Source organism: Marinococcus tarijensis (assembly GCF_054971385.1).
Window position 1 is genome coordinate 1 of sequence record NZ_JBQOJA010000023.1, and the last position, 46,698, is coordinate 46,698.

Here is a 46,698-nt window from a genome sequence, read left to right on the forward strand (position 1 = left end):
AAGCGATTTGCCGAAGTTAATCCACTGGTCGATCGGTATCAGCGGCACAGCCGGGAATGGAATCAGGCCCTCGGCCTCCGGCTGGTCACCGGCAAGAATTTCACCGATACCGCCCGCCAGTTTTCCACGTCAGTCACGACGGCGCTGCGCCGGTTTGACGAGTTGGCTTCCCGGACGCTCCCGCACGTGGAGCAGCTGCCACGGGTGATTGCCGTCGACGAGTACAAAGGCGACACGAGCGCCGGCAAGTATCAGCTGTTGGTGGCGGACGGGGCTACCGGACGTCCGGTCGACATTCTGCCGGACCGGAAGAAAGAGACACTGAAGCAGTACCTGCAGCAGAAAGGCGGCCAGGTGGAGGTGGTCGTGATGGATATGAGTGCACCCTTTCACCAGGCGGCCCGGCGGGCCCTGAACCGTCCGATCATCGTGGCGGACCGGTTTCACGTGCACCGGCACGTGTACTGGGCTCTCGAACGGGTTCGGCGCCGTGTCCAGCACACCCTGTCGTCGTATCACCGCAAGCGGTGCAAACGGCTGAAGCACGTGTTTACCAAAAAAGCCGAAGCTCTGACCGCCCAACAGCGAAAGATCCGGGACCATTACCTGGCCAAGTCGGAAGAGCTCCGGACGGCCTATGAGCTCAAAGAAGCCTTTCGGGCCTGGTTTGAGCGGAGCAAGCGCCGGATGACAACCGGCCAGGCCGGCGCGATCCGGGAGGATCTGTATGCCTTCTACCGGCAGGTGGAAGCGAGCGGTTGCCCGGACATGGCGCAGGCTGCCGCCACCGTCCGGCGCTGGCAGACCGAAATCCTGAACAGTTTTACGTTCGATTATCATAATGGCACCGTGGAAGGTCTGAACAACCAGACCAAGGTGATCAAGCGGAACGCCTTCGGGTTCCAACGGTATGACCGTCTGCGGGCCAAAGTGTTACTGCATCATCAATATAAATGGTCGCTCGCCGGATAATGGAGGGGGTCACCCCAACATTAGACATAGAACCTTTTTTTTCGTCTCGTCCCATGCTGAGGGCACGTAGTACTGAAACGCACTAAAATCCCGTTCATTAACCACATGCGCCAAAACAAGCGTGGTTTCAAACCTGCCGGCAAGCAGCATAGCCGTCCGGGCGGCCCTTTTCGCTTCCTCGGATGAATCCACAGCAGCAAGAATTGTTTTATACATATCGCATCTCCTTTGTATGTTTATTTTCTGTTATGTTTTCAGCCTTTAGGACAACGGCAGCTCCGCTTCCGAAAAATAATACGTCGCCATGCCGCCCCGGAACGTCCGGTGCAGTGTCTCAAACGGAGGCACCCGTTCAATTCCGACAATTTTAAATGTCCGGCTTCCCACCGTGACAGCGTCCGCAAGCTCCAGTTCGATATTTAAAAGGTCCACCCCCGGAACATGTTTTCGAACGTTTTCCCTCGTGCCGATGTAGAGCACCTCCTCTCGCCGGTCCGGCTCGTCAAAAATATACACAAACCGTATATACTCCTCTTCTCTCGCTTCTTCCGTGCTTTTTCCGGCATATCCGTAGTAGTGCTTCTGCATATTCAAGCAGTCCCCCTTTATTACTTGTGCGTTTCGTAAACGTTATCATTTTTTCCGTCAGTGCCTACATGACCCGGAAGGTCCAGGTGCCGGAACGCCTCTGTTTTACGTTCGCGTCCCCGGCCGGAAGTGCTGCCTTTGTCGTTAAGTAATAGTATTTCCGGAATACATGGAGCGTCCATTCCTCCAGGGTAAATGCCGTCTCCCCGTCCTCCGGGGGCCTGCTGATAAACGACAGCCCGTAAAAGTACCGCTTCATTTGCACTGAGGCCTGCAGCGACGGCGTGTCTAGTGCTATAAAAACGGCATGGTTCAGCGTTCCGGGAAGCGCATGCTCTGTCATTAACGAGTATTCCTGCCATTCATACGTATGAAAATAGTAAACATAAAACGGAAGCAGGCAGGCGATTTCCTGGTTTCGCTCCGCTAAATCGTTTAATTCCGGCAGTGTTTGCGGGACAGCCCCGCCGCATTCCTTCAGCATTTCCTTCCAGACAATCTGCTTTAATCCATTCATCATACCGAAACTCCTTTGTGCTGTATTTTCAAAGCCCTTCCGGCTGTAATAGTATTCACTTTTAACTGCTTATGGTGCCATTATAAATAGAAAAGTCCCAAGTGGATGTGAGGTTCCTCACACGCAGGAGGAAAAAAATGAGCTAAACTATAGATACACTACCAAAGCCAGAAAGGACTGATTGCAATGGCACTGCACTATGAACGAATCCTCGTCGCTCTCGACGGTTCGGAGGAATCAGAATATGCGCTTCAAAAAGGCATCGAAACCGCCCTCACCTATGGAAGCGCGCTCGCATTCTGCTATATTATTGATTACCACAATATCCGCGAGCTCCGCCGGGCATCGCCGGATTTGTTAAGCGCGTCGGAGAGTATTGGCACCGACATTCTGGACCGCGCCAAAAAAAGCGCCGAGGATCAGGGCGTGAAAAACGTACTGACATTTATGAAGGAAGGGCCTCCCAAAGCGTTAATTCCCGGCGAAATAGCTCTTGAGTTCGGGGCCGACCTCATTCTTTCCGGGGGTTCCGGGGCCGGAACATTTGAAAAAAGAATTTTTGGAAGCGTTGCCGCAAGCATCGTGCGCCACGCCTCGTGCGATGTCTGGATTGTCAAAAACGAAGAGCCGCCAAAGCCGTACAGCTCTGTGTTAATCGCTGTCGACGGCTCCGAGGTCTCAACCAGCGCTTTGTATGCCGGCCTTGACATTGCCAAACGGGAAAAGAGCCGGGTACAGGTCGTATACGTGCTGAATACGCCGTTTATTTCGTCGGCCGAATACCATACCGAGGATATTGTCCAGATGTACAGGGAACGCGGAAAGGAGCTGCTCGAGGAATACCGGAATTTGAGCGCCGCAGAAGACATTTCGGCGATTGATTTTTCCGTCGAATACGGAGCTCCGAAGGTAGTGATTCCAACCGAGGCCGCCAAAAAATTCGAAGCGGATCTGATTGTGGCCGGCTCCTCCGGGATGGGACGCGCCGAGCGCCTGTTTCTCGGAAGCGTCTCGGAAAGTCTCGTACGACGGGCCGCCTGCGACGTGCTGATTGTGCGAAACGACTACCTGCCGAAATAACATTGATGTCGGACCCTGCGCTCTGGAAGCGCAGGGTTTTTTGTTTACTTTTGGCCTCATAAAAAATACCGTTAAAACGTGTACCTTTTATTGCATCTCTATTCTGATGCATACAGTCAACGAAAAGCACTGCCGGATTGGTTATTTTCTTTTCATATACTTTCTTGTACACTATTAATAACTCTATTAACCGCGACTTTTTACACGTATTACGTCCATCTATTTCCTATCAACGTGCTAACCAATTATGCAGCGGGGTGATTCTATTGAAAAAATCAGTTAGGCTTTTGTCCTCCACCCTGGCGCTGACGCTCTTTCTAACTGCATGCAGCGAAGAGCCCGGCCAGGAGAGCGGCGGTGACGAAGCGGAAGAACAAACGAACGAACAAGCATCAGAAGAGGAAACTGCCGCGGACACCGGGGAGCAGTCAGAAGAAAATAAAGAGCGCACTGAGGATGAAGAAGAATCCGGCAGTGAAAACGACGAAACGACAGAAGAAGAACAGCCGGAGGACGCTTCAAATGAGGAGGATGCCAGCGACACCGAAGAAGCATCCAACGGGAATTCCTTTGACGACAGCGAAAACACCGGCGAGGAAGCATCAGCAGACACCCAGTCCGACACTGATGCAGAAAACACGAACGCGATAGTAACCAACGTTGTCGACGGTGATACCATCGATGTAGACTACGAAGGAGGCGAGGAGCGTATTCGTCTCATTCTTGTCGACACGCCGGAGACCAAACACCCACAGATGGGCGTGCAGCCATTCGGCCCGGAGGCTACAGAATTTACAACAAGCGAGCTGGACGGTGAAGACGTGCGACTCGAGCTCGGCGTCGAAGAACGGGACTATTACGGACGGCTGCTTGCCTACGTGTTCGTTGATGGAGAGAATTTCAACCAGCAGCTGATTGAGGAAGGCCTCGCCCGGGTATCCGTCTATCCGCCAAACACGGAATATCTCGACGAATTTGAAGCCGCGGAGGAGGAAGCCCGGTCGGCCGGCATCGGTATCTGGTCGCTCGAGGATTATGTGACCGACGACGGCTACGAGGAGCAGGGCGACGAATCACAGGAGTCCTCCGAAGATTCCGGCTCTGCGGAAGACTCCGGCTCCTCGGACAGCGAAGGCTCCTCTGAAGACGTGTACTATGAAAACTGCGACGCTGCCCGCGAAGCCGGGGCTGCTCCGGTCCGCGAAGGCGACCCGGGCTACGACAGCCACCTGGACCGTGACGGGGACGGCGTCGGCTGCGAAACGTAAATAGCACGAAACAAAAGCAGGCCCGGGCGTACGCTGCCAGGGCCTGCTTTTTATTGCTGGTGCCGTCTGGATTTAACTCTGAGGCAGCACCTCCACATAGTTTTCATGCGTTGTAATATACGTGCCCGAGATGAGTTCAAACAGGTCTGAGCGTTCCTCCATCGGCACGCGGCGCTCAATCGTAAACACCTCGCCCTGGGTGACCTTCCCTGCAACAGCCCCGCTGTCCCAGGACGGTTCGCTGCGGTAATTCACCTGACCTGCGATCACCCGGAGCAGATCCCCCTTTCCACCTACGTTGGTGAGAGGCCCCGCTGTGCTGTCGACGACACGCCGTGCCCCGACGTAGCGGGACTGCCAGTAGTCACGCGTCGAATCGGCGAACGCCACCCCGGTGGACCCCTGCGCGCCTAAGAACGTCTGCCCGTCCACGTAGAAGCCGACGTGGGTGACGTCGTTATGGTTCAGATCCTCCGAGCGGGTGTCCCTCCAGAACAGAAGGTCTCCGGTCCGCAGATCGTCCTCCGCAATCGGCGTACCCGTTTCCGACTGGCTCGCTGCGGTCCGCGGAATAATTTCGCCGGTCACGTACTCAATCACGTAGCGGACAAAGCCGCTGCAGTCGAAGGTGTCCGTGCCGTCGCCGCCGAACTCATACGGCGTGCCGAGATGATCCTCCCCGTACGTAATCAGCTGATGTCCCAATGTTTGTGCCAATGCTCATCATCCTTTCCTGAAGCGAATAGGTGCCGGCTTTTTGCCGTCCTACACAGTAAAGGAGTCCGGATGGTCTTTTTTACAACCATCCGCCGAAATTTTTTTCATCTATTGAAAAAAAGCATCCGCCCGCAGGCAGATGCTCGCTCTTAAATGAAATTGACGCTGACGCTTGTTACCTTTTTGCATTCCACTTCGGTGTTGAACCATTCGCTGAATACTTCGGACATTTTCAGATCCTGCTTTTTGCCCTTTTTCAGCTTTTCAATAATTTCATCCACGCTCGGGGTCTCGTTGGACTTCGGCACAATCAGCCGGTCCCCGTCTTCGATGAAAAAGATAATAGATGTGTACATAACGATCCCTCCCAAATTTTTAACGCCGCCATCCATTTTACATTTAATCGGGGAAAACGACCACCAATTAAGAAAAAAATGACGCCGCCGCAATCAGATTTGTCCGGCCCGGTGACGCTCCCAGCTGCAGGCGAACACCTCCCCTGCCTCCCACAGATCGCTTTCATGATGCCACCCCGAGCGGACCGGCGTAAATTTAACATAGTACCACTCCGGTCCCTGGTGGTGATTTTGAAGCATCATCACACCCCACTGCTGCCTCGCCTCACTGAACACCCGTGTGCCTGGTTCGTAATTCACAGTAACCGCCCCCTTGCATTCTTCATTTCAGCTGTACGTTCAAAAGGCAGCCACAGGCGTATTTGACAACCCCCTCCTCTATTTTCCTGTGGTACAATAGGCTTAATAAATGACGGGAGGCGGGTTACGATGGCTTCCATTATTGCCGCTTTAATTGTTATTTACCTCGGCTGGACAGCGTACGCGAAAAAGAAACATGCAAAGCAGGACTGACCCCGTGGGAGGAAAAGCGGGGTTTTCTTCGGGCTGGCACTAAAACGGTATAGATGTGCCTGCTTATTCTTTCGAGGGGGGATGGTTTGTGGGCGTTTTTCTGATTAGTGTCGATTTAATCAACAACACCAAAACCAGCAACTACGACGATCTGCTTGATTTAATTACGCACCTGGCCGCACACGACAAAGCAAGACAGGTTACCCGGAACGTCATCGTGTTTGAAAGCTCCCGGGAGACAGCAGAAATCAGACAGGCGGCGGATGCCTTTTTAAGAGACTTAAAAATCAGCGGCGAAATCTCTAAATACCATTTCATTTTAAGCAAAGTCAGTGAGCTTGAATTCAAATCGAAAGAAGAAAATTTCCTAAAAACGATTAAACAGACGAACCGCGTATAGGGAGATTGAGATAAGCAGTATATCCAGGTGGAGTTTCATGCAGAAAAAAAGAAAATGGCGGCACCTGCCCGGGCTGCGGACAGGCACGAGGTGGAAGCTTGTGACGGCCTCACTGGTTTACGCCCTTCTGCTTGCCGGGGCCATTGCTGCTGTATTAGGAGGAGAACCGGCAAGCAGCACCGGAGAAAACCTTAGTGAAGAAGAGACAGAAGCGGCTGATAATGAAACAGTGTTAAAAAGCTGCAGCGATTTCGAAGACGACCAACAGCTGTATGACTACTGGACGGAGCACGAATTCAGCTCTGAAAATGATCCCGGCAGTCTTGATGCCAATAACGACGGAGTGCCCTGCGCAGTGCTCTCTGAAGGCATGAATAAGGAATTTACGGCTTATGAAAAAGAACAGACCGGCGGGGCTCCTGAGGCAGAGGTTCCTTCGTACACAGTGCACGAAGGCGAAAATGCGACGTACGATCATGGCATTTATCTGAATTATTATGTAATCCCGGACGCAGATCCTGCGTCGATTGATGAAGCGGATATTGATACCATCAGTGACGAAGTGATCATGGAGGTGAAAGACCAGAAAGAATTTCATCTGCTGACGATCAATTTTGTTGATGCCAAAAAAGCGATGGATTACGGAAGCTACGTTTACGGAAAAACGGATTACTTCCCTAACGGGGAAATCAGTGCGGCAGAAAATTATGAACCTGGCGACTACAGCGACCACGAGATCAACACGTTTTATGGGTCCATGAATAATAAAGGCCTGCCGAAGCAGCGGGAGGAATATCCGTCCGACAAGCAGCTGGACATGTATTTTTACTGGGCGGGTCCGGCATACGATGAAAGCACGGGCACCAGCCCGGTGAAGGCCACCGCTGACAAATTCAATGTCTCCGAAGAAAAAGTGGAGCGGGCCATTCAAAAAGCGAGCAACCGTTAACCTGAGGCTGTTCGCTCTTTGAATATTTTTGACATTATTTCTATCCAAGGACTCATTAATGAATACAATTCATCCGATAAAGTACATGTGGGATGAATGTTTCGTCCCACTCCTGAGACTAGCCCCGTGTTCCCCGCGGGGTTTTTTTAATAACAGAAAAGCCTCAATCTGCAAAAAAGGACTATTGCCTCGTGATTTTAAAATGTAAGCGCTTTAAAATTAAAATTGTAACGCTTCTCTACCATCTCCCTGGATGAAGGATAGGACTGGAATTTGCAAAGGTATATTCCCTCAGTTTGCCCTGTGTACGCACAGGGTCTTTTTCGTTTTTATGCAGGGCAAGTATCATAAGCAGAAAATCGGATTCCAATAACTTATTCCAACAAATAGCTTTGAAAGGTATAGGCGATGATTTTTTCCAGGTCATTCTGCTCCAGCTCTTTCCCGTCTGCTGCATCAATTCTCCACGTGCCTTCGTTTCCATTCGATAAATACAACGTGTCAAACGGCTTTTCACCGCCTGCAATTTCCTTGTTATGCCTGTTTGTCTGAAAAACAGCTTTTGCATTAAATTTATCGCCTTGTTCCCTATCAAATTCCACGCGAAGATTGGTCGGTTCCTGGGCAGCATTGGTTTTATCCTCACTGCCGTATTCATAAACTACGGACGCTCCGCCGTCCTCCTTTATTTTATTCACAGGCACGTCGTGATCATTTTCCAGCGTATCACTTGAGCGGTCCAGCCCCGTTTCGAGTTCCTCTATCTTTGCAGTTATTTCCTGCTCGTTCATTTTAATCCCTCCCACTACTAGTAGTGGTCACTATAGCCTATAACCGTCAGGAAGAAACCTATTGTTTTTTAAATTTGCTAATACGTACTCACTGTCACTGCCCGGCTTAAATCAGATTAAGAGATGCACACTTTTTCTTTGGACACATAAAAAGCGCTCCTGGAAGAGCGCCAAAGCGTTGAAATTATAATGGCGGCTTACACCTTGATAAACCCTGATAAACGAACCTCTTCGTCGATAACTGGTATCACAGCTAATGACGTTTCATCTTTTGTGAGCAGGACTGAATTGCCGTTAAAACTTTTGACCTTATATTCCTTTCCACTGTTCCTGTCGCGGTACGTGTCTCCTACTTGAATCGTTTTTGTCATTTCAATCCCCCTAAAATAGTAGTGTCACTCCATATCTTTCGCCAATTCCGGAGGATTTCCTTCTATTTCCTGACATTAATTCATAAAAAAGGACAAGCGCAGGAGTGCCTCAGGGTTTTGTAGTGGCAGCACGCGTCCTCTCCCCGAATATATGAATGCAGAAGCCCTAACAGATTTCTTAGGGCTTTTTTGTTCTGCAGACAGCTGATCGAAATAAAGAAACCTGCATAAAAAGCATGAAAATCCAAATAGTAGTATTATAAATTAAACGAATGCTTTTATATTTCATACAGGCTGGAGGGATTCGATGAAAAAGAAAACTATGTTACTTGCCCTGGGAGTTTCTTTCGGTATTTTTTCAGCGGGCTGTAGTCTAGGGGAGAACGCTTCCCCGGACGGAGAGGAAAACAACGAGCAGGAAGCCTCTGAGGAACAACAAAATAACAACACGGAGAAAAGCTCTTCCCCGGAGGAACCGGTGTCCCAGCCATCTGAAGAAATCGATGTTGAGGAGAATTTAAAGAACGCGGCTGAACCGTATCATGAGGATATGCAGGAAGGCGCTCCTATCGTGGTAGAGGGCGAGATCACTCATGAATATTCGCCGCACGAAAACTTCAACCCTTATGACGAGCGTGTTTACAGAATGCATGCACCTTCAGAGGATAAAAATACTTATTTAGTCACTGCCCCGGAGGGTAGTTATTTGAAGGTTGGTTTAACGATAGCTTTGTATGGCGGCTTCGATGGATTTGCCCCAAATACGGAAGTCCCATTGGTTTTAGGGGACATTGCGGAGGACAGCGATATTGAAGTTGAGAACGAGCCGGATCAGGATGTTCAGCTCGAATCATCGGATTAAATGAATGTGAACGGTTAGGTGTGCGCCAAGGTTAATGCAGTATGCACCAATTAATTTGAGCGAATACATGCGACAATTTTTCTACCCTGAAAATTTTTTCACCCGCCACCGATAAATAAGTTTGATTATTAACGTTAGGATTAAAGGTATCGCAAAGAACGACAGCGCTCTCCCATCGATAGAATCCGATATAAAATGCAGGCTGAACATGATTAAAAATATTATCAGAAAAATATACATCGTGTTCGTGATAATTCTGTTAATGCGTATCAGCCTGTGAGCCTTCTCCTCAGACTCCTGCCGAAAGTGCGGAGCTATAAACAATCCGACCGTAATGCCTCCGATAGTCTGGCCGACAACAAGCGTGTTATCCAATTCCCCATCAATTATGTAGCTCATAATAATACTAATAACAAGAAACGTGACGCCGTAAAGTGCCGCAAGCTTGATTCTTCTTTTCATTAAACCACCCCGTTATTTATTAACCTATCCCCTAATTTTTAGGTCGTTTAACCAAACTTTCATATTAAACAATTTCTTTTTTCGGCTGCTTCATTACTTCACTGCGAGTTTTTTCTTCTCAAAATGCCGTTCCGCTTCTTTAAAGCGCTCCATGTTTTTCCTCACCCTCTCCTTCCGCAGCTGCTCCTCCGCTTCATTCAGCTTTTTTCCCTGCATGACTATCCCACAAGCTGGCACCATTTAATACACTCCTTTCAGTCGGTAGTTTAAGTTGTTCTTCGGTCCGGTGATTGTCACCAGAAAGGATTTGCACATCTGTACGATACGGGACGCGAGCGCATCGTCCACTTCCACGAGCTCTTCCATGATCAGCTCTGTGGAAACGAGAATCGGCAGGTGATTCAGATACCGGTGATTAATCACGGCGTACATCTGCTCGATCTGCCAGGCGGTCGCTCGCGGCACCCGCTCATACCTATCCTTTGTCCACTGCTTCACCGGCTTGAACAAATCATCGATAAACAGCACATCCGCCTTTTTCATGCGCTCCATTTTCAGCTCCAGCAGATTAAAGTCGTCCCGCAGGTCGTTGAACCCTTCTACGTAAGGAAAATACTGGACGGATACGCCCTGCTGCTGACCGCCCTCGTCCTCAATCCTTTTGCGCTGCATCAGATTGTTGCTGAGCGCCATCAGAATATGCGTTTTGCCGCATCCCGGAGCCCCCATGATCAGCATGCTGTTCTCCCGCTGCTTCCGGAGCTTCTGGTAGCTGCTGTAGTAGGCGAGCGCGGCTTCCTTCATACTCGCTACCTGCGGATTCACGTTGTCGGTCTGAAACTGCCCGAAGGTGACGTTCCGGAAGCTTTCGGTAATTTCACTGAATTGGAGCAACCGCTGCGTCCGGCGCTCTCGAATACATGGGCAGATGACCCATTTCTCGACTCCCTCCACCTTTTCCAGCCAGCCGGTCTGGTCCTTGCATACCGTGCACTGGTAGTCAGGCTCCCGGTCGGTACCATCCGCGGCCGAGAGCGGATTGCTTTTCATTTCCTCTGATTTCTTTTCGAGAATTTCGAGTACCTCCTGCATGCCTTTGGCTGTTCCTTCCATGTCGGCGTGCCTCCTTCTGCTGTTTTTTCGTTTCTTCGTACTTCTCTACATCATCAAGCTTGCGACAGCTGAACCGCTGCCAATCATTCAGGATTCGTTCGGCGTATTTCAGGCTGCGGCCGCCCTGGAGAATGGTAGTCTCCAATGCCCTATGCACAATCTCCGGAGACATAGCCTCGCACCAGTCACCCAGCCGCTCCCGGTGATAGTCCGTCATCGTGCCGCCGAAATTCTCTTCGTAAAACCGAACAACGCTGTCGACGACACGGGGACTACTGTTTAATTCATCTGTCGAATTCATCTGCAGATCATCTGTTATGGAATCCGACACTTTGTCCGAATCCGGGTTAGTGACAGATTGTTCGGATGCAATAGCGCATTTTGTCATAATCGAATTCAACATTTTGTCGTAATCCAGCGCGTAGTGAAGCGTTGGCGCCCCGTTCGCTTTTTTCAGCTTGGTGCTGACCAGCTCTTTGTTGATCAGCTTATCGATCGACCCTTTGATTTTGCGCCGGGTTAATCCAGTCTCTTTCTCCCATTCCCCGTAGCTTTTATAAAAGAAGCCGTCGGTGCGCTTTGTTTTGTCGGCGTAGAACACGAGCTGATTTAAAACCAGCGCCGTATTCAGATCCCCGTCCAAATATTCGATAAAGATACGCGGCACCGTGATGATATGATCCTGTCCGCTCATTTTCTTCATGATTGCCCGCAGTTCCTGATGCTTGCTCACGCTTTTCACCTCTTTTTTATTTTTCGTCTTCCCCATGTTGTATATTGTCTGGATGGTTCATTTCGGAGGAGGAAAAACTATTATGTACGATGAATTTTTTCCATGACCGGAACTGTTTCTACCCATCCTACAATTGGTCATAAAAAAACCCGCTACTCGGTATCGTAGCGGGCAGCCCCATTCTTCTTCCACATCGCGTCGATAATGGGTAATTCACTCAGGCGGGTAATAATATATTCTTTTTGACGGTACGTTTGAATGCTGTGAAATAATTCCTCTTCGGTTTCAAACGAATAAATCTCTTCCCCGTAATACGCATTAATAATTTCCTTGTATGCTCCAATGAGAATCTCATTGGTTTTTCCACGCTTAGTGTAAGCAAAGTTACTCATTTTATCACCTTCTACCTACACATTATCATAGTATTCTACCTTTTTGTCATTACATTTATTTTACAATGTTCGGCTGTTCCAGCTGCTGCTGCAGCTCCTCCACACGCTCGGTATATTCATCGTGCGGAACCTCACCTTTATCGTACTCTTCCTCCAGCGCCAACTTCTCTGTAATCAAATGGGCTTTATTCATTTTTTATCATTCCTTATTTTTTATTTATTCTTCTCTACCTCTTTGTATAGGGAAAGCAAACGTTTAAACGCGTTTTCAGGATAAAAGTCATGCAAAAATGCAGGCGTTAGAAGTTACCTTTTATGTTTTGCCCACCATTATGACCAAATAATTTTAATTTAAAATCAGGGACTTATGATGCAGGAAATACTTTAAGGGTACGTATGTTTGCTGTTAAAATGAAATAGATTCAATAAATTACATATACAGGGGGAAATTCCATGAAGAAGTATTTATTAATGGCGGGACTTGCCACTACAACGATTGCACTAAGCGCCTGTGGTGGTGATGAGGATTCTGGCTCAGACAATGGAAACGAGAATTCTTCAAATGAAGAAAGTGAAAACAGCGAAGATAGCAACCAGGAAGAATCATCGGGGGATGAATCTTCTGATAGCGAGGACAGTGAAGGCGAAACCATGAGCGCGGAAGAGAACGAGAAACAAGAAGCACAGCCAGGTGATACTGTAGAAAGTGAAGCTGGGTCGTTCAATATGGTTAAACGCACTGACGATATTGGCACGGTAGAGACAGGACCCCTCGAAGCTACTTTTGAATCCGCAAAAGTGATTGATGGTGAGTTAACAGAAGAATACCAGAATATCTTAGAGACAGACAGCGAAGATCTTACTTACATCCAGTTAGATATGTCTGTCGAAAACACTGAGGAAGAACCTGTTAATTTTTATCCTTCCCAGGCTACTGTTACGACAAATAGCGGTGAACAGCTGGACCCGGATGCCTTTTTTGGCGAACACATTAGTGGAGAATTCCTAGATGCAGTGACCCAAGAAGGATATAATGTGTATGTGCTTGAAAACTCAGAAGCGGAAGAAATTGAAGAAATCACTGTTCGCATAGGTGCACCAACCGATGAAGATTTTAATGAAGTTGGGGAATCGATCGAACAGACCATTACATTTGAATAAAACAATAGCCCTGCTCCGTGCAGGGTTTTTTCATGTCTTCTGTGCATTAAGAAAAAATGAATGAGCTTGAGCGGTGAGAAGAGAAACCGAACTCCTGCTCGACGCCCGGCGTAAAGATCACCCATTTCAATTGCTCATAGACCGAAGTGGACAGGTATTTACCGACTTTCCGGAGAATGACCACGTTGCCCTGGTCATCTTTAAAAAGTCCGTCGCGGTTTTCAACGATACCACGGAGGACTTCATGGAGGGACGGTCGCCGCTTAGTATGTTATACGGCTTGTCACTCAGCCCCATCGGATAGAAGTTCGGATTAATCAGGTCCATGATGTCCGTCGTCTTAACGGCTTCGGCTTGCACGTCGCTCCATCTCCTTTCGCATCGCTTCTTTGTCGTACAGGATAAACACGCCAGCAGCATCGGCCTGTTCTTTTTCCTCTTCCTGCTCGATCCGTTTCGTTTCCGCCTGAGCTTTGGCCATATCAGCCTGCATCTTCTCTTTCTAGACGCGGTGTTTCATGTTCTCCGGCAACAGTTTAAAGTATTGCTCCAGTTTCTCTAAAGCTTTCATTTTATCTGCTAACTTGATGGAAACGCCGTCTTTGGCCTGCTTAGCTTCTGTGATGATCATGCCGTCCACAGCTGCAGACTCTTTAAAGTCCACGTAATTGACTTCTTTCATGATCGTGTTGCCCTCGTCATCCGTTAGCGGACCAAACCTCCCTGTCGCTTCAATTTCCTTTTTGCCAAATATCATGAAGTCGGTAATATCAGTAAACGCTATCGCTGCGTACTTCTGGAGAATCTCTCTGGCGTCCAGGAGCAAATCGTCAGTCATATTGGCTTTGAGTTCACGAATATAATCCGCAATCTTAGGTTTTCTAAGGTTTTCATGGCCGATTACAAACGCCTTATCCGCACTATATCCTGCCTTAATAGCAGACTGCATAGCGTTAAATGTTTTGATGTAATGCATACAAAAAAGCCGCTGTTTCTCGGTCAAGTTCTCCGGTTCAGCGACTTCAATGGTCGCCTCCTTGCGCTTTTGGCATCCCTGCTTCAGCGCCATACTGTGAGACTAATCCCATCCCCACCTCCTCCACATACAATTGCTGGAGTTCGCGGATCACTTGGATATTTTCTCGATAGCTACCAATCCATTGCACAATATCTTTCGCCTGTGGTGCTTGATGTTCTACTTTCATTTTAGTTGCCTTCATCCAACCACCCCTTTATTCCGCCCTCAGCACCCCGCCTTTGGCTCGTTTGTATGTTTGCTTCATTACCCATGAGTTCTTTCAACTCTCACTCGGTTAGCTTCTGCTTCTTCTCCTTCGGTTTCTTTTTCATACATGTCTCCTAACAAAAAAGAGGACACCAAACCATAGCGTTGTGCTGTCGTTCAGTGTCCTCAAGTGGGCTGGTAGAACTTATTCTTTATAATCCTTAAAGAGCTTAATATCATAGATGTTACTAATATTAACTTCTATTTTCTCTAAGCGAGTTCTTGCATCTTTTAAAATCTTAATATTTCTTTTAAAACCAGTGAAGTTTTCTACATCTCTCTGAAACAAATAAGCTATTCTTTTATTCCTAATTTCTTCTCTAGTCTTAAAATTATCGTATAATTCTTCTAACATCATTTCTATATCAAATAGTCTATTTTTAATGTCTATTTTTTCTTCGTGAATTTCTGAAAAAAATAGCTCATCAAAAACTGTGAGATCTATTGAAGATAAGTCAGAATACGCTGAATCAAGAATATTTTTTAATCGTTCGAGTTTTTGAGTAGTTAATTCATTATCCGATATTTTAATATCCACTTCTTGGTATGTGCTAGTAACAGAATCAATGCAAGAAATTAATTTATAAGCTGAAGTTTTTTGTATTTTAGTATTAATTTCGTCAATTCTTTCTTGCTCAATTTCATTTTGAGTTTCAACACTTTTAATAGTATATTTACCAGCCAATAAAGCACCTAAAAAAGCGCCTATAATAGTCCCACCTGTAGTTAACCAAACTCCAGGCGTAACACTTTTGTACTTATCGGCAGAGAAATCAATAAACCAAATGAGAAATAAAATGCTCGTTGCTATTATTGCTATTTTCGACCACTTAGGCATTCAAAACTCCTTTCCCTCATCCCATTTCACCCGTTTTACTTACCCCTGGTGCGTCACAATCTTCGTCTCTCCGTGCTCCGGCAACGAAGCGCAACGCACACGCCCCCTTAGACACCCCCAAGACGAATGGTTCTTCTGAACTAAGTATATCAAAATTTAGTTTAACTGTAACTTCATCCCAGCTAATATCGGTCATGCGCTCAGTCATTACTGCCCCCCTTGCTCTTATGTTTCCGGTAGCACTGCTTCCAGAACTCCGCCACGCTGACCACGTCTGTTGCATAATGCATACTGTCGATTGGCAAACATCGTTTCTGTAATGGAAAGTTGCCTGGACCACGACCTTTGGTTCGCACTGAAACGCATAGATGATGATCCCCCACCGATTCATGGAATGGCAGTACACCAACTCCCCCGTCTGATAATGAGATGCTTTACCAAACACAAAAAACCCTCCAGCCATTGCGGCTGAAGGGTTTTCTCAATCTTAGTACGTGGAGAGATACTGTTCGCGCTCCCAAGGGTGAACCTGGCTGCGGAACATGTCCCACTCGATTTCTTTTGCTTCGGCGAAATGTTCGATGGCGTGCGGGCCGATGGCGTTCACAAGAACTTCGTCGTTCAGCAGGTGCTGAAGCGCTTCGTTCAGGTCTGCCGGAAGGTCCTCGATGCCGAGTTCTTCGCGCTCTGCTTTTTCCATCACGTAGATGTTGCGGTCTGTCGGCTCTGGAGCCTCGAGCTTCCGCTTGATGCCGTCCAGGCCAGATGCGAGCATAGCTGCAATCGCAAGGTATGGGTTTGCGGACGGGTCCGGGCTGCGCGTTTCGATACGCGTGCTCATGCCGCGGGAGGACGGAATACGTACGAGCGGGCTGCGGTTACGCAGGGACCACGCTACGTATACTGGTGCTTCGTAGCCTGGCACAAGACGCTTGTAGGAGTTGACGATTGGGTTCGTCAGCGCCGTGAACGCCTTCGCGTGCTCAAGGGTACCTGCCAGGAACTGCATCGCCGTCGTGCTCAGCTGAGAATCGGTCTTCTTGTCGTAGAACGCGTTCTCTTTGCCTTTGAACAGGGACATGTTGCAGTGCATGCCGGAGCCGTTTACGCCGAACAATGGCTTTGGCATAAAGGTGGCGTGCAGGCCGTGCTTACGAGCGATTGTTTTAACCACGAGCTTAAACGTCTGGATGTTGTCGCAGGCCGTGATGGCGTCTGCGTATTTGAAGTCGATTTCGTGCTGACCCGGCGCCACTTCGTGGTGGGAGGCTTCGATTTCAAATCCCATGTCTTCAAGCTCAAGCACGATGTCGCGGCGGCAGTTTTCACCGAGGTCCGTCGGTGCAAGGTCAAAGTAACCGCCTTTGTCGTTCAGGGTTGTGGTCGGCTCGCCTTTTTCATCGTTTTTGAAAAGGAAGAATTCAGGCTCCGGTCCAATATTGAAGTCGGTGAAGCCGAGTTTCTCTGCTTCTTTAAGTACACGCTTCAAAATACCGCGAGGGTCGCCCTCAAATGGTGTTGGTTCTTCGCCAGGCTTGCCCGGCTCATATATGTCACAAATTAAACGTGCAACCTTGCCTTTTTCCGGTGTCCATGGGAAGACGATCCAGGTATCAAGATCCGGGAAGAGGTACATATCGGATTCTTCAATACGCACAAAGCCTTCGATGGAAGAACCGTCGAACATCATCAGGTTGTCCAGTGCTTTATCAAGCTGGTCCACCGGAATCTCTACGTTTTTAATAATTCCTTGCAAGTCAGTAAACTGAAGACGGATAAACTTAACGTTTTCCTCTTCTGCAAACTTTAAAATGTCTTTTCTCGTGTTTGCCATGTTAATTGTGACTCCTCTCTAAAAAACTAGAATAGTGAATTATTATATCTTTCCCCCGGCCGCAGCCGGAAAAAAGTTAATCCTGCTGTTAGTCGAAAAACCGCGACAGCTGTCCCTGAATCATCGACGGCCGTGAGTATTTACCTGCCATCATCACTTCCTTGCGGAGGTGCTTGCGCAGTTCACGGTCGGTCATATCGTGATTTCTAGGTGCTGAGGGCTGCTTCGGTTCCTCTGAATACGTTTTTAACTCATAGATTTCCTTGATGCCTGAAAGGTTTACGCCCCGCTCCATCATCGCTTTGATTTCAAGCAGGCGGTCCACGTCGCGGAAGGAAAACAACCGTTGGTTGCCTTCGGTCCGTGTCGGAAACACCAGCCCGTGCTCTTCATAATAACGAATCTGCCTTGGGGTGAGTTCCGTCAGTTTCTGGACGATACCAATCGGAAATAAAGGGGTATTTCGGCGTACATGATCATTCATGCGTTACGCCCCCTTTCGTTGAAACTAAGTATATCCTACATGATGTAAGCTTTTTCGTCAAGTTCATGTAAGCTATTTTTACATCAAAATTTTCAGAACTTATTGTATCTTTTATATTTTCGCGTATTTTCCAGCAAATGTACAGAAAAAACAGGCCCTCTCACGGAGAACCTGTCCTTCTATCGTTATTGTATCGCTTTTAACGCTTCGTTTACGGCAATTTTCACGTGCGTATACGTTAATCCGCCCTGAACGAAGGCCGTATACGGCGGCCGGATTGGGCCATCGGCAGAAAGCTCGATGCTTGAGCCCTGGATGAACGCACCGGCAGCCATGATCACTTCATCGCTGTAGCCGGGCATGGCACTCGGCTGCGGCGTTACGCCGGAGTCGACTGGAGAATACTTCTGCACCGCCTGGCAGAACCGGATCATTTTCTCCCGGTCGCCAAACTGCACGGACTGGATCAGATCGGTCCGCTCCTCCCCGGAGGCCGGTGATGCCTGCAGGCCGGCGTCCTCCATCAGCGCTGCGGTCAGCACCGCTCCCTTATGAGCCTCCGCCACGACGTGCGGTGCAAGAAACAGCCCCTGAAACATTTCCTGGAGCATGCCGAGCGTCGCGCCGCCTTCAAGGCCGATACCGGGCGCGGCAAAGCTTGCGCCCGCCCTTTCAATCAAATCGCTTCTGCCGGCAATGTAGCCGCCGGTACGGGTAATGCCGCCGCCCGGGTTTTTAATGAGCGAGCCCGCCATCAGATCCGCGCCGATATGGCCCGGCTCGGTCGTTTCCACGAACTCGCCGTAGCAGTTGTCCACAAACAGCACGATATGCGGGTACGCCGCTTTAAGCTCTGCCACGTACGCCATCATTTCCCCGAGGCCGATCGACGGACGATCGTCATAGCCGCGCGAGCGCTGAAACGCAATCACCTGCGTGTCCGGTGTGACCGCCTCGTGCACGGCGCCCATGTCCACCCGGCCGCCGGCGAGCGGCACCACGTCGCAGCCGATGCCCCATTCGCTCATTGTGCCCGCTTCGCTGCCGTCGAGCCCGATCACCGTGTTCAGCGTGTCGTACGGCGTGCCGGTCGCATACAAAAGCCGTCCGCCAGGACGGAGCGCCGCAAACAGCGCCGTGCTGATCGCATGCGTGCCGGAAATAAACTGCTGGCGCACCATAGCTGCTTCGGTGCCGAACACATCGGCATACACCCGGTCGAGCACCTCGCGCCCGGTATCGTCATAGCCGTACCCAGTCGAGTGTTGAAAATGAAACGCCGACACGTTATGCGTCCGGAAAATATCGAGCACCCGCTGCTGGTTCACAAGCTCGCGTTCCGCAATGGCTTCAAGCTGCGGCGCAATCCGGCGCTCGGCCCGCTGCAGCTGCTTTTGTTCCATCGTATCGCGTGTCATTTTGCCCCTGCATCTCCTTTGGCATACTGCTTGATTTCCCGGTGGATCGCCTGGTCGCTCTGCACGTACCCCGATAGAATCCAACTTTCGTTTTCTTCATCGAGTGTTTCCTCGCGTACCACCGTTTCATGCTTGAACCGCTGCATCACATGGCCGTCGGCAAGCGGAATTTCCACCCGGTACGGCTGCAGTTGCTCGAGCAGCACACTTTCCATCGACTCCCGCAGCAGCTCCACGTCCTCGTCCTTCCGGGCCGAGATGGAAATCGACGGCTTGTCTGCCGCTATCACCGGACCGTCCTCGATGGCGTCGCGTTTGTTGACGACTGTGAGCGACGGAATATGGCTTGCTTCGAGCTCCTTTAACAGCCCGCGCACCGTGGCCGCCTGCTCGGCTGCCCGCGGGTGCGAGCCGTCAATCACGTGAAGCAGCACGTCTGCTTCCTTTACTTCCTCAAGCGTCGCCTGAAACGCTGCAATCAGCGCGGTTGGCAGGTCCTGAATGAAACCGACCGTATCGGTCACAAGCACCTCCAGGCCCGACGGCAGCTCCACCCGGCGCGTCAGCGGATCGAGTGTGGCAAACAGCGCGTTTTCCTCGAGCGTATCCGCTTCGGTGAGCTTGTTTAAAATCGTGGATTTGCCGGCGTTCGTGTAGCCGACGAGTGCAAACTGCAGCACATTCTTTTCCTTGCGCCGTTCGCGGTACTGCTCGCGGCGGTTTTTTACCTGCTTGAGCTTGCTTCGCACGTCGTCCATCCGCTTCTGGATGTGACGCCGGTCGGTCTCAAGCTTCGTCTCCCCCGGTCCGCGTGTGCCGATTCCGCCGCCGAGCCGGGAGAGCGATTCGCCCTGCCCGCGGATGCGCGGCAGCATGTAGTTCAGCTGCGCAAGCTCCACCTGCATTTTCCCTTCGTTCGACGCCGCACGTCCGGCAAAAATATCTAGTATCAGTTGGGTGCGGTCAATAATGTATAATCCGGTCTGGTTTGTAACTGTGGAAATCTGGCCGGGCGAGAGCTCATCGTTAAAAATCAGCAAATCCGCCTCCTGCTCTTCAGCGGTCGCCACCGCTTCCTCGAGCTTGCCTTTGCCGACGTACGTTTTCGAATCGAGCGAACGCCGGTTCTGCGTCAGCACAGCCGTGACCGTTCCCCCTGCCGTTTCCACGAGCTGTTCAAGCTCGGTAAGGGACGCTTCAAATGTTTCCTGATCAGTATCATCCTTATGGACGGCAATTAGTACAACCCGTTCTTTATCTACCTGTTGGTTCTCAAATTCCTGCAATAGTTTAGATCCTCCTGTTTTTCCTGTCCTCTACATACTATAATATGGGTTAAGTGCCAAACAAACAAGCCGCGATGCTTGATCGACAGACAAAGCAGGAGGAATGATGATGAATTTGCAACCCGAGCTTCTTCCGGACGGCATGCAGGCCTTTCTTTCCTTCCTGCAGTCCCGGGGGCGCAAGCCGAGCACGCTCAAGCGCTACGAATACGACCTGGCCGATTTTCACCGGTTCATCGACGTGGTCCTCGACGGCGAGGAAGCGGCCGTCAAACCCGACGACATTACCACCTATTTTCATATACTGGCCGAGGAGCGCCACTACCAGCTTCGGACGCTGAAGCGCATCCAGACTGTGCTCGTCCGCTACTTCCGCTTTCTGCGCGATACAAAACGGATCGCCTCCAACCCGATGGCGGAGCTTCCGGTCGATGACAGCGTCTGGAACGTATTAAAGGAGGAAGAGCTGATTGCCCCGAAGGAAATGAAGCGGCTCATGGATACGCTCGAGTCCGATTCCGGGCTGTCGGATAAGCAGCAGGCCGTGCGCCCGATGCTTGCCCCGCGAAACATCGTGATTTTAAGGCTGTTTTACGACTACGGCCTCCGCATGCATGAGCTTGCCTCGATCCGGATCGAGCACTTGCACCTGACCCGCGGGGAGCTCGACATTACCGAGGGCAACCCGCGGACGCTCAAGCTGACGAAGGAGCTGCAGAAGCAGCTGTACTATTACCTGAACGTCATCCCGCAGGCGGTGAGGCCGTCCTTTGACGGGGAGCCGCTGTTTGTCGCGTTTGACTTTCAGCGCCAGACGTACCGCTGGAGCTATGAAAACGATCAGCCGAAAAATTTAACCGAGGTCGCGATCCAGAAAATGATCCGCGAGGAACGCAAGCGTGCCGGCATCGAACGGGCGATTTCCGCCACTCATTTCCGCAACAGCTACATCGTACGCGAGCTCGAAAGCGGCGTATCGCCGGAAGCACTGATGGACCGGCTCGGGCTGCAGTCGATGCTCACGCTCACCAAATACATCCGCTATGTAAATGAAGAAGCAGCCGGCTGAGCCGCCTGCTTCTTTTTCTCCATTTAACGTTCCTGGTTTTGTTCCTGTCTTTTTTCTTCTTCCCGTTCCTGCTGCACCTGTTTTTTCCGCTGCAGCTGCCGGTGCCCGTATGTTCCGGTAAGCACTGTTTCCTCGTTTTCAAGTCCTGCGCCGAGCGCCCCGATACATGTCGCAAGCGACGCTGCCAGCCAGGCCAGTGACAGATAGTACGGGAGTTCGACGTTTTGGCCTACACCTAAATTGGACTGCAGCATCGACGTCGGAATAAACAAAAATACAGCCAGGAAAAACAGCAGAAACAGAATACAGTAGTAGCATATTACCCCGAATCCGATCGTAAGTACCGTGGCCGAGTTGTACAATCGCCGGATGCTTTTCGATCGGTTTTTCGAAGGTCTTTCTATAAGCCCGTGAGCGAGAAGCATCCATACCGTTAACGAGGTTAAGGCCACGACCATTAAGGTGATGGAGCGCCCCGGTCCGTACGCTGCTCCCATCTGCCAGAGCGTAGGAAATATTAATGCATAGGCCCCGGTGGCAAAGGCGATAGCAATCACACTTTTAAACGCGGTAAACACCTTTACCGGATTATTCGCCCGCGCCATCCCTGTGACCACCCGGGTATATCCATTGATATTGGGACGTGCCACGTACCGCGTATCCGACGTATCGTTACTTTCATCCGGCCGGATGCGGTACACCGGGGCGACCCGCTCCACCAGGCTGTCCCCGAGCAGCTGCCGGGCTCCGGTGTTCCGTACGTATCTTCCCTGCGTGCTTCCCATCGAAGCCAGCTTTTCTTCCTGGCGGTCCCGGGCTTCGTCAGAGCTGCCGTAATGCATCTCGCTCGTCAGCTGAAGAAGCGCCTCGCGGACGCGGCGCATGATCGGCAGCGCCCCGAGCGTCGGGATGGACAGCTGGGCAATTCTTCGCTCCACGTTGGCCTCGGCAACGAGAAAATCTTCATCCCGGAACAGCGGAAGGTCCGTCAGGCAGATCACATAATCCCAGCCGCGCTGGTCCTTTAGCGTCTGCGCTTCTTCGAGTATGGAAGCTGCTTCTTCAGCAGAGCCGGTTAACGGATCCACTACCACTTTAATATCCCAGGCATAATCGTCATCCACTTCACGCGAAAACAGCTCGGCAAGCTCCGGGTACAGAACATCGATCGTTTCGGAGGCGGCTCCCGGCGCCGGCACGAGCCCTACAATAAGAGACGGCTCGGTGGCATGCTCAGCAGCGCCCTCTGAGGATTCGTCTTCCGGACTTTTCACATTATTTGACTGGTCTTTTGGCGGGGACATAAGACTTCCCTCCTTTGGTGAATAATATATATCATAAAAAAAATAAGCCGAAAAAGGGCACGGTCCCTTTCCCGGCTTATTAGCAGGCATTTGTCCTCTAATTACGGCCAGAATTATATAGTTCACTTTCGTGAAAAACCTGTTTTTTTATTAATACTTTATTTACCGAAGTCTAATTAATACGTTCCCAGGCTTTAATGTCTTTAAACGTTTGTCCAGGTTTTCACATTTCACTCATCAAAAAGCGCCCACCGGCTGTGCCGGCAGGCGCTCGCTGTTTTTTTGCCCCTGTTATATCCGGATATTACTTTTTCGGCTCCATAACGAGCACTGCATACCCTTTGTCTCCTGTGAAATGCCAGAAAACAAACGTTTCAGTAATCTTACCGTCAATCAGGGATTCCAGGCTTGCCCGGTGAATCATCCGAAGCTCCAATGGCTTCTTCACTTCCTTGAGCTCATTGGTGTATCCCGCCTGAATCAATTCTTTTTCGATTTCCACGAAGACCCCGGTCCGTTTGATTACAATTGTCCGGTCATTCAGCCAGAACGATTCCGTCGCCGCCGGTACCTTCTGGCCCCACTCGCTCAGCTCTATAACTTTATCGTTAAACCTTTTGTAGTTTAAATGAGCTGGCCACTGAGCTTCGCATGCCGACGTATCCTCCGACATAACGCCAAGAATGACGCCCCGCTTATGCTGAAGATCCCAGTCAAAATACATCTCCCGGATCGTAATTCCCGCTATTACCTCTATCCGGGCGCGCATCTCTGTCTGGAGCTGCTCAAACAGTAAGTCTCTCGTGTCCTCCACCCGCTTATATTCGCCCTGGCCCATCAATATGGCTTCCATCGGCGCTAAAAAATCCCGCAGGTGAATAACTAAAAACGGATGCTCGAGAGTGACGTACACCGACGTCGGCCCTTTGCCAAAGTTATCCCGGATCAATTTGCCCATGTAGCCGGCAATTTCTCCGTGTTCAGTCCGTGTCTCTTCCATAGGAAGCCCCTGCGGAATCTACACAGCCGGGCTTTTTTTTATTTTTTCTGCTGCGTTTTCACACGTATTCCAGCGCCAGCAGGGCCGCAGTAAGGCCAATGGCTGCGACGGCCAGCGACCCTCCATGCACGAACCACTCGTACCGGTAATCATCGGGCTTATCGCTTTCCCGCTTCCACATATGCACACTTATTAATGTATAAATGGCGTAAAACAATAAAAAGATGATAAAAATGGAAGGCTCGAACAACTCCTGGAGGACGTTTACCAGGACGGTTCCCGCTAAAAACAAAGCGGAGAAGGTGTAGTTGATGACAACATGCGTCCTGCTCGCGTACCTTTTCTTTCTCAGGCCACCGTTTCGTTTGGTGTACCATTTCCGGCTCAGCCAGTAAATTGCTCCAACGGCTGCAATCGTTACGACTGTAACCAGAATCAGTATTTTTAAACTAAATGTTGCTTCAGGCGGCATCCTATCCCCCCTTTCCATCTCAACCTTTCACTTTAAAGCAAGAATACTACTGGTAATTTATTCCTTCAACCCTTCAGTATCTGTCATTATTTTTACACGGAAGTTTATTCAATTATGTGCCACCCCGGTTCATAACTGTTTGAAATTTCCTTTCATACGAGTGTTTTTTGGATGAAATGCACCTCCACATTAAAGCTTAAAATCTGATAAAATAATTATTATTTATATGCATTTAGTCGTGAGTAATTGCTAAAGGACTTTTTATCGATGTAATTCCCTATTTTCAGTGTATACTGGTAATTACAAAGGTATTAAGACCCTGGCACTTACTACTGATTTTTACATAGCCTATACGATTTTCTACGCTGGCTCGTTTAAGCCGCTAATCAACCACCGGAAGGAGTACTTCGCATGAATCTCCCGGAACAAAAGCATCCGCATGAGCCCTTTCAGGCAGAACGGTACTCGCTCGTCCGGTTCGTATATCTTGCAGAAAATACAGAACAGCCGAATAAACTGTGGTTTATCGGCAGCGCACTGGAATTGCAGGAGGAGCTTTTTCTCGAGCATTACACAGAGGTCAGCTTCGAATTGGGAGAGGAAATTCGTTTCCGGCAGCTGGTGATGCGCGTAGTGGCTATTGAAGCCGTGCCTCTTTCCTCCTGTCCTTCCTACTCGGCGGATGAAAAATTGATTACATACTATCTGGCCTCGGAGGACTTTCCTCTCATGTGATTTAACCAGCGTCAATGCTTCTTTACACTTTGAAAAAGGGGGAGAATAATGAAACAGCTGATCGAACGTGTGCATAAGGCTGCCCGCATGTATTCTGTCTTGGATTTTGGCGTGTTAAAAATATGTTTGTTTGCGATCGGTCTCTGGACCGGTATTGTGTACGCACGGCCTCTGCGCTCCAGGCTTTGCTTTATACAGAGCACTGCCCTCACCTCCTTCGTGTACATTCTTTACACCACCTTTCGCAAAATGTGTGATCACGGGAAAGATAAGTAACTATACCTTCCAATTCATTCCCAAATAAGGGTTACAGAAAGGAAGAAGCCTTATGCCCCTCCCTTACCAGCGGATACTCGTCGCTCTTGACGGCTCGGAGGAATCGAAAGCCGGCCTCGCCAAAGGCATTGAGACTGCCCTGGCCTACGGCAGCACGCTCGCCCTCTGTCATATCGTCGACTATCACAGCATCAAAGAGCTGCGGAAGCAGTACCCGGATTTAATGCTTCATGCCCTGAATAAACTGGGAAGTGCGATCATCACTGAGGGGAAGGCAACAGCCGAAAACGCAGGGATTCATAATGTACGCATCTTTATAAAAGAAGGCCTCCCGAAAACGATCATCGCCGGGGACATTGCGCAGTCGTTTCAGCCGGACCTGATCATCTCCGGCGGCTCGGGCGCCGGCAGCTCTGAAAAAAAGCGGTTCGGCAGCGTATCCGCCGGCATCGTCCGGCGTGCTTCCTGTGATGTATGGATCGTAAAAAACAGCGACCCTTCGGCCGTTTACCATTCGGTGTTAATTGCCGTCGACGGCTCCGACGTTTCTAAAAGCGCCTTTTACGCCGGACTGAACATGGCACAGAAACACCAGAGCCAGGCGCAGGTCATCTACGTGCTGAATACCCAGTCCCTCTCGTCGCTTGAGCCCTACACCAATGACCTCAAAGACGTGTATAAAGAACGCGCGGACGAATTGCTCCAGGAGTATCAGGTGTTAAGCGACGCAGAAAACCACGGTCTCCAATCGGTGCACTACTCCGTCGAATATGGCACGCCGAAAACAGTGATCCCAGGCGAAGCTGCCGGCAAATATCAGACCGATCTGATCGTCGCCGGGGCTTCGGGGATGGGACGAACGCAGCGTTTTATTCTCGGCAGCGTGTCTGAAAGCACCGTCCGCCGGGCTTCCTGTGATGTTTTAGTCGTGCGTAATCAGCATCATCCAGAATAATGAAGCCCCCCGATTATTAAAAATTTGATTCTGCAACAGCCTCTGGTGAACCCCTTTTGTACAGGGGTTTTTTCTTTTTGCCCTGATAGTCTTCTGTAAAAAAATGCATAAAGAGCCGTTGACAGCATGAAAAATATTTTATAAAGTAATTGAAGCGCACAAATCGTAATTATTACGATTTACATTTCACATAAGGAGGAGTCAGCTATGTATTCACCCATCCCGGTAACTGTTCTGAGCGGCTATTTGGGCTCAGGCAAAACGACGCTGCTGAATCACCTGCTTCACGAGCAGTTGGATTGGAAGGTGGCAGTGATCGTTAACGATATGAGCGAAATCAATATCGATGCCGATCTGATTGAACGCGGCAGCTCTCTTTCCCGCACCGAGGAAAACCTGGTGGAAATGTCGAACGGCTGCATCTGCTGCACACTTCGGGAGGACCTGCTTCAGGAGGTTCAAAAAATTACTGAGCGCGGCGGCGTGGATTATATTTTAATCGAATCCACCGGCATCAGCGAACCCATACCGGTCGCCCAGACATTCACCTATGAGGACGAGGAATCGGGAATTGACCTTACCGGCAGCTGCCGGCTCGATACCATGGTCACGATGGTTGATGCAGCCCGGTTTTGGACCGATTATACGTCAGGCGAAACGCTGCAGGAGCGCAGACAAAGTGCAGGAGACGACGATGAGCGCGAAATTGCCGATCTGCTGATTGAGCAGATTGAGTTTTGCGATGTGCTGATTTTAAACAAAACAGATCTGCTGACCCGGGAGCAGATCCAGCATTTAACAGGTATGCTACGGGCTCTACAGCCGAAAGCTGAAATCATTGAAACGGCGTATGGCCGCGTCGCTCCTTCCAGCGTACTTGGGACCGGGAAATTTTCATTTGATGAAGCTCTTCAGGCCCCGGGCTGGCTGCAGGAGCTCGAACAGAAGCATGAGCCCGAAACGGAGGAATATCACATCTCCTCCTTCGTTTTCCGGAGCCGGATCCCTTTTCATTCCGAACGGCTGCTCGAGTATTTAGAGGAATTCCCCAAACAGGTGATCCGGGCAAAAGGCATTATCTGGTGCGTCACCCGCAATGATACAGCACTTTTACTTTCGCAGGCCGGTACGTCGATTCAGCTTGAGCCGGTGTCCTACTGGGTCTCCTCCCTTCCTGCCGGCGAGCAGCAGCGCGTGCTCGAGGAACAGCCGGAGTTAAAGGACAGCTGGGACCCGGCCGTCGGTGACAAGACCACCGAGCTGGTGATTATCGGCCAGCACCTGGATCAGCAGAAGGTAACCAGGAAACTGACGGCGTGCCTGTTGACCGAAGAGGAACAACAGCTGGACGAAAGTGACTTTCACGACCCTTTCCCCTGGCTCGCTTCTCCGCACGATCATGTGCATGCCGGGGACGAACATCCTCATGCTTGAGTGGCTCATTATCGGTGCCGGCATCCACGGATGTATGACGGCCACCCACCTGGCATCTGCCGATCCCTCTTTGACACGCGACAAAAAACTATTGCTGATTGATTCGGAGACCGGGCCCCTGGCAGCCTGGGACAGACTGACTGCCCGCGTAGGCATGAAATACCTGCGGTCGCCCGGCGTTCATCATCTGCACCCTGAGCCCAGGAATTTATTTCGCTTCGTAAAACGTAATGATTATGATTTGAACCATTTTTCCGGCACAAGCAGAAAGCCGTCGGTTCCACTCTTTCACGATCATTGTACGAAAGTCCTGGATGAGTTAAATCTTCTGCCCTGTTTCCAACAGGCCTCTGCTTTCAGTATCGAGCGTTGCGTGTCGGGATGGCGAATCGAAACCGATCAGGGCTCCCTTTTCACGAGACGAGTCGTGATTGCAACAGGAACGAAAGAGCACTGCCAGCTCCCTTCGTGGCTTCCTGACGAAGATGCTCAAAGTGTCTGCAACCTTCATCAAAAGCAGAAATTAACACCGGCTGCTCCGCCCGCAACAATTATCGGCGGCGGAATGAGCGGTGTGCAGACTGCTTTGGAGCTTGGACGTCGTTATCCATCCCAGGTTACTCTCGCTATTCGCCATCCGCTCCGCGTATGGGAATATGATTCTGACCCTGAATGGATGGGCGGCAAATACGAACAGCTGTGCAGGCGTACCTTAACATTTTCCGAACGAAGAAATGTCATAAGCCGGGCTCGCCGGACAGGGTCGATTACGAAAAACCTTTACCGCCAGGTCCGGCGCGAGCAAAACCTTGGACGCCTTGAGGTGAAACAGGAAGCTGTTCAAAACGTCATCCACGGTCCTGCTGGCTGGCTGATTCAGGGCGGACAAACGACGTGGGAAGCCCGGGCCATTCTTTGTGCTACCGGTGATCAGTACCATCCGTCCCGCAGCCCACTTCTGGCACGGCTTATCGATTCGTATCGGCTGCCGCTCACCCCCTGCGGTTACCCGGCGCTTGCTGCGCATTCGCTTGAGTGGGCCGCGGGGCTGTACGTGAGCGGCCCGCTTGCCGACCTTGCAATTGGGCCCACGGCCCGGAACATTTCTGGGGCTCGTACAGCTGCCTCCCGCATTCAGCAGGAAGCCCGGCACGTTTCCTATAAATATATTTTTAACCAATAAATCGTAATAATTACGATTAACTACAAAAAAGGAGTGGTATTCATGAGAAAATTTCCATTAAAAGGGTTAAGTGCCCTCACGGTCAGCGCAATGATTATTACAGGGTGCGGCAACGACTCGGAGGAAAACTCGGGAAGCGAAAATGCTTCGGAGTCCGAGGAGCAGAACCAGGAACATTCGGACGGAGAATCCCAAAGCAATGAACAGGAACAGGCTGACGAAAATGACAGTGATAATAACGAGGAGCATGATCACGATCACAGTCATAACGAAGAAAGCCACGACCACAGCCATGATGAGGATGAAAGCCACAGCCATGATCACAGCCATGGCCAGGACGCCGAATCCGAGCGCATTTATAATGGCTTTTTCTATAATGATGAAGTAGAAGATCGCCCGCTTTCCGATTGGGCCGGCGACTGGCAGTCCGTTTACCCTTATCTGGAAGACGGCACGCTCGATGAAGTGTTCGCCCATAAGGCGGAGGAAGACGAAGAAACGTCGGAGGAAGAATATAAGGAATACTACGAGGAAGGCTATCAGACAAATGTGGACCGAATCACGATTGAGGACGGCACCGTTACCTTCTTCCAGGACGGAGAAGAAATGAGCGGCGAATACGTTTCGGGCGGCCACGAAATTTTAGAATATGAAGCAGGCAACCGCGGGGTCCGTTACATCTTTGAACTCGAGCAAGGAGACGAAGGCATGCCGCAGTACATTCAGTTCAGCGACCATGATATCAATCCGACTGATGCCGGGCACTACCACCTCTACTGGGGCGATGACAGCGACGAGCTGCTCGAGGAAGTGGAAAACTGGCCAACCTACTACCCGTCAGACATGGACGGTGAAGAAATCACCCATGAAATGATCGCGCATTAAGCATTTCCCAAACATCAAGCTACTGACGAAAGGAACGAATACAATGAAAAAACAAACTGCTTTAGGCGTCTCATTAGTTGCCGGTGCTCTCATGCTCCAGGCCTGCAGCACCAGTGACAATAATCAGCAAAACGCCTCCGGCGATAGTAATGAAGATCAGCAGAATCAAAATGAAAAGCTCGACGTTTATACGACTCTGTTTGCCTGGGAGGATTTTGCCAAACAAATCGGCGGCGATTATGTAAATGTCGAAAACGTCGTTCCACCTGGCTCCAATGCTCACTCCTTTGACCCAACCCCTCAGACCCTGACCGATATCGCCGAGAGCGACATGTTTATTATGACCGGCAGTGGTATGGAAGGCTTCGCGGATGAAGCAAAAAGTACGGTAGATGGCGAAAATGTGGAAGTGCTGGAGCTGACAAATAACATGGATCTTCTGGAATCGTCAGAGGAGCACGACCACAGCCATGAAGACGGTCATGATCACAGCCACGGCGAAGAGGGCCACAGCCACGAGGAAGAAGAGCACGATCATGACCACGGCCATGATGAAGAAGAACACGATCACAGCCACGGTGAAGAAGGCCACAGCCACGGCGGCGTGGACCCTCACGTATGGCTTGATCCGGTCCGGGCCCAACAGGCTGCTGAAAGCATTAAAAACGAGTTAGCCCGTCAAATGCCGGATCAGGAAGAAACCTTTGAGGAAAACTATCAGGCACTCGTGTCTGACCTTGAAGACATTGATCAGGGATTCACAGACGTTGCCGAGAATAGCGATCAAAATCAGTTTATTGTGTCCCACGCGGCTTACGGCTACTGGGAGGAGCGGTACGGCTTCGAACAGATCCCGGTCAGCGGCATTAATGCCCAGGATGAGCCTTCCGTTCAGGAAATCAATGATATAGTGGCCACGGCAGAAGAAAATGATATTAACACGGTGCTGCTTGAGCAAAACATCCCATCGAAAACAGCAGAAACCGTGCAGGACGAAATTGGCGCAGATGTTGCCTATCTGCATAACCTTTCGAGCGTCATGCAGGAAGATGTCGAAAATGATGCCACCTACGTCTCGTTAATGGAAGATAACATTAAAAGCCTCGAGCAGGCGTTAAATCAGTAAACAGCAAAAAGCCAGACGGGCTGCCCGTCTGGCTTTTACATTTATATTGCTGCCGGCTATCCACGCAGCCGGAACAGCCTCAGGCTGTTTGCGACAACAATGAGCGCCGCTCCGGTATCGCTCAGCACCGCCATCCACAGCGTCAACAGGTCCGGCACGATCAGCGCCAGTGCGGCCACTTTAATCAGCACCGCAAACCAGATGTTCTGCTTAATGATGCGAAGTGCCTTCCGGCTGAGCCGGATTGTATACGGAAGCTTGTCGAGATTATCCGCCATCAAAACGATGTCGGCAGCCTCCATCGACGTGTCTGCCCCGGCTCCTCCCATCGCAATACCAATATCCGCGGTGGCAAGCGCCGGTGCGTCATTGATACCATCGCCTATCATGCCGACCCGGCGGCCCTCCTGCTGGAGGGTGCGCACGGCTTTAGCTTTATCCTCCGGCAGCAGCCCGGCCATGTACCGGTCAATGTTCGCCTGGCCCGCAATTTTCGCAGCGGTGCCCTCATTGTCACCGGTAAGAACGGTCAATTCACGGATGCTGTTGTTATGAAGCGACTTTACCGCTTCCGAGGACATCGGCCGGATTTTGTCAGCAACGCCTACATAGCCCAGAACGCTCTCCCCGTCGCCGATCAGCACGACGGTCATGCCTTCGTTTTGAAGCTTTTCGACTTCTTCTTCGAACTCTTGCGTCTGAGCGCCCTGCTCTTTCAGCCACTCCGGCTTTCCGGCAGCATACGCTCTGCCTTCGATGGTACCGGCGACGCCTTTCCCCGGTTCCGCGTAAAAATTCGTCCCATTCAGGGAGGACACCTTCTGTTCCCCAGCATACGCTGTAATTGCGCGGGCGATCGGGTGGCTGGAGTATGCCTCCAGGGTCGACGCAATCGACAGCAGCCTGTCTTCGTCGCCGTCTGATGTGTAAACCTTTTCCACAACGGGTCTGCCTTCGGTGAGCGTGCCCGTCTTATCAAAGGCCAGGGCGTTCAGGGTGCCAGCGGCTTCAAGAAAGGCTCCGCCTTTAATCAGCACGCCCTGCTTGGCCGCATTGCCGATAGCCGACACGATAGCGACCGGTGTCGAAATGACGAGCGCACACGGGCAGGCCACCACGAGCAGTGCCAGCCCCCGGTACACCCAGTCCGCCCAGCCGCCAAAACCAATGACCGGCGGTACGACAATGACCGCAATCGCAGCGGCAAACACAATCGGAGTATACACAGCCGCAAACCGGTCCACAAAGCTCTGGGTCGGAGCCTGCTGCTCCTGCGCTTCCTCCACTAAATGAATGATCCGTGCAAGCGTCGTGTCCTCCGGACGTGCGGTCACCTCAACCTCCAGGCTGCCGAAGTCATTCAGCGTGCCGGCGTACACCTTATCTCCGGACGCCTTATCAATCGGGAGCGATTCCCCCGTGATTGGCGACTGGTCGATCATTGAGTTCCCTTCGCGAATCATGCCGTCGAGCGGTATCTTTTCTCCCGGTTTAATGAGCATCGTCTGTCCGAGACCGACCTCCTCCACCGGGCGCCGGATCCATGTGTCCCCCGTCTTTACCCAGGCTTCGGCCGGGGCGAGGTCCATCAGGTGGCTGATCGACTTGCGCGTTTTCGCCACCGAATACTGCTGCAGCGCATTGCCGAGCGCAAACAGCCAGACGACCAGCGCCCCTTCAAAGTATTCTCCAATGAGCGGCGCCCCAATCGCAGCGCCCATCATGAGCACATTCATATCAAGCGACCGGCTTTTAATGGCAAAATACGCGCTTTTCGCCGGCTTATAGCCTCCGACGACAATCACAGAAAGATACAGCATGATCGAAATGATCGCCGGGACCGGCATCAGTGAACTGGCAATACCGGCCAGCAGAAGGCCGCCGGAAATGATTGTATTCGTCATTCCGCGGAGCGGAGAGGGTTCCGGCTGACTGGCAGACGAGCGGCGCCCGTTGACTGGCTCCGCTTCAAATCCGAGCCGGCGGACCTCCTCTTTCACTGTTTCCTGCGGCAGCTCGTGATCGAGGGTCATCTTCCCCGTGGCGAACTGCACCTGCACGTCCCGCACGCCCTCAAGCTGCTCAAAGTGCTTGCTCACCGTCGCAGCGCACGAGCCGCAGTCCATGCCGTAAATGTTATAGGCTTCTCCGGTATCCGCTGCCGGCAGCTGCGTATCATACCCGAGCCGCTGCACCGTTTGCTGGATCACTGTCGGAGCCAGCGTGCCATCCGTGGACACCTGCATGCTGCCGGTCGTGTACTGCACCTTCGCCTCCTGGACGCCGGATAAACGGGAGACCCCCTTTTGGAGCGTAGCCGCGCACGATGGGCAGTCCATGCCTTCCACCTGGAAGGTATACGCGTTCGCTGCGGAGCCTTCGTCCGGCTTCGTTTGCTCTGGCTCCTCCTCCGGCGTGCAGTAGTCATCCTTGTCATCATCCGCACTGCAGCACGACGTCTCTTCGACCGGAGTCAATTGGATGGAAAAGGACCGCGGAGCAGACGGACGGCTGGATGCTTCCCCGCTGCAGCAGGAGCATTCTTCCTCTGATGATTTTCGTTCAAGGGTTTCCTCTTTAGATGCCAAGCGGCTTCTCCTCCATTCCCGGTGCCATGCCTCCGAGCAGGTGAGTAATCTGATTTCCCACGAGTGTGTAGAACACGAGCTTCCCTTCGCGGCGGTAGGTGACGGCACCTGCCTGCTTTAAAATCCGTAAATGATGAGACACCGTCGCCGTTGAGGTTCCAAGAATATTTGCCAGGTCACATCCGCAAAGCTCTCCTTCGACGCTGAGGGCGTAGGCTACCTTGTAGCGGGTTTCATCCGCAAGCACCTTAAACCACTGCGAGGCGCTGCGTGCATCCACCTGCCCCACCTGATTCTGAACGCGGGTCACCTTTTCCGGGTCGTAGCAATATATGTCACACTGTTCATTTGTTTTAGCCATATTTATCTTCCCTTCAATTTAACGATTAAATAGTTGTTTAATTGAATATTATACTTTTTTGATGAAACAGTCAAACATTCGTTTAATTGATCTCAAAGACTATAAGTTTAATATGAAGCTTTTGGAATTGTTGCCCTTATCTTCTTTACATGATGTTTAAATGAAACTAATATTCGCTTCATAAAATTTATTTATAGTAAGGGACGTGGAGTTATCCACGGCTAAAAACATATAGGGGGTCATTAAATGAGCAAGTGGAAGCGTTCGACGAAAGCAGCCTTACTGCTGGGGGCAAGCGGATTGGTAGCGAGTACCGCGATGGCATCGGAAAACGACGACAGCAACGATTCAGCCGGGGAGGCAGAGCCGGCCGCCGAGGAAGCGCAGGCTCAGAACGTTATTTTCATGGTGCCGGACGGATTCTCGGACAGCGTCTCGAAAAACTACAGCCTTTATAAGGACGGCGAGCCGGTATGGGAAGAGCGGGATATGACAACCGGCAAGGTGGATACCTCCTCCGCTGACGCTGTCATCACAGACTCGGCGGCTGCGGGAACGGCTTACGCCATCGGTGAACGGACGAATAACGGAATGGTTGGTATGACGCCGGACGGCGAGTCCAAATCCTCGATTCTGGATAAGGCTGCCGACATGGGAAAATCCACCGGGCTCGTAGCAACATCGACCATTACCCACGCGACACCGGCTGTTTTCGCTTCTCACGTGGAGGACCGCAACAACTATACCGAAATCGCAAAGCAAATGGCTGAAAATGAAAACCTGGACTTGATGTACGGCGGCGGACGCGAGCACTTCCTGCCGGAATCGGAAGGCGGCATCCGCGAGGACGGCGAAAACTACATCGATCATGCCACCGATGCCGGGTTTGAATATGTGGAAACTGAACGCGCCATGGATGAGGCAGACGGCGAGCGCATCATGGGGTTGTTTGCAGATGACGCCATGAACACCTCCATGGAGCAGAGCCCGGTGCAGCCATCCCTGTCCGAAATGACCTCCTCGGCCATTGACCACCTGTCGAAGGATGAGGACGGGTTCTTCCTTATGGTTGAGGGCAGCCAGATTGACTGGGCCGGCCACGCCAATGACCCGGCATGGATGATGTCAGATACCGAAGCCTTTGAACAGGCTGTGGAAGAAGCAACGGCTTACTCCGAGGAGCACGAGGACACGCTCGTCGTCGTCGCGAGTGACCACGACACCGGCGGAAGCGCCAGTGAAGCCACAGAGGAAAACCATCCTTCCAGCCTTCAGGACGTTGAAGCTACTGGAGCAGCCATGCAGGAGCAGGTGCTGCTCGGCGATAAGAGTCCGGCCGAGGTATTTGAAGAACACACCGGCATGACCATGACCGACGAGGAACAAACCATGGTGGAGGAAGCCGAGACGCTCGAGCTTGGGTTTAACCATGTATTAAGTGAACGCTCCGGTATTGACTGGACGAGTACGGACCACACGGCTGTTGATATTACTGTTTATGCCGAAGGGCCAGGCGAGGAAGCCTTCTCCGGAAACCTACAGAATACACAAGTATTTGATGCAATGCAGCAGGCAATGAAATAGTCTTTCATGTTAAACAGCGGCCCCACCACTTGGGAGACCGCTGTTTTAGTATACAAAAAGCGGAGATCCCGTCACGGGAGCCTCCGCCTATTTATCGCAGCTGTTTATTGAAGCGCAGCACTTCGCCTTTATTAATTATCAAACGCCCACTTCAACTTTTTAAGCCTCAGCTTTACCCGTTCAAGCACGGTCCTTCGGTATGAGGTGGTTTGAGGCTTCTCGACGATGTCCAGAAAGTTCCATCCGCCCCTGCCGTTCTCTGCGTAAATCCATTGCGTTTTTTTATCATAGTAGTACCGAAAGCCGTCATTGTCCTTTAAATGCAGGGACCGCTCCCCCTCCATTATTACATGTAAATACCCGTCGCACGTTAACATTATGTCATCCAGCGTAATATTTTCGCATTGCTCCTGCATAAAAAAATACCCCTTTCAATAGCTCGAAGCTACAGCACGGTCCGCATGCATCTTTGTTTCCGCTTCCCGGTGCACATAACTCCTATTCTGCGTCTTCCCCCCGCAGTTTTTGGTTTATCGTGTGCCTGCTTAAAGTCCCCCGTCTTTAAGCTTTCCTGTCTGCACGTTTTAATATCTTTATATATAACCCCTAATGAATACAAGTAAACGTAATAATTATGATAGTGTATTGATGCCGGGGGCAGACAGGGATTTACCGGGATGATTTTCCGGTTAAAGAGGATCGCTGCTTAGTATTTTTATATACTCTCACAGGTCTATTAATGATTTCAACAATGCACACTTGAAAAATATCCGCAACCGATAAAAACTGGAAAACACCGGATTTCATTATGTACGAAACGATGAAACGGTCACCCAGTTGTACTGGAGCGCCCAGAAGAAACCAATGGTTATAAACGGCATCAGCAGAAGCAGGACACTGAGGATAATCAACAGTCTGTTTCGCAGAGCCAGGGCCAGTACGAAGGCAAAGATACCAAACAAGCAAAAGTTAATGACGATTAGTATGAGCAAACCGATGCCGCCCTCGTAGATGGACCATCCGAAGGGCACCCACGGAGTATAAAAAGAAAATCCGGTCACCAGCAATACCCAGCAAAAAACGTAAGCCAGCTTTTCTATCATCATAACCGCCTCCTTTTTAACTGCTGAAATTTGACCTGTTATTTGTCTTGTTTACAGTGCAATACGCAGCACCAAGCGCGAACAGCGGCGCAAGCGGCAGCAGCATTCCGTTCCAAACAATATAAAGCAGCGGGGCAGCCACTGTCAGACCTCCGGCAAAGGCAGCCACCCGGGAGCTTTTCTTTTTGCCGAGCATCCATAAACCAATTCCTGCTAGCACTAGGCAAATGATAACCATACGTATTCTCCTTTACTTATCATGACTGTGGGCCGGTATATGTAAATCGTTTCGTTAAAATATGAATGGTGCCCATACCAGTATTAGCAAACCTCCTCCGATCACTGCTCCCCCGTTAACCAGCAGCTCGTAGCGGTAATCGTCTTTATTGCTGCTCTCTTTTTTCCATAAATACGTGCTTCCCGTGACATAAATTAAAAAGCACCCAAACAGCAGAGTTAAAATCGAAACCCATGACAGCAATTCAGAGACATTGGCAAACATCAAAATCACAAGGTTTGCCGTGATCATTCCAACCGTTAATTTCCGGTGCGCATCATTGGCGTACCTTCGCTTTCTTGGTTGACCGTTTCGCCTGACATACCACCTGCGCGCAAGCCAGGGAACCACCACTCCAATAACAATAAAGATAGAAAAAAGCAGCAGTAAAAAGTATAAAATTGCAGTATTTGGAGACATATGCTCTCGCCCCTCTTTAGTCAGCTTTTTTTCATCATCCCATAAATTGAAATATTATCCAATAATCGTCATTATAGCTAAAAAAACAAATAAAGGGAAAACACAACTAAATGTGCTTTCCCTCTTAATAGTTACCCGCATTTTTTATGGCTTTACCAATACCTTAAGTGCTTCGCGGTCGTTCATCTTCCGGTAGCCCTCCGGAACGTCGTCGAGACCGATAGTAACATCAAATACGCGGCCTGGGTTGAGGGTGCCGTCCAGAATATCCGGCAGCAGCTCCTCCATGTAGGCACGGGTCGGAGCAGGGCCGCCCGTAAGCGTAATATTTTTTCCAAAAAGGCTCATAAACCCAACGGCCGCCTCCTCGTACTGCGGCACGCCCACACGGCTGATAACGCCTCCGGGACGGACAACGCCCACACTCATGTCGTACGCCGGCATGAGCCCGACACACTCCAGCACGACATGGGTGCCTTCACCGTTCGTAAGCTCGCGGACCTTGGCAATGCCTTCATCCCCGCGCTCGGAAACGACGTCAGTGGCGCCGAATTCGACACCGAGGTCGGTGCGCTCCTTATGGCGTCCCATCAGGATAATTTTTTTGGCCCCGAGCTTTTTCGCGGACAGAACGGCCAGCAGCCCGACGGCTCCGTCGCCTACTACTGTAACGGTGGTATTTTCATTGACGCCGCCCATCACTGCGGCGTGATAGCCGGTACCGTACACATCCGAAATCGTCAGAAGAGACGGAAGCAGCGGGGAATCATCACCAATATCATCCGGAAGCTTAAACATGCTTCCATGCGCCTGCGGCACACGAACGTATTCAGCCTGGCATCCGGTCATGAAACCACCATTCACACAGGACGTCTGCAGGCCCTCCTGGCAGTACGGGCATGTATTATCTCCATACGCGAACGGCACTACGACAAGATCACCCTTCTTAAAGTCCGTCACGCCGGAGCCCATTTCTTCGATCCGGCCGATCACCTCGTGGCCCATTGGTTCGCCTTCGCCGTGTTCATCGGCGTGCATATGGCGGTATGGATGCAGATCGCTGCCACAGATGCAGGCAGCAACGACCTTCAACACACTGTCTGTCGGCTCCTGCAGCTGCGGCTTCGGTACGTCTTCCACGCGGACATCGCCCGCTTCGTACATGATATTTGCTTTCATAGCTGAATTCCACCTTATTCTTAATATGTTTGTTCTTATCCTCACTTCTCCGCAGTCCTGGATGGGTGATTTTTTTAGTATAACCCTTGTAGTCCACTTCAAGGCAAAAGAAATGCTTTATTCTTTTTTCCATAAGAAAAACACCTCCACGTTAGAGGCAAACTGAACCAACAAACTGAAACAATAAAAAAATACCAGGGCAAACGAGTAATTTTTAGTATTATTCTAAGTCCAATGGCAGAAGAAAAAAGATAAAGAAAACTACTATGGAGATTTTAGATCTTAAAGGAGGCCAGTGTTAGTACACGATAAAATAAGATAACGAAGGACTTATAATTCCTTTCAAGCCCTTTTTCCTGCTGTAACGCATCAAACATTTAATATAAGTACTGTTCTCGTTTCGAGGTGGAAATGATTAGTTTGAGCATTTAGAGGGAGCTGCCATCCGTTCTTTAGGTGGTTGAAAATCATTTTTCACCCTATATACTGAAATTAATAAGAGCGGAAAACCTTTTTATATTTCCGAGCCTATAGTTTGTCGGCACACCTTCCCTGACATAAACCTGCAAGTTCCTTTCGAACCATTTTTTCCAGTAGTGAATATGCCTTTTTACATGTATATCTTCCGCCCATATGCATGGCAGTCATAAACATTTCTTACTGCAAACCCCTTTTTCATCCCAATTAGCCGCCCCACTTATATTGCAGTCGATGCCCCACTTCACTGCAAGCCGCTCCTTTCATCATACGCTTTTTTACAGCACCTGCATGCTCGCTCTTCTTCCTACTGCCCACCTCACTGTTATACCATTTGAAGATTGGATTCATCATTTGTTTCGATAATATCATCTGCTGCAGCCCAACAATCGTTTATAAAATTCTACGGTCACTTCGCACTATGTATTTTTTCATAACGTACCGTTTGATGAGAGACATGAGACTCCTGGTAAAACTCAACTTTTTCATAAAGCTACACAGGAACAACGCTTGCCTCTAGCTTAGCGAAAGGAGTTGATTTCGATGACTGGATCCCAAATTTCTTCTATTATTTCTTACATTAGTGTATTTTTTGCCCCCGTTCTCGTACCCTTGATTGTATTAATTATGGGGAACGATTATTCCCGGTCCCATGCCGGAAGGGCCCTGAAGTCCCACTTAACCCCTGTACTGATGTTTCTGGGCCTGAGCCTCTGGGTAAATTTATCCAACGGCACGTTCATGTATTCATTTCTTTTCTGGATCTTATTTTCGGCTATTTCATTTATTCAGATCGTAATTATGGTTTATAACGTTATCTGGGCTATCCAAGTAGCAAAAAAAGCCCCTCCAGAAGTGGAAGCGAAGTGACCTAAATAAATGAAACAGATAAGAGCACCTCCCATGTCGCATTTGTAGTAGGAGCGACAGATGGAGGTGTTTTTCTTATGGGAGAAAGTAAACAACGGTAACCATCAGAAATGAAATGAAAACTCCTTTGGCTTAAATGGCAGGAAGGGTGGGGCAGCTGGGCTCTCATGGACTCCTTCAGCATCAATAAAAGAGAATAAAGGCAAATATCCATTACCCGCAATGTCTATTGTTTACCTTTCTTGTACTACCATTATGCAATTTTTAAAAGTCATATGGGCGAACAAACAAAAGCCCCGACTCAAATAGTAGTCGGAGCTCCTGTTTAACATCAGCTGTTAATTGACTGAATTTCAAATCACATTTGGTTTTGGTCAACAGCTCAAACATTTGTTAGTTACTGGGAGGTAACAAAATCTTCCATTGCCAGTGCATTATATTAAAATTCACTCATCCATCCCCATCGATTTTTTGTAACCCTCGAGATACGGCATTTCGGACGGGCTGCCCATTTCAAAGCCGGCCATTGTCCGGTGCCACAGCGGGTAAATCGGTGCCGGACGTGCGACGGATTCAATCCGGTCATGCTCGTCCTGCGTCAGATACATATCTGCCGACGCCAGGTTTTCGTGCAGCTGTTCTTCGTTGCGGGCTGCGATGACAATCGGGCCGACGTTCGGGCGGTCCTTTACCCACGCGTAGGCAATCTGTGGAACCGTGGCGTTCCGGCCTTCGGCGACTTCCTCAAGCGCGTCAATTACCTGATACAGGCGTTCCTCGTCCTGGATCCATGGCTCCGGCCAGCCTTCGCCCTGGCGGGTATTTGCCGGTGCTTTTTTGTTGCGGCCGATTTTTCCGGTCAGAAGCCCTTCCCCGAGCGGGCTCCAGATCATTGAGCTTACGCCGAGCTCCCGGCCTGCCGGCAGCAGCTCGTACTCTGCTTCCCAAGCCTCCGGTGTATAATAAATCTGTTGGGTAACCGGTGGAATGTAGCCGGGCCGCTCAGCGACCGAGAATATTCTTGCCAGCGCCCAGCCGCTGTAGTTGGAAACGCCCCAGTACCGGATTTTTCCGGATTTCACGAGGTTGGTCATTGTTTCCACGGTTTCCTCCACCGGCGTACGGCCGTCCCACAGGTGAACGAAGTACACGTCCAGATAGTCCGTGCCGAGCCGCTCCAGCGTCCGGTCGATAGAGGCTTCAATATTGCTGCGGGACGCGCCGAGGGCGTTCGGATCATTGTCAAAATGAAAGCCGGTTTTGGACGTTAAGAGAACTTCATTCCGGCGTCCTTTGATCGCAGAGCCCAACACACGTTCAGCGTCCCCCTTCGAATACAGATTCGCCGTATCGAACATGTTCATGCCTGCTTCCAGTGATATATCCACTATCCGGCGGGCATCATTTTCATCCAGATTACCTGTTGCTTCAAACCCATTCGTACCGCTGAATGGAATGGTGCCGAGAATGTACTTTGGCACGCGCAGCCCTGAGTTTCCTAAATAAATATATTCCATTAATAAAGCCTCCTGTGTATTAAAGTTCTTCTGGCTGACAGGTCATTTTCTAGTAGAGCAATTACTTTGTTCTTATTCATTCGTTGATTTTTTTCCAAACATTTGTAAGCGAATACCTGTTCATGTAAAATAATGAAAATAATGCTGCTGCATTTAAGGGGGTTATCGTATTTCTACTGAAAAAATCGGAAAAGAAAATTTACATACCGAACGTCTGCTTTTAAGAATTCCCGATCCTTCGATTGATACCCAGGCCGTCTACGATGGAATTTCGCAGTCTCATCAAAGTCTTAAAGCCTGGATGAGCACCTTCCAGGAGCCCTCAACGCTCGAAGGCACAAAAGAATTTTTAACGGACGCCTGTGCTCAATTTTCAAACAAACAAAGCTTCCGCTACTTGCTGCTTGAAAAGCAGTCACTTTCCTTTGTCGGAAGTATAGTTATTCAGGAAATTGACTGGCACGTGCCTCGCTGCGAGCTTGGCTACTGGATCCTGGACCCCTTTCAGCGCAGAGGATATGCACTGGAAGCTGTCACTGAAATCGTCCGGTACAGCCTCAAGGATCTCGGCATGAAACGGATCGAAGCCTGTACGGATGAACGGAACTACCCAAGCACGGCTATGCTTGCGAGAGCCGGCTTTCAACTGGACGGCATATTTAAAAATGATGAACGCTCCGCGGACGGAAGTCGTTTAATAAACTCCGCGGTTTACTCCGTTACTACTTAGAACAAAGCTCCCTTCCTTTACCAGCGCACGTTACAAAAAAAGCTGAAGCCGGAGAATGAACTCCAGCCTCAGCTTTTTTTGTTTCATGCTTTTCTTTTATTAATACGGATCTGACGGAATGCCGTGCTCTTCAGCCTGCTGGACGCCTTCTTCCGTTTTGGTGACGCCGGCAGGTTCGCCGTGCGTGGAATCCTGGTCTGCGCCGTCTGCAGAGCTGCTGTTTTTCAGCCCTTCTTCGACCCGGCGGCCGTATTCCTCATCGCACTTCTTAAAGTGCGCAATCATTTCTTCCTGGATTTCCGTTTTACATGGAATCAGGTTGTCGACAAGGTTTTTGATTAACTCGTCTTTTTCCCATTCCTTGAACTTACGGAACGTTTCGCCTGCCTGCCGGTAAGGATTCTGGCGGTCGATGGCCTCTTTTTTCACTTCCCCTTCGGTATAAGGCGTGTGAGGCTTGCCGCTCATTTCCGCTTCCTTCAGGTTATTCATTGTGGAAGGCTCGTAGTTTACGTGCGGATTCTGTCCTTCGTCGTTGTCGACTTTATACGACATCTGTCCGCCGCGCTGATTCGTCGCAACCTTTTTCTTCGCCTGGTTGATCGGCAGCTGCAGATAGTTGGCGCCGACGCGGTACCGCTGCGTATCGGAGTACGAGAATGTACGGCCCTGCAGCATTTTATCATCGGAGAAATCCATGCCGTCAACAAGAACGCCCGTACCAAAGGCTACCTGCTCGACTTCGTTGAAATAGTCCTCTGGATTGCGGTCAAGCACAAGCTTGCCGACCGGGATCCACGGGAACTGGTCCTTTGGCCACAGCTTTGTATCGTCGAGCGGGTCAAAGTCGAGCTCCGGATGATCATCATCGCTCATCACCTGCACACGAAGCTCCCATTCCGGGTAGTTGCCTTCTTCGATGTATACCCTGTCACATCAGCTTTTCAAAGCCCATTCTTCCGGGCGCAGCGCAAGCGAAGCCGGCGGGTTCACACCCTGCCGGCCATCGTTCATTATTAAAACGCAAGTTAAATCATATAATCCCAGGAGTCCTGCTTTGGCTCTGTGGGCGTTTTGAACGAAACGTTGCCCTCATGTTCCAGAAAGCCTTCAAGGGTCTGATACCTGATCGCTTCCGCGTATTTTTCCTCCCACCCGGCCCTGAGCAGCAGATCCCGGACCGGCCCCTTCAGCTCAACAAACCATACCTGGACGTCCGGCTCCCGGCGGAACATTTCAATAATCTGCTCGAGAGCGCCGATGCCGGTCGTGTCAATGTCGTTCACTCCGGACATATCGATTGCGGCCTTCAGCCCGCCGCCTTCTGTTTTGCGGCGATCCTGAATCGTTTTTTCCACCATTTTCACAAAATAGCCGACGTTTGAAAAATGGATGCGCGTGTCCGCCCGGACAAGCACCGTACCCGCCACCCGCCTGGCGTTTGGAAACCGCTGCAGATCCAGATAGCTGTGCGTGTCCTCTTCATAGCCGATTTCCACAATATTCGGCCGGGAAATGTGGCGCAGCAGCAGCAGAATGGAAAAGCCGATCCCGATTAACAGTCCCCACTGGATGCCGACGAGAAGCGTCGCCGCAAACGTTACGATCCATACCCATCCGTCCTCCGGCTTCACCCGGAAGGCCTCCTTGAGCGATCCGACATTAATCAGGCCGGTGACCGATACGAGGATAATCGCTGCAAGCACTGCGTAGGGCAGAAAGTAAAATACAGAGGTGAAAAAAAGGAGCGTTACAAGCACCCCGGCAGCGGTTATAATCATCGCCGCCTGCGAGGCAGCGCCTGAACGGTAGCTGATGGCGCTTCTTGAAAAGCTTCCGCTTACCGCATAGGAGGAAAAGAACGGCCCGGCAATATTGGCATAGCCGATCGCGCGGATTTCCTTGTTCAGGTCGACGCCGGTATCGTTTTTATCACTCAGCGTTTTTGTGATCGCAAGCGTCTCCATCATGGCAATTAGCGCAATCGTCAGCGCCGTCGGAATCAGCACCTGCACATCCGCGAGGTTAAAGCCCGGTACGGTGAAATCCGGGAGCCCCTGGGGCACGTTTCCAACAACACTTACCCCCTGGTTGTCGAGACGGAAAAGTCCGACTGCTGCAATGCTCAGTACGACGACAATGAGCGAAACCGGCAGATTCCTTTTCACTTTACGTCCCCCGACCAACAGCAGAAGGCCGGTGATGCCTACGAGAAGAGTCGGAATATGTACCTGGGGCAGTTGAACGATCACATCCCGGAGCAGCGGGATAATCTGCGTCTGGCTGCCTACACTGATGCCCATAAACTGCCCAAGCTGGCTCATGCCTATCGCGATGGCCACCGCCGCCGTAAATCCGCTGATTACGTTCGGCGAAATGAATTTCACAAACGCGGCGGCGTTCAGCAGGCCGAGGGCCACCTGCATGACCCCGACCATGACTGTAAGGAGCATCACGAGCATCACGTAATCCGGCGTCGCCGGCTCAGCATACAGCGACACGCCGGAAAAGACAAGAATAGAGGCCATCGCGACCGGCCCGATCGCCAGATGCTTCGATCCCCCGAACAGGGCGTAAATCACAAGCGGAATCAGCGCAGCATACAGTCCCATCACCGGCGGCAGGCCCGCGAGCACGGCATAGGCCATCCCCTGCGGAACAACCATAATAAAAATCGTAAACCCCGTGGCCACGTCCTTTTTCAGCGACTGATTGCTGTACTCCTGCGGCATACTGAGTATGTTTTTTATCCTCCGTGGCATAAACCTTCCTTCTTTCTCCGTAAGCTTGCAGAGTATTCAATCTCTCTTCATAAATCATGAACCATAACGGCCTAAAAGAAAAGTGCGCCCCGCACCTTTTTGGAAAAATAGTCTAAAGCACGCATCCGGTCATTTAGTTATTTAACGGCATCATAAAAGGCAGGCGCCCGGAGGCCCCTGCCCTTTTATACTATCCATTGTTCTGCAAAAAGGCTTTAATCTGCTCGCGGTGGGCATCGGTATCTGCCCTTGCCTCCTCTGAGTATGAAATGGTATAGATTCCTCCTTTTGCATAAAACGTGTAAACCATGGGACCACTTTGAATATCCCGTCCCACCGGGCGCCCGCCAATACTCAGCACATCGTCATGAGCTCCGTAGACCATTCGGTCGCCCGCTTCGTAATCCAAAATAATGTGAATATCACTGCTGTAAATTCCATACACGAGGCGCGTGCTGTAGTCTTCTTCATACCGGTGCCTGTTGCCGGCATCCCGAAAATAGGGCAGTCGTTTCCCCGGTTCCTCGTCGCTGTACCAAATTTCCAGTTCCTCGGGCTTTCCTTTTTCATCTTCATTAATCTGCACCCTCGAAATGAATGAATCGTTAAACGACGGCAGCGGCACCTTCTCTCCCCATTCCGCTTCTATATTCCCAGGCACGTCCTTCTCTTCCTCCGTATAGTAAGAAGGAACCGAACAACCGCTTAAAAGGATAAACATGCCGGCCGCACCGGCAGAAAAAATCTTTTTCATTATGCATTCTCCTCCCGCTTAACACCTAACCCGATTTTGTGCGAAAGCAGGATTACCGGCTTTTTTTCACTACCCGGGTTCCCGCGAGAAAATCGTGCACGGCCCGTTTATCGTTCCGGACAAGAACCATTATTATACTCGTAATCATCAGTATGTATAACGTGAGCCCGTACAAAAGATTAGCCACGAGCACGCGCATCAGCATCGCCCCGATACCGAGCTTTCTGCCGTCCGTTTTTACAATCTGAATGCCCATGGCGTACTTTCCGACTGTCTGCCCCTGCCATACTACCGGCAGAATCATAGAGTATAAAAGCGATACGGTCCCGGAAAACAGATCAATATTCACATCCTCGGCATCCACCCACAATATGGCCAGCATCCCAATCAGTAGAGTGGGGAGGATGAGGACGGCCCCGTCAATAATAATAGCGAGCAGCCGGCTCCCAAACCCTGCAGCTTCCTGTTGCATCCAAACGCTCCTTTGTTCATTATTATGGCAATCTTTTTCTATTTTTGGCTCTTCACCACAAGTTGGACTTGACACGATAGGGATATGAAAAAAGCGGCTCTTCCTTTATCTTGGTATTGGACTAGAACACCGAGAAAGGAAGAAGCCACTTGGTCACCTATTTTATCAAAGAACTGCTGCACCTTCCAGCCTACGACTGGATCCATACATCTAAACCGCACGACACCTGGATTTTTCACCTTTCCCCGAAATACCGGCAGACGGCCTGTCCGGTGTGCGGGAGCTCCTCGCGACGGAAGACCGAAACCGGACGGTTTCTCCGGCATACCCATACCGCATCCACCGGCGTCATTTGGATCCGTGTTCCTCGGGAACGCCGGGCTTGTACTGGCTGCGGGGCGACGTTCACAGCCTCTTTGCCGGACATTCCGGACCGTGGCTCTGCCACGGAGATGTTTCAGGAGATGGTGGTCCAGGCCTGTATCGGCCGCTCCATTGCCGATGCTGCCCGTACGTTTGGCCTCCCGTATACCACGCTGGAGCGTTGGTTTTATCGCCGGGCCCCGGCCTTACTTCCCGTTTCCACTCCCACGGTCGTCACCGTCGATGATTTTGCCTTTCGTAAAGGCCATACCTACGGGGTGGCCGCCATGGACTGGCATACCGGCCAGGTGCTGGCTATTGGGAAGGGGCGGTCCACCGCTGCGATTACCCATCTGTTGGATCAACTGCCGGATACCGTCAACGGTGTTGTGACAGATGGGGCTCCGGCCAT

General features: G+C 50.6%; 56 protein-coding genes and 1 pseudogene. 19 read left to right on the top strand and 38 right to left on the bottom strand.

Features of this window, described 5'->3' with window-relative positions; all coding sequences use genetic code 11:
• Nucleotides 1–972, top strand: a 972-nt coding sequence (locus ACTTK7_RS12560; protein ID WP_462868414.1) for an ISL3 family transposase, incomplete at its 5' end; no start/stop codon positions are given.
• Between the two features lie 9 nt (nt 973–981).
• Here the strand turns inward: ACTTK7_RS12560 and ACTTK7_RS12565 are convergent.
• From ACTTK7_RS12565 to ACTTK7_RS12575, 3 genes are all read right to left on the bottom strand, one after another.
• On the bottom strand, nt 982–1,188 hold the full coding sequence (locus ACTTK7_RS12565; RefSeq protein ID WP_462868415.1) for a universal stress protein: 207 nt from the start codon (nt 1,186–1,188) through the stop codon (nt 982–984).
• Between the two features lie 45 nt (nt 1,189–1,233).
• Nucleotides 1,234–1,560 carry a hypothetical protein gene (locus ACTTK7_RS12570; protein ID WP_462868416.1) on the bottom strand — a complete coding sequence of 109 codons (327 nt, stop codon included), beginning with the start codon at nt 1,558–1,560 and terminating at the stop codon, nt 1,234–1,236.
• 64 nt (nt 1,561–1,624) lie between these two features.
• Nucleotides 1,625–2,080 (bottom strand): hypothetical protein, encoded by a 456-nt coding sequence (locus tag ACTTK7_RS12575; RefSeq protein ID WP_462868417.1) that lies wholly within the window; start codon nt 2,078–2,080, stop codon nt 1,625–1,627.
• Between the two features lie 183 nt (nt 2,081–2,263).
• Between ACTTK7_RS12575 and ACTTK7_RS12580 the strand changes: the two genes are divergently transcribed.
• Both ACTTK7_RS12580 and ACTTK7_RS12585 read left to right on the top strand, forming a co-directional pair.
• The gene (locus tag ACTTK7_RS12580; RefSeq protein ID WP_462868419.1) at nt 2,264–3,157 is read left to right on the top strand and encodes a universal stress protein; all 894 of its coding nucleotides are present in this window, start codon (nt 2,264–2,266) and stop codon (nt 3,155–3,157) included.
• Between the two features lie 266 nt (nt 3,158–3,423).
• Nucleotides 3,424–4,425, top strand: a complete 1,002-nt coding sequence (locus ACTTK7_RS12585) for a thermonuclease family protein (RefSeq protein WP_462868420.1) — start codon at nt 3,424–3,426, stop codon at nt 4,423–4,425.
• Between the two features lie 72 nt (nt 4,426–4,497).
• Here ACTTK7_RS12585 and ACTTK7_RS12590 read toward each other — a convergent pair whose 3' ends face one another.
• From ACTTK7_RS12590 to ACTTK7_RS12600, 3 genes are all read right to left on the bottom strand, one after another.
• Nucleotides 4,498–5,142 (bottom strand): C40 family peptidase, encoded by a 645-nt coding sequence (locus ACTTK7_RS12590; protein ID WP_462868421.1) that lies wholly within the window; start codon nt 5,140–5,142, stop codon nt 4,498–4,500.
• 149 nt (nt 5,143–5,291) lie between these two features.
• The gene (locus ACTTK7_RS12595; protein ID WP_022792098.1) at nt 5,292–5,498 is read right to left on the bottom strand and encodes a hypothetical protein; all 207 of its coding nucleotides are present in this window, start codon (nt 5,496–5,498) and stop codon (nt 5,292–5,294) included.
• Nucleotides 5,499–5,591: 93 nt separating this feature from the next.
• The gene (locus ACTTK7_RS12600) at nt 5,592–5,798 is read right to left on the bottom strand and encodes a hypothetical protein (RefSeq protein WP_462868422.1); all 207 of its coding nucleotides are present in this window, start codon (nt 5,796–5,798) and stop codon (nt 5,592–5,594) included.
• Nucleotides 5,799–6,099: 301 nt separating this feature from the next.
• Between ACTTK7_RS12600 and ACTTK7_RS12605 the strand changes: the two genes are divergently transcribed.
• Both ACTTK7_RS12605 and ACTTK7_RS12610 read left to right on the top strand, forming a co-directional pair.
• Nucleotides 6,100–6,411 carry a hypothetical protein gene (locus tag ACTTK7_RS12605; protein WP_462868424.1) on the top strand — a complete coding sequence of 104 codons (312 nt, stop codon included), beginning with the start codon at nt 6,100–6,102 and terminating at the stop codon, nt 6,409–6,411.
• A gap of 37 nt (nt 6,412–6,448) precedes the next feature.
• Nucleotides 6,449–7,360, top strand: coding sequence for a hypothetical protein (locus ACTTK7_RS12610; RefSeq protein ID WP_462868425.1), 912 nt, complete (start codon nt 6,449–6,451; stop codon nt 7,358–7,360).
• Nucleotides 7,361–7,734: 374 nt separating this feature from the next.
• Here the strand turns inward: ACTTK7_RS12610 and ACTTK7_RS12615 are convergent, their stop codons facing one another.
• Entirely contained in the window at nt 7,735–8,151 is a 417-nt protein-coding gene (locus ACTTK7_RS12615) for a hypothetical protein (protein WP_462868426.1), read from the bottom strand.
• A 197-nt stretch (nt 8,152–8,348) separates the two neighbouring features.
• Nucleotides 8,349–8,522 (bottom strand): hypothetical protein, encoded by a 174-nt coding sequence (locus ACTTK7_RS12620; protein ID WP_462868427.1) that lies wholly within the window; start codon nt 8,520–8,522, stop codon nt 8,349–8,351.
• A 307-nt stretch (nt 8,523–8,829) separates the two neighbouring features.
• Between ACTTK7_RS12620 and ACTTK7_RS12625 the strand changes: the two genes are divergently transcribed.
• Nucleotides 8,830–9,384 (top strand): hypothetical protein, encoded by a 555-nt coding sequence (locus tag ACTTK7_RS12625; RefSeq protein ID WP_462868428.1) that lies wholly within the window; start codon nt 8,830–8,832, stop codon nt 9,382–9,384.
• Between the two features lie 81 nt (nt 9,385–9,465).
• Here ACTTK7_RS12625 and ACTTK7_RS12630 read toward each other — a convergent pair whose 3' ends face one another.
• The 6 genes from ACTTK7_RS12630 to ACTTK7_RS12655 form a co-directional block, all read right to left on the bottom strand.
• Complete coding sequence (locus ACTTK7_RS12630) at nt 9,466–9,846, bottom strand: hypothetical protein (protein WP_462868429.1); 381 nt, start codon at nt 9,844–9,846, stop codon at nt 9,466–9,468.
• A gap of 93 nt (nt 9,847–9,939) precedes the next feature.
• Nucleotides 9,940–10,086, bottom strand: coding sequence for a hypothetical protein (locus tag ACTTK7_RS12635; protein WP_462868430.1), 147 nt, complete (start codon nt 10,084–10,086; stop codon nt 9,940–9,942).
• Nucleotides 10,087–10,959 carry a DnaA ATPase domain-containing protein gene (locus ACTTK7_RS12640; RefSeq protein ID WP_462868431.1) on the bottom strand — a complete coding sequence of 291 codons (873 nt, stop codon included), beginning with the start codon at nt 10,957–10,959 and terminating at the stop codon, nt 10,087–10,089.
• Entirely contained in the window at nt 10,847–11,692 is an 846-nt protein-coding gene (locus ACTTK7_RS12645) for a DnaD domain-containing protein (RefSeq protein ID WP_462868432.1), read from the bottom strand. Before ACTTK7_RS12645 ends, ACTTK7_RS12640 begins: the two co-directional genes overlap by 113 nt.
• Nucleotides 11,693–11,844: 152 nt before the next feature.
• Nucleotides 11,845–12,084 carry a hypothetical protein gene (locus ACTTK7_RS12650; RefSeq protein ID WP_462868433.1) on the bottom strand — a complete coding sequence of 80 codons (240 nt, stop codon included), beginning with the start codon at nt 12,082–12,084 and terminating at the stop codon, nt 11,845–11,847.
• Nucleotides 12,085–12,139: 55 nt separating this feature from the next.
• Nucleotides 12,140–12,277, bottom strand: coding sequence for a hypothetical protein (locus tag ACTTK7_RS12655; RefSeq protein WP_462868434.1), 138 nt, complete (start codon nt 12,275–12,277; stop codon nt 12,140–12,142).
• Between the two features lie 260 nt (nt 12,278–12,537).
• On the opposite strand from ACTTK7_RS12655, the gene ACTTK7_RS12660 reads away from it, so the two are divergent.
• Nucleotides 12,538–13,245: a hypothetical protein gene (locus ACTTK7_RS12660; RefSeq protein WP_462868435.1), complete on the top strand. Its 708-nt coding sequence runs from the start codon at nt 12,538–12,540 to the stop codon at nt 13,243–13,245.
• 340 nt (nt 13,246–13,585) lie between these two features.
• Here ACTTK7_RS12660 and ACTTK7_RS12665 read toward each other — a convergent pair whose 3' ends face one another.
• From ACTTK7_RS12665 to hflX, 9 genes are all read right to left on the bottom strand, one after another.
• Nucleotides 13,586–13,726: a hypothetical protein gene (locus ACTTK7_RS12665; RefSeq protein WP_462868436.1), complete on the bottom strand. Its 141-nt coding sequence runs from the start codon at nt 13,724–13,726 to the stop codon at nt 13,586–13,588.
• Nucleotides 13,727–13,747: 21 nt separating this feature from the next.
• Nucleotides 13,748–14,314, bottom strand: coding sequence for a terminase small subunit (locus ACTTK7_RS12670; RefSeq protein ID WP_462868437.1), 567 nt, complete (start codon nt 14,312–14,314; stop codon nt 13,748–13,750).
• Nucleotides 14,268–14,465 (bottom strand): hypothetical protein, encoded by a 198-nt coding sequence (locus ACTTK7_RS12675; protein ID WP_462868438.1) that lies wholly within the window; start codon nt 14,463–14,465, stop codon nt 14,268–14,270. The genes ACTTK7_RS12670 and ACTTK7_RS12675 overlap by 47 nt, the downstream gene beginning before the upstream one ends.
• 210 nt (nt 14,466–14,675) lie before the next feature.
• Entirely contained in the window at nt 14,676–15,368 is a 693-nt protein-coding gene (locus ACTTK7_RS12680) for a hypothetical protein (protein ID WP_462868439.1), read from the bottom strand.
• Between the two features lie 16 nt (nt 15,369–15,384).
• Nucleotides 15,385–15,576, bottom strand: a complete 192-nt coding sequence (locus ACTTK7_RS12685; protein ID WP_462868440.1) for a hypothetical protein — start codon at nt 15,574–15,576, stop codon at nt 15,385–15,387.
• A 279-nt stretch (nt 15,577–15,855) separates the two neighbouring features.
• Entirely contained in the window at nt 15,856–17,202 is a 1,347-nt protein-coding gene (gene glnA, locus ACTTK7_RS12690) for a type I glutamate--ammonia ligase (RefSeq protein WP_462868441.1), read from the bottom strand.
• Between the two features lie 88 nt (nt 17,203–17,290).
• Entirely contained in the window at nt 17,291–17,686 is a 396-nt protein-coding gene (locus tag ACTTK7_RS12695) for a MerR family transcriptional regulator (protein ID WP_322524914.1), read from the bottom strand.
• A gap of 185 nt (nt 17,687–17,871) precedes the next feature.
• On the bottom strand, nt 17,872–19,104 hold the full coding sequence (locus ACTTK7_RS12700) for a methionine gamma-lyase family protein (RefSeq protein ID WP_462868442.1): 1,233 nt from the start codon (nt 19,102–19,104) through the stop codon (nt 17,872–17,874).
• Complete coding sequence (gene hflX, locus ACTTK7_RS12705; protein ID WP_462868443.1) at nt 19,101–20,390, bottom strand: GTPase HflX; 1,290 nt, start codon at nt 20,388–20,390, stop codon at nt 19,101–19,103. Before hflX ends, ACTTK7_RS12700 begins: the two co-directional genes overlap by 4 nt.
• Nucleotides 20,391–20,499: 109 nt before the next feature.
• Between hflX and ACTTK7_RS12710 the strand changes: the two genes are divergently transcribed.
• Nucleotides 20,500–21,459, top strand: a complete 960-nt coding sequence (locus tag ACTTK7_RS12710) for a tyrosine-type recombinase/integrase (RefSeq protein WP_462868444.1) — start codon at nt 20,500–20,502, stop codon at nt 21,457–21,459.
• Between the two features lie 23 nt (nt 21,460–21,482).
• On the opposite strand, the gene ACTTK7_RS12715 is transcribed toward ACTTK7_RS12710, so the two are convergent.
• The 3 genes from ACTTK7_RS12715 to ACTTK7_RS12725 all read right to left on the bottom strand — a co-directional run bounded on the left by ACTTK7_RS12715 (nt 21,483) and on the right by ACTTK7_RS12725 (nt 24,235).
• Nucleotides 21,483–22,763, bottom strand: coding sequence for an MFS transporter (locus ACTTK7_RS12715; protein ID WP_462868445.1), 1,281 nt, complete (start codon nt 22,761–22,763; stop codon nt 21,483–21,485).
• Nucleotides 22,764–23,067: 304 nt separating this feature from the next.
• The gene (locus ACTTK7_RS12720; protein WP_462868446.1) at nt 23,068–23,763 is read right to left on the bottom strand and encodes a Na-translocating system protein MpsC family protein; all 696 of its coding nucleotides are present in this window, start codon (nt 23,761–23,763) and stop codon (nt 23,068–23,070) included.
• Between the two features lie 58 nt (nt 23,764–23,821).
• On the bottom strand, nt 23,822–24,235 hold the full coding sequence (locus ACTTK7_RS12725; RefSeq protein WP_462868447.1) for a hypothetical protein: 414 nt from the start codon (nt 24,233–24,235) through the stop codon (nt 23,822–23,824).
• Nucleotides 24,236–24,646: 411 nt separating this feature from the next.
• On the opposite strand from ACTTK7_RS12725, the gene ACTTK7_RS12730 reads away from it, so the two are divergent.
• From ACTTK7_RS12730 to ACTTK7_RS12760, 7 genes are all read left to right on the top strand, one after another.
• The gene (locus tag ACTTK7_RS12730; protein WP_462868448.1) at nt 24,647–24,970 is read left to right on the top strand and encodes a hypothetical protein; all 324 of its coding nucleotides are present in this window, start codon (nt 24,647–24,649) and stop codon (nt 24,968–24,970) included.
• A 48-nt stretch (nt 24,971–25,018) separates the two neighbouring features.
• Nucleotides 25,019–25,246, top strand: coding sequence for a hypothetical protein (locus ACTTK7_RS12735; RefSeq protein WP_462868449.1), 228 nt, complete (start codon nt 25,019–25,021; stop codon nt 25,244–25,246).
• Nucleotides 25,247–25,298: 52 nt separating this feature from the next.
• Nucleotides 25,299–26,201 (top strand): universal stress protein, encoded by a 903-nt coding sequence (locus ACTTK7_RS12740; RefSeq protein ID WP_462868450.1) that lies wholly within the window; start codon nt 25,299–25,301, stop codon nt 26,199–26,201.
• Between the two features lie 207 nt (nt 26,202–26,408).
• A complete protein-coding gene (locus ACTTK7_RS12745) occupies nt 26,409–27,635 on the top strand; it encodes a GTP-binding protein (protein ID WP_462868451.1) in 1,227 nt (408 codons plus the stop codon).
• A complete protein-coding gene (locus ACTTK7_RS12750; RefSeq protein ID WP_462868452.1) occupies nt 27,556–28,818 on the top strand; it encodes an NAD(P)-binding domain-containing protein in 1,263 nt (420 codons plus the stop codon). The genes ACTTK7_RS12745 and ACTTK7_RS12750 overlap by 80 nt, the downstream gene beginning before the upstream one ends.
• A gap of 42 nt (nt 28,819–28,860) precedes the next feature.
• Entirely contained in the window at nt 28,861–29,703 is an 843-nt protein-coding gene (locus tag ACTTK7_RS12755) for a ZinT/AdcA family metal-binding protein (protein ID WP_462868453.1), read from the top strand.
• A gap of 43 nt (nt 29,704–29,746) precedes the next feature.
• Nucleotides 29,747–30,829, top strand: a complete 1,083-nt coding sequence (locus tag ACTTK7_RS12760) for a metal ABC transporter solute-binding protein, Zn/Mn family (protein WP_462868454.1) — start codon at nt 29,747–29,749, stop codon at nt 30,827–30,829.
• A 56-nt stretch (nt 30,830–30,885) separates the two neighbouring features.
• Here the strand turns inward: ACTTK7_RS12760 and ACTTK7_RS12765 are convergent, their stop codons facing one another.
• Together ACTTK7_RS12765 and ACTTK7_RS12770 are read right to left on the bottom strand one after the other, a co-directional pair.
• Complete coding sequence (locus ACTTK7_RS12765) at nt 30,886–33,417, bottom strand: heavy metal translocating P-type ATPase (protein ID WP_462868455.1); 2,532 nt, start codon at nt 33,415–33,417, stop codon at nt 30,886–30,888.
• Complete coding sequence (locus ACTTK7_RS12770) at nt 33,407–33,778, bottom strand: ArsR/SmtB family transcription factor (RefSeq protein WP_462868456.1); 372 nt, start codon at nt 33,776–33,778, stop codon at nt 33,407–33,409. Before ACTTK7_RS12770 ends, ACTTK7_RS12765 begins: the two co-directional genes overlap by 11 nt.
• A gap of 246 nt (nt 33,779–34,024) precedes the next feature.
• Here ACTTK7_RS12770 and ACTTK7_RS12775 point away from each other — a divergent pair, with 246 nt between their 5' ends.
• A complete protein-coding gene (locus ACTTK7_RS12775; RefSeq protein ID WP_462868457.1) occupies nt 34,025–35,362 on the top strand; it encodes an alkaline phosphatase in 1,338 nt (445 codons plus the stop codon).
• Between the two features lie 131 nt (nt 35,363–35,493).
• Here ACTTK7_RS12775 and ACTTK7_RS12780 read toward each other — a convergent pair whose 3' ends face one another.
• The 5 genes from ACTTK7_RS12780 to ACTTK7_RS12800 form a co-directional block, all read right to left on the bottom strand.
• Entirely contained in the window at nt 35,494–35,778 is a 285-nt protein-coding gene (locus ACTTK7_RS12780; protein WP_462868458.1) for a hypothetical protein, read from the bottom strand.
• 390 nt (nt 35,779–36,168) lie between these two features.
• Nucleotides 36,169–36,465 carry a hypothetical protein gene (locus tag ACTTK7_RS12785; protein ID WP_462868459.1) on the bottom strand — a complete coding sequence of 99 codons (297 nt, stop codon included), beginning with the start codon at nt 36,463–36,465 and terminating at the stop codon, nt 36,169–36,171.
• A 16-nt stretch (nt 36,466–36,481) separates the two neighbouring features.
• Nucleotides 36,482–36,703: a hypothetical protein gene (locus ACTTK7_RS12790; protein ID WP_462868460.1), complete on the bottom strand. Its 222-nt coding sequence runs from the start codon at nt 36,701–36,703 to the stop codon at nt 36,482–36,484.
• A gap of 54 nt (nt 36,704–36,757) precedes the next feature.
• On the bottom strand, nt 36,758–37,162 hold the full coding sequence (locus ACTTK7_RS12795; protein WP_462868461.1) for a hypothetical protein: 405 nt from the start codon (nt 37,160–37,162) through the stop codon (nt 36,758–36,760).
• Nucleotides 37,163–37,306: 144 nt separating this feature from the next.
• The gene (locus ACTTK7_RS12800; RefSeq protein WP_462868462.1) at nt 37,307–38,341 is read right to left on the bottom strand and encodes a zinc-binding dehydrogenase; all 1,035 of its coding nucleotides are present in this window, start codon (nt 38,339–38,341) and stop codon (nt 37,307–37,309) included.
• A gap of 1,020 nt (nt 38,342–39,361) precedes the next feature.
• On the opposite strand from ACTTK7_RS12800, the gene ACTTK7_RS12805 reads away from it, so the two are divergent.
• Nucleotides 39,362–39,688, top strand: a complete 327-nt coding sequence (locus tag ACTTK7_RS12805) for a hypothetical protein (protein ID WP_462868463.1) — start codon at nt 39,362–39,364, stop codon at nt 39,686–39,688.
• 446 nt (nt 39,689–40,134) lie between these two features.
• Here the strand turns inward: ACTTK7_RS12805 and ACTTK7_RS12810 are convergent, their stop codons facing one another.
• Nucleotides 40,135–41,205 (bottom strand): aldo/keto reductase, encoded by a 1,071-nt coding sequence (locus tag ACTTK7_RS12810; RefSeq protein ID WP_462868464.1) that lies wholly within the window; start codon nt 41,203–41,205, stop codon nt 40,135–40,137.
• Nucleotides 41,206–41,419: 214 nt separating this feature from the next.
• Between ACTTK7_RS12810 and ACTTK7_RS12815 the strand changes: the two genes are divergently transcribed.
• Nucleotides 41,420–41,935 (top strand): GNAT family N-acetyltransferase, encoded by a 516-nt coding sequence (locus ACTTK7_RS12815; RefSeq protein ID WP_462868469.1) that lies wholly within the window; start codon nt 41,420–41,422, stop codon nt 41,933–41,935.
• A 99-nt stretch (nt 41,936–42,034) separates the two neighbouring features.
• Here the strand turns inward: ACTTK7_RS12815 and ACTTK7_RS12820 are convergent.
• The 4 genes and pseudogenes from ACTTK7_RS12820 to ACTTK7_RS12835 all read right to left on the bottom strand — a co-directional run.
• Nucleotides 42,035–42,856 (bottom strand): annotated as a pseudogene (locus tag ACTTK7_RS12820) (catalase); the annotation flags it as partial.
• A gap of 107 nt (nt 42,857–42,963) precedes the next feature.
• Nucleotides 42,964–44,697 (bottom strand): SulP family inorganic anion transporter, encoded by a 1,734-nt coding sequence (locus tag ACTTK7_RS12825; RefSeq protein WP_462868465.1) that lies wholly within the window; start codon nt 44,695–44,697, stop codon nt 42,964–42,966.
• A 190-nt stretch (nt 44,698–44,887) separates the two neighbouring features.
• Complete coding sequence (locus ACTTK7_RS12830; RefSeq protein ID WP_462868466.1) at nt 44,888–45,451, bottom strand: hypothetical protein; 564 nt, start codon at nt 45,449–45,451, stop codon at nt 44,888–44,890.
• A 52-nt stretch (nt 45,452–45,503) separates the two neighbouring features.
• Nucleotides 45,504–45,923, bottom strand: coding sequence for an RDD family protein (locus ACTTK7_RS12835; protein ID WP_462868467.1), 420 nt, complete (start codon nt 45,921–45,923; stop codon nt 45,504–45,506).
• 149 nt (nt 45,924–46,072) lie between these two features.
• Between ACTTK7_RS12835 and ACTTK7_RS12840 the strand changes: the two genes are divergently transcribed.
• The coding region (locus ACTTK7_RS12840; RefSeq protein WP_462868468.1) for a helix-turn-helix domain-containing protein at nt 46,073–46,698 on the top strand (626 nt) is incomplete at its 3' end.

Bases quoted from the DNA above. Each gene is read 5' to 3' on its own strand.
- ACTTK7_RS12570 (WP_462868416.1), bottom strand. From the start codon at position 1,560: ATGCAGAAGCACTACTACGGATATGCCGGAAAAAGCACGGAAGAAGCG.
- ACTTK7_RS12835 (WP_462868467.1), bottom strand. From the start codon at position 45,923: ATGCAACAGGAAGCTGCAGGGTTTGGGAGCCGGCTGCTCGCTATTATT.
- ACTTK7_RS12695 (WP_322524914.1), bottom strand. From the start codon at position 17,686: ATGAATGATCATGTACGCCGAAATACCCCTTTATTTCCGATTGGTATC.
- ACTTK7_RS12680 (WP_462868439.1), bottom strand. From the start codon at position 15,368: ATGCCTAAGTGGTCGAAAATAGCAATAATAGCAACGAGCATTTTATTT.
- ACTTK7_RS12825 (WP_462868465.1), bottom strand. From the start codon at position 44,697: ATGCCACGGAGGATAAAAAACATACTCAGTATGCCGCAGGAGTACAGC.
- ACTTK7_RS12740 (WP_462868450.1), top strand. From the start codon at position 25,299: ATGCCCCTCCCTTACCAGCGGATACTCGTCGCTCTTGACGGCTCGGAG.
- ACTTK7_RS12755 (WP_462868453.1), top strand. From the start codon at position 28,861: ATGAGAAAATTTCCATTAAAAGGGTTAAGTGCCCTCACGGTCAGCGCA.
- ACTTK7_RS12745 (WP_462868451.1), top strand. From the start codon at position 26,409: ATGTATTCACCCATCCCGGTAACTGTTCTGAGCGGCTATTTGGGCTCA.
- ACTTK7_RS12580 (WP_462868419.1), top strand. From the start codon at position 2,264: ATGGCACTGCACTATGAACGAATCCTCGTCGCTCTCGACGGTTCGGAG.
- ACTTK7_RS12630 (WP_462868429.1), bottom strand. From the start codon at position 9,846: ATGAAAAGAAGAATCAAGCTTGCGGCACTTTACGGCGTCACGTTTCTT.
- ACTTK7_RS12780 (WP_462868458.1), bottom strand. From the start codon at position 35,778: ATGCAGGAGCAATGCGAAAATATTACGCTGGATGACATAATGTTAACG.
- ACTTK7_RS12620 (WP_462868427.1), bottom strand. From the start codon at position 8,522: ATGACAAAAACGATTCAAGTAGGAGACACGTACCGCGACAGGAACAGT.
- ACTTK7_RS12655 (WP_462868434.1), bottom strand. From the start codon at position 12,277: ATGAATAAAGCCCATTTGATTACAGAGAAGTTGGCGCTGGAGGAAGAG.
- ACTTK7_RS12595 (WP_022792098.1), bottom strand. From the start codon at position 5,498: ATGTACACATCTATTATCTTTTTCATCGAAGACGGGGACCGGCTGATT.
- ACTTK7_RS12735 (WP_462868449.1), top strand. From the start codon at position 25,019: ATGAAACAGCTGATCGAACGTGTGCATAAGGCTGCCCGCATGTATTCT.
- ACTTK7_RS12710 (WP_462868444.1), top strand. From the start codon at position 20,500: ATGAATTTGCAACCCGAGCTTCTTCCGGACGGCATGCAGGCCTTTCTT.
- ACTTK7_RS12760 (WP_462868454.1), top strand. From the start codon at position 29,747: ATGAAAAAACAAACTGCTTTAGGCGTCTCATTAGTTGCCGGTGCTCTC.
- glnA (WP_462868441.1), bottom strand. From the start codon at position 17,202: ATGGCAAACACGAGAAAAGACATTTTAAAGTTTGCAGAAGAGGAAAAC.
- ACTTK7_RS12810 (WP_462868464.1), bottom strand. From the start codon at position 41,205: ATGGAATATATTTATTTAGGAAACTCAGGGCTGCGCGTGCCAAAGTAC.
- ACTTK7_RS12795 (WP_462868461.1), bottom strand. From the start codon at position 37,162: ATGTCTCCAAATACTGCAATTTTATACTTTTTACTGCTGCTTTTTTCT.
- ACTTK7_RS12625 (WP_462868428.1), top strand. From the start codon at position 8,830: ATGAAAAAGAAAACTATGTTACTTGCCCTGGGAGTTTCTTTCGGTATT.
- ACTTK7_RS12635 (WP_462868430.1), bottom strand. From the start codon at position 10,086: ATGGTGCCAGCTTGTGGGATAGTCATGCAGGGAAAAAAGCTGAATGAA.
- ACTTK7_RS12675 (WP_462868438.1), bottom strand. From the start codon at position 14,465: ATGAAGGCAACTAAAATGAAAGTAGAACATCAAGCACCACAGGCGAAA.
- ACTTK7_RS12800 (WP_462868462.1), bottom strand. From the start codon at position 38,341: ATGAAAGCAAATATCATGTACGAAGCGGGCGATGTCCGCGTGGAAGAC.
- ACTTK7_RS12790 (WP_462868460.1), bottom strand. From the start codon at position 36,703: ATGGTTATCATTTGCCTAGTGCTAGCAGGAATTGGTTTATGGATGCTC.
- ACTTK7_RS12650 (WP_462868433.1), bottom strand. From the start codon at position 12,084: ATGAGTAACTTTGCTTACACTAAGCGTGGAAAAACCAATGAGATTCTC.
- ACTTK7_RS12720 (WP_462868446.1), bottom strand. From the start codon at position 23,763: ATGGAAGAGACACGGACTGAACACGGAGAAATTGCCGGCTACATGGGC.
- ACTTK7_RS12575 (WP_462868417.1), bottom strand. From the start codon at position 2,080: ATGATGAATGGATTAAAGCAGATTGTCTGGAAGGAAATGCTGAAGGAA.
- ACTTK7_RS12700 (WP_462868442.1), bottom strand. From the start codon at position 19,104: ATGACACGCGATACGATGGAACAAAAGCAGCTGCAGCGGGCCGAGCGC.
- ACTTK7_RS12610 (WP_462868425.1), top strand. From the start codon at position 6,449: ATGCAGAAAAAAAGAAAATGGCGGCACCTGCCCGGGCTGCGGACAGGC.
- ACTTK7_RS12665 (WP_462868436.1), bottom strand. From the start codon at position 13,726: ATGGCCAAAGCTCAGGCGGAAACGAAACGGATCGAGCAGGAAGAGGAA.
- ACTTK7_RS12830 (WP_462868466.1), bottom strand. From the start codon at position 45,451: ATGAAAAAGATTTTTTCTGCCGGTGCGGCCGGCATGTTTATCCTTTTA.
- ACTTK7_RS12640 (WP_462868431.1), bottom strand. From the start codon at position 10,959: ATGGAAGGAACAGCCAAAGGCATGCAGGAGGTACTCGAAATTCTCGAA.
- ACTTK7_RS12730 (WP_462868448.1), top strand. From the start codon at position 24,647: ATGAATCTCCCGGAACAAAAGCATCCGCATGAGCCCTTTCAGGCAGAA.
- ACTTK7_RS12715 (WP_462868445.1), bottom strand. From the start codon at position 22,763: ATGTCCCCGCCAAAAGACCAGTCAAATAATGTGAAAAGTCCGGAAGAC.
- ACTTK7_RS12685 (WP_462868440.1), bottom strand. From the start codon at position 15,576: ATGACTGAGCGCATGACCGATATTAGCTGGGATGAAGTTACAGTTAAA.
- ACTTK7_RS12785 (WP_462868459.1), bottom strand. From the start codon at position 36,465: ATGATAGAAAAGCTGGCTTACGTTTTTTGCTGGGTATTGCTGGTGACC.
- ACTTK7_RS12805 (WP_462868463.1), top strand. From the start codon at position 39,362: ATGACTGGATCCCAAATTTCTTCTATTATTTCTTACATTAGTGTATTT.
- ACTTK7_RS12770 (WP_462868456.1), bottom strand. From the start codon at position 33,778: ATGGCTAAAACAAATGAACAGTGTGACATATATTGCTACGACCCGGAA.
- ACTTK7_RS12725 (WP_462868447.1), bottom strand. From the start codon at position 24,235: ATGCCGCCTGAAGCAACATTTAGTTTAAAAATACTGATTCTGGTTACA.
- ACTTK7_RS12670 (WP_462868437.1), bottom strand. From the start codon at position 14,314: ATGGCGCTGAAGCAGGGATGCCAAAAGCGCAAGGAGGCGACCATTGAA.
- ACTTK7_RS12660 (WP_462868435.1), top strand. From the start codon at position 12,538: ATGAAGAAGTATTTATTAATGGCGGGACTTGCCACTACAACGATTGCA.
- ACTTK7_RS12565 (WP_462868415.1), bottom strand. From the start codon at position 1,188: ATGTATAAAACAATTCTTGCTGCTGTGGATTCATCCGAGGAAGCGAAA.
- ACTTK7_RS12615 (WP_462868426.1), bottom strand. From the start codon at position 8,151: ATGAACGAGCAGGAAATAACTGCAAAGATAGAGGAACTCGAAACGGGG.
- ACTTK7_RS12775 (WP_462868457.1), top strand. From the start codon at position 34,025: ATGAGCAAGTGGAAGCGTTCGACGAAAGCAGCCTTACTGCTGGGGGCA.